The sequence below is a fragment of the Lachnospiraceae bacterium genome, from assembly GCA_025758065.1.
Lineage (GTDB): Bacteria > Bacillota > Clostridia > Lachnospirales > Lachnospiraceae > Enterocloster.
Genome location: CP107199.1, coordinates 2,649,558 through 2,707,228, shown reverse-complemented (window position 1 = coordinate 2,707,228; position 57,671 = coordinate 2,649,558). Strand labels below are relative to the sequence as shown.

At 43.4% G+C, this 57,671-nt stretch carries 51 protein-coding genes (2 of these 51 cut by a window edge); 3 read left to right on the top strand and 48 right to left on the bottom strand.

Features of this window, described 5'->3' with window-relative positions:
* The 19 genes from OGM16_12600 to OGM16_12510 form a co-directional block, all read right to left on the bottom strand.
* A protein-coding gene (locus tag OGM16_12600) for an efflux RND transporter permease subunit (protein UYJ45654.1) crosses the window boundary here: on the bottom strand, positions 1-2,805 show its 5' portion. Its footprint begins 243 nt before the window's first position; the window shows 2,805 of its 3,048 coding nt (coding positions 1-2,805); the start codon lies at positions 2,803-2,805; its stop codon lies beyond the left edge, outside the window.
* Positions 2,806-2,808: 3 nt separating this feature from the next.
* The gene (locus OGM16_12595; GenBank protein UYJ45653.1) at positions 2,809-3,945 is read right to left on the bottom strand and encodes an efflux RND transporter periplasmic adaptor subunit; all 1,137 of its coding nucleotides are present in this window, start codon (positions 3,943-3,945) and stop codon (positions 2,809-2,811) included.
* A 48-nt stretch (positions 3,946-3,993) separates the two neighbouring features.
* Positions 3,994-4,611 (bottom strand): TetR/AcrR family transcriptional regulator, encoded by a 618-nt coding sequence (locus OGM16_12590; GenBank protein ID UYJ45652.1) that lies wholly within the window; start codon positions 4,609-4,611, stop codon positions 3,994-3,996.
* A gap of 214 nt (positions 4,612-4,825) precedes the next feature.
* Entirely contained in the window at positions 4,826-5,404 is a 579-nt protein-coding gene (locus OGM16_12585) for a TetR/AcrR family transcriptional regulator (GenBank protein ID UYJ45651.1), read from the bottom strand.
* Between the two features lie 335 nt (positions 5,405-5,739).
* Positions 5,740-7,227, bottom strand: coding sequence for a glutamate synthase subunit beta (locus OGM16_12580; protein ID UYJ45650.1), 1,488 nt, complete (start codon positions 7,225-7,227; stop codon positions 5,740-5,742).
* Between the two features lie 13 nt (positions 7,228-7,240).
* Complete coding sequence (gene gltB, locus OGM16_12575; protein UYJ45649.1) at positions 7,241-11,782, bottom strand: glutamate synthase large subunit; 4,542 nt, start codon at positions 11,780-11,782, stop codon at positions 7,241-7,243.
* Positions 11,783-12,216: 434 nt separating this feature from the next.
* Positions 12,217-12,483, bottom strand: coding sequence for an HPr family phosphocarrier protein (locus OGM16_12570; GenBank protein UYJ45648.1), 267 nt, complete (start codon positions 12,481-12,483; stop codon positions 12,217-12,219).
* A 62-nt stretch (positions 12,484-12,545) separates the two neighbouring features.
* A complete protein-coding gene (locus tag OGM16_12565; GenBank protein ID UYJ45647.1) occupies positions 12,546-13,223 on the bottom strand; it encodes an epoxyqueuosine reductase QueH in 678 nt (225 codons plus the stop codon).
* 153 nt (positions 13,224-13,376) lie between these two features.
* Entirely contained in the window at positions 13,377-14,519 is a 1,143-nt protein-coding gene (rpoD, locus tag OGM16_12560; GenBank protein ID UYJ45646.1) for an RNA polymerase sigma factor RpoD, read from the bottom strand.
* Between the two features lie 179 nt (positions 14,520-14,698).
* A complete protein-coding gene (locus tag OGM16_12555) occupies positions 14,699-15,595 on the bottom strand; it encodes a YegS/Rv2252/BmrU family lipid kinase (GenBank protein UYJ45645.1) in 897 nt (298 codons plus the stop codon).
* A gap of 41 nt (positions 15,596-15,636) precedes the next feature.
* A complete protein-coding gene (gene mutY, locus OGM16_12550; protein UYJ48456.1) occupies positions 15,637-16,887 on the bottom strand; it encodes an A/G-specific adenine glycosylase in 1,251 nt (416 codons plus the stop codon).
* Positions 16,880-17,860, bottom strand: coding sequence for a biotin--[acetyl-CoA-carboxylase] ligase (locus OGM16_12545; GenBank protein ID UYJ45644.1), 981 nt, complete (start codon positions 17,858-17,860; stop codon positions 16,880-16,882). The genes mutY and OGM16_12545 overlap by 8 nt, the downstream gene beginning before the upstream one ends.
* 88 nt (positions 17,861-17,948) lie before the next feature.
* Positions 17,949-18,251 carry a hypothetical protein gene (locus tag OGM16_12540; GenBank protein UYJ45643.1) on the bottom strand — a complete coding sequence of 101 codons (303 nt, stop codon included), beginning with the start codon at positions 18,249-18,251 and terminating at the stop codon, positions 17,949-17,951.
* 38 nt (positions 18,252-18,289) lie between these two features.
* Entirely contained in the window at positions 18,290-19,279 is a 990-nt protein-coding gene (argF, locus tag OGM16_12535; protein ID UYJ45642.1) for an ornithine carbamoyltransferase, read from the bottom strand.
* 84 nt (positions 19,280-19,363) lie between these two features.
* On the bottom strand, positions 19,364-20,524 hold the full coding sequence (locus OGM16_12530) for a patatin-like phospholipase family protein (GenBank protein UYJ45641.1): 1,161 nt from the start codon (positions 20,522-20,524) through the stop codon (positions 19,364-19,366).
* Positions 20,515-20,805 (bottom strand): hypothetical protein, encoded by a 291-nt coding sequence (locus OGM16_12525; GenBank protein UYJ45640.1) that lies wholly within the window; start codon positions 20,803-20,805, stop codon positions 20,515-20,517. The genes OGM16_12530 and OGM16_12525 overlap by 10 nt, the downstream gene beginning before the upstream one ends.
* A gap of 62 nt (positions 20,806-20,867) precedes the next feature.
* A complete protein-coding gene (locus tag OGM16_12520) occupies positions 20,868-21,653 on the bottom strand; it encodes an RNA methyltransferase (protein UYJ45639.1) in 786 nt (261 codons plus the stop codon).
* 1 nt (position 21,654) lies between these two features.
* Positions 21,655-23,625, bottom strand: a complete 1,971-nt coding sequence (locus OGM16_12515; protein ID UYJ45638.1) for an NAD(+) synthase — start codon at positions 23,623-23,625, stop codon at positions 21,655-21,657.
* Positions 23,626-23,877: 252 nt separating this feature from the next.
* Positions 23,878-24,786, bottom strand: a complete 909-nt coding sequence (locus OGM16_12510) for a YitT family protein (GenBank protein UYJ45637.1) — start codon at positions 24,784-24,786, stop codon at positions 23,878-23,880.
* A 491-nt stretch (positions 24,787-25,277) separates the two neighbouring features.
* Here OGM16_12510 and OGM16_12505 point away from each other — a divergent pair, with 491 nt between their 5' ends.
* On the top strand, positions 25,278-26,699 hold the full coding sequence (locus tag OGM16_12505; GenBank protein ID UYJ45636.1) for a spore germination protein: 1,422 nt from the start codon (positions 25,278-25,280) through the stop codon (positions 26,697-26,699).
* An 85-nt stretch (positions 26,700-26,784) separates the two neighbouring features.
* On the opposite strand, the gene galT is transcribed toward OGM16_12505, so the two are convergent.
* Both galT and OGM16_12495 read right to left on the bottom strand, forming a co-directional pair.
* Positions 26,785-28,311 (bottom strand): UDP-glucose--hexose-1-phosphate uridylyltransferase, encoded by a 1,527-nt coding sequence (gene galT, locus OGM16_12500; GenBank protein UYJ45635.1) that lies wholly within the window; start codon positions 28,309-28,311, stop codon positions 26,785-26,787.
* A gap of 341 nt (positions 28,312-28,652) precedes the next feature.
* Positions 28,653-29,171 (bottom strand): Gx transporter family protein, encoded by a 519-nt coding sequence (locus tag OGM16_12495; GenBank protein UYJ45634.1) that lies wholly within the window; start codon positions 29,169-29,171, stop codon positions 28,653-28,655.
* A gap of 166 nt (positions 29,172-29,337) precedes the next feature.
* Between OGM16_12495 and OGM16_12490 the strand changes: the two genes are divergently transcribed.
* A complete protein-coding gene (locus OGM16_12490; GenBank protein ID UYJ45633.1) occupies positions 29,338-29,745 on the top strand; it encodes a NusG domain II-containing protein in 408 nt (135 codons plus the stop codon).
* 155 nt (positions 29,746-29,900) lie between these two features.
* Here OGM16_12490 and OGM16_12485 read toward each other — a convergent pair whose 3' ends face one another.
* From OGM16_12485 to OGM16_12430, 12 genes are all read right to left on the bottom strand, one after another.
* Positions 29,901-30,389, bottom strand: a complete 489-nt coding sequence (locus OGM16_12485) for a flavodoxin domain-containing protein (GenBank protein UYJ45632.1) — start codon at positions 30,387-30,389, stop codon at positions 29,901-29,903.
* Positions 30,386-30,970, bottom strand: a complete 585-nt coding sequence (locus tag OGM16_12480; protein ID UYJ45631.1) for an HD domain-containing protein — start codon at positions 30,968-30,970, stop codon at positions 30,386-30,388. The genes OGM16_12485 and OGM16_12480 overlap by 4 nt, the downstream gene beginning before the upstream one ends.
* A 104-nt stretch (positions 30,971-31,074) precedes the next feature.
* A complete protein-coding gene (locus OGM16_12475; GenBank protein ID UYJ45630.1) occupies positions 31,075-32,376 on the bottom strand; it encodes a DUF1576 domain-containing protein in 1,302 nt (433 codons plus the stop codon).
* Positions 32,377-32,389: 13 nt separating this feature from the next.
* Positions 32,390-33,376, bottom strand: coding sequence for a diaminopimelate dehydrogenase (locus OGM16_12470; GenBank protein ID UYJ45629.1), 987 nt, complete (start codon positions 33,374-33,376; stop codon positions 32,390-32,392).
* Between the two features lie 265 nt (positions 33,377-33,641).
* The gene (locus OGM16_12465; GenBank protein UYJ45628.1) at positions 33,642-34,949 is read right to left on the bottom strand and encodes a TRAP transporter large permease; all 1,308 of its coding nucleotides are present in this window, start codon (positions 34,947-34,949) and stop codon (positions 33,642-33,644) included.
* A complete protein-coding gene (locus OGM16_12460) occupies positions 34,946-35,449 on the bottom strand; it encodes a TRAP transporter small permease (GenBank protein UYJ45627.1) in 504 nt (167 codons plus the stop codon). Before OGM16_12460 ends, OGM16_12465 begins: the two co-directional genes overlap by 4 nt.
* The gene (locus OGM16_12455) at positions 35,449-36,477 is read right to left on the bottom strand and encodes a TRAP transporter substrate-binding protein (GenBank protein UYJ45626.1); all 1,029 of its coding nucleotides are present in this window, start codon (positions 36,475-36,477) and stop codon (positions 35,449-35,451) included. Before OGM16_12455 ends, OGM16_12460 begins: the two co-directional genes overlap by 1 nt.
* A gap of 241 nt (positions 36,478-36,718) precedes the next feature.
* Positions 36,719-37,360, bottom strand: coding sequence for an endonuclease III (locus OGM16_12450; protein UYJ45625.1), 642 nt, complete (start codon positions 37,358-37,360; stop codon positions 36,719-36,721).
* Positions 37,361-37,448: 88 nt separating this feature from the next.
* Positions 37,449-38,444: a [citrate (pro-3S)-lyase] ligase gene (citC, locus tag OGM16_12445; protein UYJ45624.1), complete on the bottom strand. Its 996-nt coding sequence runs from the start codon at positions 38,442-38,444 to the stop codon at positions 37,449-37,451.
* Positions 38,445-38,494: 50 nt separating this feature from the next.
* A complete protein-coding gene (locus OGM16_12440) occupies positions 38,495-39,835 on the bottom strand; it encodes an MATE family efflux transporter (GenBank protein ID UYJ45623.1) in 1,341 nt (446 codons plus the stop codon).
* Positions 39,836-40,462: 627 nt separating this feature from the next.
* Entirely contained in the window at positions 40,463-41,827 is a 1,365-nt protein-coding gene (locus OGM16_12435) for a citrate:proton symporter (protein UYJ45622.1), read from the bottom strand.
* Positions 41,828-42,039: 212 nt separating this feature from the next.
* Positions 42,040-42,723 (bottom strand): response regulator transcription factor, encoded by a 684-nt coding sequence (locus OGM16_12430; protein ID UYJ45621.1) that lies wholly within the window; start codon positions 42,721-42,723, stop codon positions 42,040-42,042.
* Between the two features lie 128 nt (positions 42,724-42,851).
* Here OGM16_12430 and OGM16_12425 point away from each other — a divergent pair, with 128 nt between their 5' ends.
* Positions 42,852-45,080 carry an ATP-binding protein gene (locus OGM16_12425; GenBank protein UYJ45620.1) on the top strand — a complete coding sequence of 743 codons (2,229 nt, stop codon included), beginning with the start codon at positions 42,852-42,854 and terminating at the stop codon, positions 45,078-45,080.
* Between the two features lie 122 nt (positions 45,081-45,202).
* Here the strand turns inward: OGM16_12425 and citF are convergent, their stop codons facing one another.
* The 15 genes from citF to OGM16_12350 form a co-directional block, all read right to left on the bottom strand.
* Positions 45,203-46,768: a citrate lyase subunit alpha gene (gene citF / locus OGM16_12420; GenBank protein UYJ45619.1), complete on the bottom strand. Its 1,566-nt coding sequence runs from the start codon at positions 46,766-46,768 to the stop codon at positions 45,203-45,205.
* A 1-nt stretch (position 46,769) separates the two neighbouring features.
* The gene (locus OGM16_12415) at positions 46,770-47,672 is read right to left on the bottom strand and encodes an aldolase/citrate lyase family protein (protein ID UYJ45618.1); all 903 of its coding nucleotides are present in this window, start codon (positions 47,670-47,672) and stop codon (positions 46,770-46,772) included.
* A complete protein-coding gene (citD, locus tag OGM16_12410; protein ID UYJ45617.1) occupies positions 47,669-47,968 on the bottom strand; it encodes a citrate lyase acyl carrier protein in 300 nt (99 codons plus the stop codon). The genes OGM16_12415 and citD overlap by 4 nt, the downstream gene beginning before the upstream one ends.
* Before the next feature lie 260 nt (positions 47,969-48,228).
* Positions 48,229-48,987 (bottom strand): glycoside hydrolase family protein, encoded by a 759-nt coding sequence (locus OGM16_12405; protein ID UYJ45616.1) that lies wholly within the window; start codon positions 48,985-48,987, stop codon positions 48,229-48,231.
* Positions 48,988-49,399: 412 nt separating this feature from the next.
* The gene (locus OGM16_12400) at positions 49,400-49,663 is read right to left on the bottom strand and encodes a phage holin family protein (GenBank protein UYJ45615.1); all 264 of its coding nucleotides are present in this window, start codon (positions 49,661-49,663) and stop codon (positions 49,400-49,402) included.
* Between the two features lie 2 nt (positions 49,664-49,665).
* A complete protein-coding gene (locus tag OGM16_12395) occupies positions 49,666-50,007 on the bottom strand; it encodes a hypothetical protein (GenBank protein ID UYJ45614.1) in 342 nt (113 codons plus the stop codon).
* A gap of 3 nt (positions 50,008-50,010) precedes the next feature.
* Entirely contained in the window at positions 50,011-50,190 is a 180-nt protein-coding gene (locus OGM16_12390; protein UYJ45613.1) for a CD1375 family protein, read from the bottom strand.
* Positions 50,183-50,296, bottom strand: a complete 114-nt coding sequence (locus OGM16_12385; GenBank protein UYJ45612.1) for a CD1375 family protein — start codon at positions 50,294-50,296, stop codon at positions 50,183-50,185. Before OGM16_12385 ends, OGM16_12390 begins: the two co-directional genes overlap by 8 nt.
* A 2-nt stretch (positions 50,297-50,298) precedes the next feature.
* Positions 50,299-50,664 (bottom strand): hypothetical protein, encoded by a 366-nt coding sequence (locus OGM16_12380; GenBank protein ID UYJ45611.1) that lies wholly within the window; start codon positions 50,662-50,664, stop codon positions 50,299-50,301.
* A 117-nt stretch (positions 50,665-50,781) separates the two neighbouring features.
* The gene (locus tag OGM16_12375; GenBank protein UYJ45610.1) at positions 50,782-51,432 is read right to left on the bottom strand and encodes a hypothetical protein; all 651 of its coding nucleotides are present in this window, start codon (positions 51,430-51,432) and stop codon (positions 50,782-50,784) included.
* 2 nt (positions 51,433-51,434) lie between these two features.
* Complete coding sequence (locus OGM16_12370; protein UYJ45609.1) at positions 51,435-51,884, bottom strand: hypothetical protein; 450 nt, start codon at positions 51,882-51,884, stop codon at positions 51,435-51,437.
* Positions 51,878-52,279, bottom strand: a complete 402-nt coding sequence (locus OGM16_12365) for a hypothetical protein (protein ID UYJ45608.1) — start codon at positions 52,277-52,279, stop codon at positions 51,878-51,880. Before OGM16_12365 ends, OGM16_12370 begins: the two co-directional genes overlap by 7 nt.
* On the bottom strand, positions 52,242-54,473 hold the full coding sequence (locus OGM16_12360; GenBank protein ID UYJ45607.1) for a hypothetical protein: 2,232 nt from the start codon (positions 54,471-54,473) through the stop codon (positions 52,242-52,244). Before OGM16_12360 ends, OGM16_12365 begins: the two co-directional genes overlap by 38 nt.
* Entirely contained in the window at positions 54,473-54,850 is a 378-nt protein-coding gene (locus tag OGM16_12355; GenBank protein ID UYJ45606.1) for a hypothetical protein, read from the bottom strand. The genes OGM16_12360 and OGM16_12355 overlap by 1 nt, the downstream gene beginning before the upstream one ends.
* A gap of 14 nt (positions 54,851-54,864) precedes the next feature.
* Positions 54,865-57,671: the 3' portion of a hypothetical protein gene (locus tag OGM16_12350; GenBank protein ID UYJ45605.1), read on the bottom strand. The gene runs 385 nt beyond the window's last position; the window shows 2,807 of its 3,192 coding nt (coding positions 386-3,192); the start codon falls outside the window, past its right edge; its stop codon occupies positions 54,865-54,867.

The following is a 57,671-nucleotide window of genomic DNA, read 5'->3' as shown; positions in this document are numbered from 1 at the left end:
TTCTACCAGCGCCTTATCCAGAGGCATTTCTGCAAGGAACTGATTTACCGTATCTACATACAAAATACCATTGTTTACTACCGTACCAACTAACATCAGGAAACCTAACATGGATACCATACTGATGGGGCTGTCTGCCAGGAACAGAAGTCCAAAGGATCCTATCAGTGAGAATGGAATGGTCGTCATGATCATCAGTGAGAACTTAGGTGACTCAAACTGGATAGCCATTACAACGAATACCAGGAAAACGCCGGTTATAAGAGCACCTCCTAAAGCACCGATCTCACTTCCCATGCTCTCATCCATGGCATTTGGCGCCATTTCTACCTCATTTGGCATATTCCAGTTACGCACAAATTCCTTCACATCTTTTTCAGCTGTTTTCTTATACTCAGACTGTGGCTCCATCGTAATAGATACCTGATACTGCTTATTCTTACGCTGGATCTGCTGCGGGCTGTCCTCGTAATGGATAGTTGCCAGATCTTCCAGAGGAAGTGTGGTTCCTGTTGCTGTGGTGATCATCATCCCCTGAAGCTTATCAATACTGTCATATTTATCTGCTGCAAACTCTACTCTTACATCTGTATCTTCACCGTTTACACGAACAGTGGTTGCTTTGATACCGCTTAAATTGCTGTAGATCAGAGAACCAATAGAAGCAGGCGTAAGACCTTCTGCCTGTGCTAAAACAGGATCTACATTTACCTTAATAACAGGTGCCGCATTTTCAATAGAGGAATGTACCTGCATTACATCTTCTCTCTGGCGAAGCTCTGCCACCAATTCATCAGAAGCCTGTTTTAAAGCATTGTAATCCGTACTCTGTAAGTCAACTTCGATCTGATTTGTACTGCTCATAGAGGAAGATGTGGTACTTCCCTGTTCCAGGGTTACAGAAATATCTTTATATTTTTCTGTTTCACGGGTCCACTTGTCAATAACCTGGTCTGTGGACATTTTACGGTCATCCTTTAAGTAAGCACTTAAAGTAACACTGCTTCCTCCCATGGTGCTTAAACCACTAGAACCGTAGGTCAGCAGATAATGATCGACTTCTTCGTCATTTGCCACCATATTTTCAATCTGGGACACTGTGTCATTAACAGCAGCAACAGAAAGACCCGGTTTTGTTTTAACAGTTACATCTACAATACCTTCATCTGTAGAAACCATCAGCTTTACATCCAGTCTGGAAGCTAAGAAGAAGGAAAATACAAGCAGTAAAATACTGGCACTGATAACTGTCTTTGTCTTCGGGATAATACCAGGCATGATATTACGGTAAATTTCCTGGCATTTACGTATAAAACCGGCAACAGGTGCATTTTCCTTTTCTACCGGATGCCACTGATAATAACACAGCGGTACGATGGTGACCGCAGAGAATAAGGACGCGATCAAACTGAATACGATCGTGAAACCTAACTGCTTAAACATCTGACCGGACAGACCGGAAAGCATTGCCAGCGGGATAAATACAACGCAGGTAGTGGCTGTACCACCTACAATGGAAGTGATCATAATACGGCTTCCTTCAATAGCCGCATCAAAAAAGTTTCTATGTTCTTTTGCACGGAAACAGCCATCCAATACGTTGATGGAGTTATCTACCATCATACCTACACCAAGTACCAGGGATGTCAGTGAGATTACGTTTAAGGAAAATCCCATAAGCGACATGGCGATCAAGGTCAGCATGATTGAAATAGGGATAGAAGTACCTACAATAACAGAGGCACGGATATCTCCGTAGAACAGCCACAGAATGATCATAGACAAAATGACCGCCATGATCATAGTCTGGAATACGTTAGTAATTGATTCGGTGATCATATCACTGGAATCATTGACCACGGTAAATGTAAGTCCCGGATAAGTCTTTTCCAGTACACTTACCTGCTTTAAAACATCTTTTGATACATCAATAGCAGTAGAGCTCTGCTGTTTTTTAATGGATACAGATACAATGTCCTGACCATTATAACGGCCAATAGAATCTGCATCTTCCAAAGCATTGGAAACAGTTGCCACATCAGAAAGATGGATCACATCTCCATTTGCCAGCGGAATCGCTACATTTTTCAGTGCTTCTGTATTGTCAAAATCATTTCCGACGCTGACAGACAAATTCTGCTTTCCTACGTTTACATCACCTGCAGGAATGGTAAAGTCTGCAGCACCTACAAACTGTGCAATACGTGACATGCTAAGGCCATACTGCGCTACTTTTTCAGGATCCAGCTTGATGCTGATATATTCTTTCTGGCCACCTGCCAGAGAAACTTCACCAACAGAACCTAATTTTTCCAGTTCCGGCTTGATATTGTTTTCTACATATGTATAAAGGTTTCCATCTATCTGTCCACCTACAGCCAGTGTGATAACAGGCTGGGAGTTCATATCCATTTCCATGATATTCGGCTCATTTGCATCATCTGGCAGATCACCCTTAATACCATCAATGGCTTTCTTTAAGTTGATATATGCAGTATCAATATTGGTGCCATAGTTATACTCAACTAAAACGATAGCTACATTGTCCTGGGAAAAAGAATAAACATTCTTTACATCATCCAGTGACGAAACCGCATCTTCTTCCTTGGTAGCGATCAGGTCCTTAATATCATCAGGGCTTGCGCCTGCGTAAACGGTGCTGACAACCAGCATAGGGAATTCCATTTCAGGAGTCAGCTCTACCTTTGTCCCCAAAAGGGACTGGATACCAAAATATGCAATGGTGAGCAAACACATGATAATGGTCACAGGCTTGCGTACCGCAAATTTTGTCAGATTTAACATCTTTTATTCACCTGCTTTCTGTGTTTCTTCTCCAGCATTTTCTGCAGTGCTCTCTTCCTGGTCTGCATTTTCATTCTGTTCATTGTCACTGTCTAAAAGAACTTCCTGTCCATCTACCAGTTCATTGCTCCAGGTTGTGATGACCTGGTCACCGGCAGTCAATCCGGACTTGACCTCCATAGTCTGTGCATCATAAATACCGGCTTCTATCATAACCTTTTTTGCTGCGCCATTGTCATAGCAGTATACAAATGCCTTTCCATTATCATAATTTACTGCGTCAACAGGAACGGTGAGTACACCCTTTACCTGATCCATGACCACTGTTAATTTAACTTTTGTTCCGCTTGTTAGACTTTCTGCATTATTTACAAATGCCTTTGCATCATACAGACCGGTCGCAGAGTTTACCATGCTTCCAACTTCCGTTACATTTCCATCGTATTCTGTGCCGTTCTTTTCAACCTGTATCGGGTCATTTACCTTTATATTGCGAAGGATCTTTTCTGTAATGCCAAATTTCACCTGAAGCTGGTCACCGCCGGAGATCACGCAGATTTTGGTATCTGTACCAATATGATCATGTGGCTCTACATTTCTGGATTCGATCACACCGCTGATAGGCGCTGTTACTGTAGTATATTTTACCTGCAGGTCATACTGGTTCTTTGCAGATTCATATGCCAGACGGGCGCTGGTAGCAGAAGACTGGGCCTGGTCAAACTGCTGCTGGGAAATATATCCGGATGCGTACAGAGGCTGGATACGTGCCAGCTCTCTTGCTGCATTGTCTGCTGCTACAGAAGCAGACTGCATCTGAAGCTGCAATGCGGTCAATGCGTCAGAATCGATCTTACAAAGCACCTGGCCTGCTTCTACCGGATCACCAGCCTGAAAATTGACTTCCAGAAGTTCTCCGTCGATCTTGGGCTGTACAACTGCCTTTGAGATCGGTTCAATGGTACCGGTCAGATCTGTATACAGAGTAATATCTCCTGTTTTTGGATTTTCAACAGCTACTGTTGGCCGTGTTTCGTATTCTTCTTCTTTTTTATTTCCGCCGGCAATACGGACTACGATCCCTGCCGCTACCAAAAGAACTACCGCTCCCGCGATAAGTCTTTTTACATTCTTTTTCATTTTCCTGTGCCTTCCTTTCTCTTTTTCAAACTTTCTCAAGCCTTCGGATCACCCTCTGATTCCTTTATCTAATATAATCAGCTGATGCCATGCTGCCTCCTTTAGCTCCGTCAAAGGAGCGTACTGCTCTACATAGCGCATGGAAAGCTGGATCATTGCCAGCAGTCCCATATCAACAGCATATGCCAGTTTTTCCGGTGTCAGTCCCGGATATTTACTTTGATCCATATAGCCAAAACAATCTTCTATGGTCTGACGCCATCTGGGGCTTTCTTTAAACTGAAGAGCTCCCAATTTGCTTTTCTTTGTGAAATCCTCTTCTTCCATGACCCGTTTATAAACTTTCCATACCTCTCTGGAAATATCATTTTCCAGGGCCTGGCTCATCCAGAACTTCATACTTTCATAATAACTTCCATCTGACTGCTTAAACGCATCTGCCAGTTTCTGTAATATCGCTTCCACCCAGGACTCTGCAATACAGTTTAGCAGATCTTCTTTATCATCAAAATACAGATAAAAGCTGGCTCTTGATATTCCCGCTTTTTGGATCAGACTGCTGATACGGATCTCGGAATAAGGGATATTCATAAATTCCCTGCACATAGCTGTGAGGATCGTCTTTTTCTTACTGTCTGTAAGATTTATGAACTTTTGTGTTGGCATCCTTCTTCATCTCCTGTTCTTTCCCAGGCTGCTGCTCCACACACGTATTTTTCATACGTAAAATGGGACAGGGGAAATTTTGCCTTCTCTCAGTCACAATTAATCATTATATTGATTTTTGTTTAAAGAGCAATAGACAAAACAAAACCGAATGCACAGTTTTTGTGCATCCGGTCATCAAATGTACTAAATTGTTATTTTTTTATCATTTTTATCAATTCCGGGAGCGATTCGCACTTCTCTCTAAAGCCCGTTCTAATCCGCCGCCAAAAAGATAATTGGCACGCATCAAAATATCTGACAATGACTTTTTGTCTGTCTTTTCTCTGCTTAACCACTCATACATGATCCCCTGGACTGCATGCTGGCACATAGCACAGATCATCTCTCTGTCTTCCGGCTCTGAATTAATACCTTCTCCCACGCTGTCAACCACATAACGGAAAAAACGGCTGGAACCGTCATCTAATATTTTCCTCACCTCTTCACTTTTTACAGAACGCAGAAGATTTTCAAAAATTGTTCTGTGATTCTCCAGATATTCTACTGCCTTTTCGCAGATATAATCCTGGTCTTTTTCTTTTTCCTGCTGCAGAAATTTGAATATCTCATTAAGGGAATAATCTATATATGCCTGAAAAACCTGGTAAATATCCTGATAATGATAGTAGAAAGTATTGCGGGAGATACCACATTTGTCTGTAATATCTTTTACCGTTATCTTATCTAATTGCTTAAAAGCCAGCAATTCTTCAAATACCCTCATGATCACGATTTTCGTAAATACCGCCATTTCACGCCGCTCCTTCTGTGCCCAAAGTGTACTCTCGGAATCTTTTTGTACTTGATTTTGCGAGAAGATTTTTTGTCAGTTGTGCCCAAATTTTTGAGGCGTACGCGGTGCGTACGGTGATAAAATTCGGGTGCGACTGGCGGAAAATCGACCGCAAAGGCAAGTGCATGAAAGACTCCGAGAGTACATCAAAGTGTAATCCTGATATACCAGAGTTTTATTATACGTTAGCACAGCTGATATAGCAATAGACAGATTCTGGATTTTTGTCAACTGCTTATAAAAATGCCCCGTACGATTGCCGGACGAGGCATGTATTTTCTGCCAGATTTTCCTTAGTGCAGATTTGTATACCCCATAAGGTCACGGTCCACCTGGCTGGCTACTTCTCTTCCTTCCCTGATAGCCCAGACAACCAGCGACTGGCCTCTGTGCATATCTCCGGCTACAAAGACTTTGTCCACATTGGTCTTATAGCTTCCTGCCTCTGTAGCTACGTTGGTACGTGCATTGCGTTCTACCCCAAATGCATCAGCCACATAATCCTGACAGCCTAAGAAACCGGCTGCGATCAGTACCAGATCTGCAGGCACCTCTTTTTCACTGCCTTCTATCGGCACCATCATGGTACGGCCTGTTTCCGGATTCTTCTGTGATGTAAGGCTTACTAAGATCACCTTGCACAGCTTTCCTTCCCCATCCTTTACAAACTCTTTTACAGTCGTCTGGTAAACACGGGGATCAGAACCAAATACGCTGATGGCTTCTTCCTGGCCGTAGTCAGTCTTTAAAATACGCGGCCACTCCGGCCATGTATTGTTCTCTGCTCTCTTTACAGGAGGCTTTGGCATCATCTCTAACTGGGTCACAGAAGCACAGCCTTGACGGATAGATGTTCCCACACAGTCATTTCCTGTATCGCCGCCACCAATAACGATCACATGTTTGTCTTTGGCAGAAATATAGTTTCCGTCCTCTAAACCAGAATCCAGAAGGCTCTTTGTATTTGCCTTTAAAAAGTCTACTGCAAAATAGATCCCAGCTGCATCTCTTCCAGGAACATCAATATTTCTCGGGTTAGAGGCGCCGCATGCAAGGATGATGCTGTCAAAATCCCGGAGAATCTTAGCTGCTTTGTAGTTTCTGCCTACATCTGCATTAGTAATAAAGGTTATTCCCTCTTCCTTCATTACATTTACTTTTCGGTCAATGACCCATTTTTCCAGTTTCATATTTGGAATACCATACATTAACAGGCCGCCTATACGGTCACTGCGCTCAAATACAGTTACGCTGTGTCCCCTTTTATTTAACTGGTCTGCTGCTGCCAGTCCTGAAGGTCCTGAACCGATCACTGCCACTTTCTTGCCAGTACGCACTGTAGGTGGTTTTACCTTTGCATAGCCTTCTTCATATGCTTTTTCAATAATAGCGTGCTCATTTTCCTTAATAGATACCGGATCACCATTTAAACCGCAGGTACATGCAGCTTCACATGGTGCCGGGCATACTCTGGAGGTAAATTCCGGAAAACAGTTGGTCTTTTTTAAACGGTTAAATGCCTGCTGCCAGTTTCCTGTATATACAAGATCATTCCACTCCGGGATCAGGTTATTTAAAGGACAGCCACTGACCATGCCGCACATCATCACGCCGGACTGGCAGAAGGGAACTCCGCAATCCATGCAGCGTGCGCCCTGTAATTTCTGTTCCTCTTCACTTAATGGAATGTGGAATTCATTCCAGTTTTTAATGCGCTCCTTTGGTGGAAGCGCCTTTCCAGTTTTGCGTTCATAATCTAAGAATCCTGTAATCTTTCCCATTTTTGACGCCTCCTTAACCTCTGATGTTTACATAAAATGCTTCAATCTGTGCCTGCTCACTGTTTAAGCCCTTTTCTTCCATCTGCACAATGGCATTCATCATGCGGCGGTAGTCGTGAGGTACGATCTTCTTAAACTTAGGCAGATACTCGCTGAAATGGTCTAAGATACGCTTTCCTTTTTCGGAGTTGGTGTATGCCACATGCTCCTGGATCAGGCCTTTCAGCTCTAATACATCATATTTATTGGAAACATCTTCAAAGGAAACCAGTTCCTTGTTCAAACGCTTGTAAAAGCTTCTATCTTCATCTAATACATAGGCAATACCGCCGCTCATACCAGCTGCAAAATTCTTTCCTGTAGGTCCAAGGACTACTACGCAGCCGCCGGTCATATATTCACAGCCATGATCACCTGTTCCTTCTACTACTGCAGTAGCTCCGGAATTGCGGACACAGAAACGTTCACCGGCAATTCCGTTGATAAATGCTTTGCCGCTGGTAGCACCGTAAAGTGCAACGTTTCCTATTATAATGTTATCCTCTGCCTTAAACTGCACACCCTGGGGTGGATATACGATCAGTTTGCCGCCGGATAAGCCTTTTCCGAAATAGTCATTGGAATCACCGGTCAGCTCCAGAGTCAGGCCCTTAGGGATAAACGCACCGAAGCTCTGGCCGCCGCTGCCGTTGCAGCTAATGGTAAAGGTGTCTTCCGGCAGACCATCCGGATACTTTCTGGTGATCTCAGAACCGAAAATAGTACCTAAAGTACGGTTTACATTACTTACATCCAGCTGAATGCTCTTTTTCTGGCCATTATTTAAAGCGCTCTTTAACTTCTTTAATAAAATGCTTTCGTCTACTGTCTCATCTAACTTAAAGTCATAGACCTCTTTTTCGTTATAACCAGCCAGCTTTACGCCCTCATATGGGTTATCCAGGATACGGCTTAAATCCACTTCTTTTGCACGGCTGTATGGGATATCATCTTTTCTCTTTAACAGTTCGGTACGGCCTACCAGTTCATCTACTGTACGCACACCCAGTTTTGCCATATATTCACGGAGTTCTTCTGCAATGAATTTCATAAAGTTTACAACATACTCCGGTTTACCCTTGAAACGCTTGCGAAGCTCCGGATTCTGGGTTGCAATACCCATTGGGCATGTATCCAGATTACATACACGCATCATAACGCAGCCCATGGTTACAAGAGGAGCCGTTGCAAATCCAAATTCCTCTGCACCTAACATACAGGCAATAGCAACATCACGGCCGGTCATCAGCTTACCATCTGTCTCCAAGACCACTCTGTCACGAAGTCCATTCATGATCAGGGACTGATGTGCTTCTGCAACACCAAGCTCCCATGGAAGGCCTGCATTGTAGATAGAGTTTCTTGGAGCTGCACCAGTACCGCCGTCATAGGCTGAGATCAGGATGACCTGTGCGCCAGCTTTTGCAACACCTGCTGCAACAGTGCCAACGCCAGCTTCAGAAACCAACTTTACAGAGATCCTTGCTCTTGTATTAGAGTTCTTTAAGTCATAGATCAGCTGTGCCAGATCCTCGATGGAATAAATATCGTGATGAGGCGGCGGGGAAATCAGGCTTACACCAGTAGTTGAATGTCTTGTCTTTGCAACCCACGGGTACACCTTCTTTCCAGGAAGCTGTCCTCCTTCACCAGGTTTTGCGCCCTGGGCCATCTTGATCTGGATCTCCTGGGCGCTTACCAGATAACGGCTGGTAACACCGAAACGGCCGGAAGCTACCTGCTTGATCGCAGAACAGCGGTTGTGGTCAGAAGGTCCCGGTACCAGACGATCCAGGCTTTCACCACCTTCACCTGTATTTGACTTGCCATGGATCCGGTTCATGGCGATTGCCAATGTCTCATGTGCTTCCTGGGAAATAGAACCATAAGACATAGCACCAGTCTTAAAACGACGTACAATAGAATCTACGCTTTCTACCTGATCGATAGGAATACCGCCATCTTCCGGATAATTAAAGTCCATAAGGTTTCTCAGATGGTAGGTCTTGCCCTGATCGTCCAATGTAGCAGTATACTGCTTGAAAATGCTGTAATCGCCCCTTCTGGTTGCTTCCTGAAGAAGATGGATAGTTAGAGGATTGTATAAATGCTCTTCCTGTCCGGAACGTGACTTATGGCTTCCTACACTGTCCAGAGTCAGGTCTACATCCAGTCCTAACGGGTCAAAAGCTGCAGAATGAAGCACATCCACATCATTTTCAATATCCTTTAATGTAACACCGCCAACACGGCTTACAGTATCCGTAAAATACTTATCCACTACTTCCTTTGAAATACCAATTGCTTCAAAGATCTGGGATCCCTGATAAGACTGGATGGTGGAAATACCCATCTTGGATGCGATCTTTACAATGCCGTGAAGCACTGCCAGATCGTAGTCTTTTACTGCTGCATAATAATCTTTGTTTAACATACCAGTCTCAATGAGATAATGGATGGACTCATGAGCCAGATACGGGTTGATAGCACAGGCGCCGTAACCTAACAAAGTTGCAAAATGATGAACCTCTCTTGGCTCGCCGCTCTCTAAGATCAACGCTACACTTGTACGCTTCTTGGTGCGTACCAGATACTGCTGAAGGGCAGAAACAGCCAGTAAGGATGGGATCGGCACATGGTTTTCATCAATATCACGGTCAGAAAGGATGATGATATTGGCACCGTCCTTATGTGCACGGTCTACCTCTAAGAACAGGCGGTCAATGGCCTTTTCAAGGGAAGTGTTCTTATAATAGGTAATAGGGATCACTTCTACCTTAAAACCAGGTTTTTTCATATTTTTGATCTTCAGCAGGTCAGTTTCTGTAAGGATCGGATTTTCCACACGCAGGATCTTACAGTTTTCCGGTGTTTCTTCCAGGATATTGCCCTCTTCACCTACATATACAGTAGTGGAAGTAACGATCTCTTCACGGATAGAGTCAATAGGCGGGTTCGTAACCTGTGCAAACAGCTGCTTAAAATAGTTAAATAATGGCTGATGCTTCTTAGAAAGCACTGCTAAAGGAGAATCAACACCCATGGCTGATACTGCTTCTGCTCCATTTAATGCCATTGGAAGGATCATGGTGCGGTACTGTTCGTAAGTATAACCATAGGTCTTCTGTAAACGGAGGCGCTGTTCTTTGGCAAGTACAGGAGCAGCCTGGTTTGGCACTTTCAGATCTTCTAACTCTACCAGATTGGAATCCAGCCATTCACCATATGGATTCTTTTCTGCATATCGCAGCTTCAGCTCTTCATCGCTGATCATCTTGCCTTCTACTGTATCTACCAGCAGCATTTTTCCCGGACGGAGACGATCTTTTTTCACGATCTTCGTCTGGTCGATATCAATAGCACCAACCTCAGAAGAAAGGATCATATAACCATCATCTGTAATATAATAACGGGAAGGACGCAGGCCATTCCGGTCAAGGACTGCGCCAACCATATCACCATCTGTAAACAGTATAGATGCAGGCCCGTCCCATGGCTCCATCATCGTTGCATAATAACGGTAGAAGTCCTTGATCTCTGAATCCATGTATTTATCATGTTCCCATGGAGCAGGGATCGTTACCATAACAGCAAGAGGCAGATCCATACCACTCATGACCATAAATTCCAGAGCATTGTCCAGCATGGCGGAGTCAGAGCCTTCCTGATTAATAATAGGAAGGACTTTATGCATATCGTACTTGAAATACTCTGATTCCATGTTCTCTTCACGGGCTACCATTTTATCTACATTGCCGCGGATCGTATTGATCTCTCCGTTGTGAACAATAAAACGGTAAGGATGAGCTCTCATCCAGCTTGGATTGGTATTGGTACTGAAACGGGAATGTACAATGGCGATCGCTGATTCATAATCCTTGTCCTGAAGGTCTGCAAAGAACAGACGCAGCTCACCTACAAGGAACATTCCTTTATATACGATAGTTCTGCTGCTTAATGATACTACATAGGTATCTTCATTACTCTGTTCAAATACACGGCGGACTACATACAGCTTTCTGTCAAAATCCAGACCTTTCTTTACATTGTCCGGTTTTGCCACAAAGCCCTGGGCGATATAAGGCATAACGTCTACTGCCTTTTTGCCTAATACTTCCGGCGCAGTTGGAACCTTTCTCCAGCCAAGGAAGGTAAGACCCTCTTTCTTGACGATGATCTCAAACATCTTCATGGCCTGTTTTCTGGCAAGTTCATCCTGTGGAAAAAAGAACATACCAATACCGTACTCTCTCTCATCTCCCAAGGTAATACCAGCCTGGGAAGCTGCTTTCTTGAAGAAACGATGGGAGATCTGGAGCATGATCCCCACACCATCACCGGTCTTTCCTTCTGCATCCTTACCTGCTCTGTGCTCTAAGTTTTCTACAATGTGGAGTGCCTGGTCAACTGTTTTATGTGTTTTGATACCTTTGATGTTGGCAACTGCGCCAATACCGCAGTTGTCATGCTCAAAACGAGGGTCATACAGTCCCGGCAGTTTCTGTTTGGGGTCCATAGTGTTCTTCCTTTCTTTACGTGCCTTGGAAAATAAGATTTCCTTTTAGCTTTAGTCACAGGAAAGGACTATATGGGGGGATCCTTTCACAGTTGGGGTATGACTTACAAGCATCAGCACTTTTTTATTGAGCAGATAATACTACGATTTTTTTCATTTGTAAATAATTGATTTTTGGATTATTGTCTGATAATTAGTTTTTTATATGTTTTGTGTTGATTTATCTGAATATTATAGAATTTATTTCTTTTATTTTTGTATTATTCGTGCAATTTAAACCGCTTCGCGCACTTTATTTTCTTAATTTTTCACTTTCATATCTTAAGTATAGCGGAGGGGCACCATTTTAACATAAAAAAGCCACCCCCAACACCAGGAGTGGCTCCTTCATATTATTTCTTAGTTATTTTAATTACTACTTCAAAAAGCAGGGATTACATCTCACCTAAGCCGCTCTCGATTGCCTGGCTGACAGTCTTCATAGCCTCTTCTTCATCCTCACCATCGCAAATCAGAGTGATCTCTGTTCCGCACTTGATACCAGCTGCCATTACGTTTAATACGCTTTTTGCAACGATCTTCTTCTCACCTGATACGATAGTGATGTCACTTTTAAACTTCATAGCTGTCTGGGATAAAACACCTGCTGGTCTTAAATGTAAACCGGATGGATTAACTACTGTTAAATTCTTGCTGATCATAATTATACTCTCCTTATCGCATTTTTATACGCCGGATCCAGGCTTTTCGCCGGATCTTATGATTAAATTTTATTACATCTGAGTGGTGATGTCAAGCTAATACTATCCCGCAGTTTTGCTTCCCTTTTTGAAAATACACAGCCGCAATAATCCTGCCTGTACAGATGATGTTCTGCAGACAGTTCCACAGACCGCTTATATCCATTCTTTTTCTTGAAATCCGACATAAGATAAGCTATGCCGTATTCTTTTGCCAGACGTATACCGATCTCGTTTAACTTCTGGGCATTCTTTAAAGGACTGATAGAAAGTGTAGTGGTAAAATAATCGAAATTGCCCATTTTTGCTGCTTCTGCAGCTTCACGCAGGCGCATTTCATAGCATAAAAAGCAGCGTTCTCCCCCTTCTTTATCATTTTCATGTCCTTTTGCCATTTCATAAAAATCTTCCGGAACATAGTTTCCTTCTAAGAAGCTTACCGGATAAGTAAAATCCATTTCCCCGATCAGGCGTTTCTGTTCCCTTACTCTGGCTTCATACTCCTCTTTTGGAGAAATATTGGGGTTGTAGTACAATACTGTGATCTTAAAATATTCAGAAAGATATTCCAGCACATAGCTGCTGCATGGTGCACAGCAGCTATGCAGCAGAAGGCTTGGCACTTTTCCTTCTTTTCCAAGCTGTTCTATCGTCTTATCCAGTATCCTCTGATAATTTTCTTTCTGCTGCTGTACTGCCATTTTTGCCCTCCTGTATCCTGCGTGATTAGTACAGTTATTTACGAAATGATGTACTAGAAAAAGGACCGCTCCTTAAAGCCGCCCTTTTACTATTCTTTTTATTTAACGCCCTGCTGCCTGCTATGGTATAAGGATCTTCAGCAATAGCCATCTCTATAAGAAATCACGGATCCTCTTGCTTCTTACCGGATTGCGAAGTTTGCGCAGTGCTTTGGCTTCGATCTGACGAATACGCTCTCTTGTTACGTTAAATTCTTTTCCAACCTCTTCCAGTGTTCTTGGATGTCCGTCTTCCAGACCAAAACGAAGTACGATTACCTGACGTTCTCTCTCTTTCAGATCTCCTAAAAGTGCATCAATGTGTTCCCTTAACATAACAGACTCTACATTTCCCTCAGGAGTCACTACATTGCTGTCAGCAACAAAATCACCAAGGTTGGAATCATCTTCCTCACCGATAGGTGTCTCCAGGGAAGCTGGCTCTCTGGCGATCTGCATGATCTCCATAACCTTATCCTCTGTCATATCAAGTGCCTCTGCCAGTTCTGCAACAGATGGCTCATAGCCCAGTTCCAGTGTCAGCTTACGCTGCATCTTTGACATCTTATTAATGGTCTCTACCATATGCACTGGTACACGGATCGTTCTTGCCTGATCAGCTAACGCTCTGGTCACTGACTGACGGATCCACCATGTTGCATATGTACTTAACTTATAGCCTTTTGTATAATCAAACTTTTCAACGCCCTTGATCAGTCCCAGGTTTCCTTCCTGGACCAGATCCAGAAAGCTCATTCCACGGCCTGTATAACGCTTTGCAATGCTGACAACCAGACGCAGGTTTGCCTCGATCAGTCTTTCTTTGGCAGCTTCATCCCCATCTGCCTTGCGCTGTGCAAGCTCCAGTTCTTCGTCTGCTGTAAGAAGAGGTACTGTACCGATCTCTTTTAAATACATACGTACCGGATCTTCTGTTCCGATACCCTCTAAAAGATCTACGGCATCCAGATCGATATCCTCATCTTCCGCATCCTTCATAAAGCTGTCATCATCCAAGTCAAGATCAATATCAATATCATCCAGGGCAGGATCTGCATTTAACATCGCTTCGTCCAGTACGGGAACTACGTCAATATTACGGTTCTCCAGGTAACTGTAAATCTGATCCATCTGCTCTGGTGTCAGGTTATCTCCTACAAAGAAATCGTTGATTTCACCTGCATCCACAGTGTTATGCTTGGATTTTGCATGGGCAACCAGCTTTTCCAGCTTTTTTAAAAAATCGTCCTTTTCCAATGATAAACGTCCTTTCGCTTAAAGGTAAACGTGGATACTCCCACAACTTATCATTATATACCAGTTTTAATTTTTTTTCAACATTAATCGACAAGTTTTTCAACTATTAGCCATGCTTCTTGTTTTCATGAATATGGAAACAAGAAGATGTATGCTGGCTGAACTGCAACACGGTTTAATCACATTTTAGACGAAAGAATAATAGGGATCCTTTCTTTCAGGTTTTCGATCTCTACCTCTGTCCTGGCACCGCCGTATTCTCCATCTAAGACCCAGTCCACACTGTTTTCCGAGAAGAACCGGATAGAAGAAGCCTTGAATTTATATACATAGTCATTTGGGGCTTCCACAAGGAACATATATGAAATAATGTTGCTTAAGTCTGCCGGTGTCTTTGGCATACGGATCAGGAGCACTTCAAATACGCCGTCATTTAACGATACCGACTGATTCACCAGCCCTTTAAATCCGCCTACGCTTCTTGTATTAGTCACCATTCCAAATACAAAATCCTCTTCCAGCACATTATTATCCCATTCTACCCGCATATGATAAGGCTTAATGGATGCCAGGCTTTTTACGCTTTCTAACATATATGCCTGATGTCCCAAAAGATTCTTCTTATCCTGAGGGGTCTGGTAAGATATTTCTGTAAATGCCCCAAAAGCTGCAATATAAATAAAACTCCGGTCCACACAGAACTGTCCCGCATCCACAAGGACTGGCACGCCAGTCACAATGGACTGTGCCGCTTTTTCCATATTTTTAGGGATCTTCAGACTGGAGGCAAAATCATTCGTGGAGCCAGCCGGGATATAGCCTAAAAGAGGGGTCTTTTTTAGTTTAAGCATTCCGGATATGGTCTCATTTAAAGTTCCGTCACCGCCGCTGCAGACGATCACGTCTACGTTTTTTCCCTGATGTTCCACTGTTTTCTGGGCGTCTTTGGAGCACTGGGTCACATGTACCCGGATATCATACCCTGCTTTTGAAAAAATATCCAGGATCCGCAGCAGATGTCCTTTGATCTGCTCCTTTCCGGAACGTGGATTAAAAAGAAACAGCATTTTCTTCACCCTGCATCCCTCGCTTTCATTGTGTCCATATTCTCTGTGTTTTATCCAAGGAGTCTTATATAGGCGCCAAAGGCAGATGGAACAGAATATTCTTCCTTTAACGCTGTCTTATCAACCATAAAAAAATGTTCATTCTCTGAAATGTTTTCCAAAAGTTCCTCTGTATTCCCGTTATTTTCACAAAGGATCTTCACTCTGTATCCCACCATATCCCACTGAACATGGGAAAATACATGTTTTGCCACGCCTATTGGTTCTGCCACGACCTGCAGAGCCTTCATATGAGCCATTATTGCAGCGTATCCGCCCTGATCTTCTGGTCCTGTCTGCATTTTGTCACAGATCCATTTTTTCACCTGCCAGACTGCCTCATCTGCCGTTAAATGTCCTTCTGTATTTGGAAGCTCATATAACGAAGCCAGAAGCCCCTTGGGCGGACGTTTATGGATAGCTGCTTTCTCATTCCATTCTATCAAAAATACGGTCTTTTCTTCCATGCGTCTTGGCTTAGGTGCTGATCTTACAGGTATTTCTTTCCAAAGTCCCCTTTTCTTTGTAATGCACAAAGATGCCAGAGGACATTCACTGCATTTTGGCTCGCCGCCAGGAATGCACACCAATGCGCCAATCTCGATCAGCCCCTGATTATAACTGCTGGCTGCATTTTCCGGCATTACTTCTGCAATCTCCTGTTCCATAACTGCTTTTACAGAAGCCTTTTTAATATCAGAAGTATCACCCCAGAGTCTTGAAAGCACCCGGAGTACATTTCCGTCTACAGCCGGGTTGGGGACTCCGTAGGCAATTGAAGAAATAGCACCTGCTGTATAACTGCCGATCCCAGGAAGCTTTAAAAGTTCTTCTTTTGCTGCCGGGATCTGACCGCAAAATTCTTCCATGACCATGATCGCCGCAGCCTTTAAGTTTCTCGCCCGGTTATAATAACCTAATCCCTCCCACATTTTCATGAGATAGTCATCATCTGCTTCTGCCAGCGCCTTTATGTCCGGAAACGCAGCCATAAACCGTTCGAAATATGGTTTTACCGCCTCTACCCTGGTCTGCTGGAGCATGATCTCAGAGATCCACACTCTGTATGGTTTTGGATCATCTCTCCAGGGAAGACTTCTAGCTCTGGAATGATACCAGGCAAGGAGAGGCTTTTCCACTGCTTTCAGACGTTCTGCCCTGTTTAAAGGCTCATCCTCATGTTCTATTATCTGCAGATCATCATAAAAATGCAGACCCTGGGAATGTGTTTTTTCTGTGTGATGCTGCGAAGCTTTATACATATCCATAGATTCCCCGCACAGATACTTCTCCTGAAAGGACATGGATCAATTCCCCATTTTCTTTTTCTACTAAAAGACACCCCTCTTCATCGATCCCCAGGGCTTTTCCCCGGTATTCTCCCCTGGGATCCAGTACACAAACCTCTTTATCCATATTTGCAAGCATTTCATTGTATGCAGCCTGAAGCCCTGACATATCACAGGTCTTTTCATAAACTGCATAATATTCTTCAAAGCTTTCAGCCACAGCCTGGATGACTTCACTTCTTTTTACGCTTCTTCCCAGTTCCAGTTTCAAAGAAGTTGCCTTATCCCTGATCTCTTCCGGAAACTCTCTGGCATTTACATTGATGCCGATCCCTACAACCACATAACGGATGGTATCTTCTTCTGTACTCATCTCTGTTAAAATACCGCAGATCTTTTTTCCATTTACCACAGCGTCATTTGGCCATTTGATCATAGCATTCAGCCCGGTGGCTTTCTGTACGCCTTTTACGACTGCCATTCCTGCTACTAAAGTCAGCATGGACGCCTGGGACGGTCCAAATGACGGACGCATGAGAAAACTCATAAAAATATCGGTTCCATGCGGAGAATTCCACACTCTGCCTCTGCGTCCCTTTCCTGCTGTCTGGCTGTCTGCTACTGCAAGATAGCCATGAGAAGCTCCTTTTTCTGCTGCATCCCTTGCACGGTTGTTAGTAGAATCTGTTTCGTAAAAATAATCTACTTCCTGTCCAAGCCACTTTGTATCAAGAACAGAACGCAGTTCGGCTACTGTAAGCACATCAGCATCTTCTACCAGACGGTAGCCTTTATTGCGCACTGCTTCTATTACATATCCTTCTTCTTCCAGCTGGCGGATAGCTTTCCACACAGCAGTCCGGGACACGCCTAACTGTTCACACAACTGCTGACCGGATACATATCCCTCTGCTTTTTTTAATATTTTTAATATCTCTGCTTTCATTACGTTTAATTTTCCTTAATCCTGTACGTCATGTACATGTAATCTCAAATATGATCTTAAATTATAATCTTAGAGGACATTAAAGCCTTTAAATCCATAAACTGAGAGCGCTTAACACGCCAATAAGCCCAAGGCCTGCGCACAGTACCAACTGAAACACTCCCATACGGAAACGTTTCTTATCCCTGCCGCAGGTCTTAAGCTCAAAGACTCCGTTTATTCCATTTAACAAGGCTGCCAGTAAAAATACCAGAGGGAAAAGCATCTCATTTCCCTCTGGATCAAAAAATGACAGCACTGCAAAGATCACAATTGCGATTCCCAGGATCAAGTGCGCCACATCCAGAAAAACCCCGGCCCGGCGCTCATTTCTTCCTCTCTGGCCCTGCATATCCCAATCTCCTGTTTTCCAGGATGCTTCTTTCAGTGTTATTCGCTTAAAGTAGCCAACATAACTGCCTTGATGGTGTGCATCCTGTTCTCAGCCTCATCAAATACAACTGACTGGCTGGATTCAAATACTTCATCTGTTACTTCCAGTTCTGATACACCAAAACGTTCTCCCATTTCCTTACCGATCTTGGTCTTTAAATCATGGAAAGATGGCAGACAGTGAAGGAAAATGGCCTGTGGACCAGCTGCATCCATTACTTCTTTTGTTACCTTGTAAGGAGTCAGGTCTTTAATACGTTCTGCCCATACTTCATCCGGCTCACCCATGGATACCCATACGTCTGTATCAATAACATCTGCTCCCTTAACAGCCTCTGCCACATCTTCAGTAAGAGTAATGGTAGCACCGCTGACAGCTGCAAATTCCTGGCATTCTTTTACTAACGCTTCATCAGGGAAATACTTCTTTGGAGCGCAGGCAACAAAATGCATACCCATTTTTGCACAGGCGATCATCAGGGAGTTACCCATATTATAGCGCGCATCGCCCATATACACAAGCTTAACTCCCTTAAGGTGTCCTAAATGCTCTCTGATGGTTAAAAGGTCAGCTAACATCTGGGTTGGGTGATCCTCGTTCGTCAGACCGTTCCATACAGGTACACCTGCATATTTAGCCAGCTCTTCTACGATCTCCTGTCCAAAGCCTCTGTACTCAATTCCTTCATACATACGACCTAACACCCTTGCTGTATCAGCGATGCTTTCTTTTTTACCGATCTGGGAGCCTGAAGGATCCAGATAAGTAGAACCCATTCCCAGATCATGGGCTGCCACTTCAAAGGCACATCTTGTTCTGGTACTGGTCTTTTCAAAGATAAGAGCTACATTTTTGCCCTTTAAGGTATCTACTAAAATTCCTTTTTTCTTCTTTTCCTTAAGTTCTGCAGCCAGATCTAAAAGATATGTGATTTCTTCTTCTGTATAATCTTTCAGTGTCAAAAAATTTCTTCCCTTTAAATTCATAGTTTTTTCCTCTTTTGAAGTGTTTTTTAATGTTTGCAAATTAATATTTATGCAACTTTTATGCATAATATACCACTCGTGTTTTTATCTGTCAAGAAAAATCCTTTTTCTTTTTCTCTGAATAATAAGAAGCAACTCCTGAGGGGTATAAATTTTAAAACGGCTGATCTTATATTGTCTTGCCAGGTGCTCTAAAAGACTTAAATATAACTCCTTATAATCCCAGTCATCTTTTAAATGCAATGCCCTTGCCAGCTTGGGAAACCACTCTTCTGTATATCTGCGGCAGGAGGCCATCTGAGCCGTAAAAAGCTCTGTTTTTGAAAGTTCCGGCCAGATATCTGCCAGTAATTCCGGGGCCTCTGCTAAAAGCCGGTTAAAATAATAGATCTCGCTTTCCGGGGCATCCAGATAAAAAGCCCTTCCTTCCAGACCGTAAAGCATCCGTTTAGCATCAAAATAGCCAAGGACCATGTTTTTCCTCGCCCGCCTTCTGTCAAACTCCAAAAGTCCGCCTAAATCCTGTCTGGGAGCTACATGGTAAAGATGGATGTCATCAGGAACTTTTAAATGACGTTCTGTATCAACACCATATCCGTAAATGCGGAAGACCAGGATATCCTTGTACCCCTTTTCCATAAGCACATCTATGGGTACATTATTTACTCCGCCACCGTCCATATAATACTTGCCTGCCAGTTTTTCCCGCCTGAAGCCGATCAAATAAGCACTTGCCATAAGCATATCTGCGATCTCGCCTTCCGGCACTTCTTTTACATTAACTACCATAGGCTTTCTGTCACTTAAAGAATAGGTAACTACATACAGCTCTTTTTCGGAATTTCGTATTTTTTCTTCATCTACTACTTCTTCAATAAGACTGCGCAGCGGCCCAATGTCAAAGCCTCTGTCTTTTAATACTTTTTTTGCAGCCGGGATCAGTTCAGAAAGCCCTAAAACCGCAATATCCTTTAATCCGGATGTTTTTAACTGCTCCATCAGGTCATCATCCACATCCATAACCCTGGAATAGCGGATGGTCTCCCATATTTTTTCCGCCTTTTCAAAGTCATCCATTGCGATAAGGGCACCATTTAAAGCTCCTACAGAGGTTCCAGCGATCCCTTTTATGTGGATACCTGCCTCCTTCAATGCCTTCCATGCACCGATCTGATAAGCACCTTTAGCTCCCCCGCCTTCTAATACCAGGCCATATTCTATATTAATATCCAGCTTTAATTCCATGGCTGCTCACCTTCTTTCCGGTTTTTGTGAAAAAATCCTCTGTTTGCAAAAAATTTTCCAGGAGATCTTCCCAGAAATGCAATGGGCCTGATAAGCAGAAATGAAGCCAGAGATGACAGGAGAAAAACAAGCAGCTGTTCTTCTGTCCCCATTCCCATAACAGCACATACAAAGGCAGCAAATGCTCCCAAAACAAACCACAGGGAGACCAGACATCTGCAGATACATTCTGCACCTAAAAAAAAGAGAAATGCAAGAAACCATCCACAGATACCTGTCATTTTCCTGCACCTCCCTTCTTTAAATATGCTCTTTAAATATGTTCTCCCGGAATCTATATTCTTTATACGTTCCGTCTCTGCCTTGCCGCTTCAAACATTAAAACAGAGGAAGCCACTGCTGCATTTAAGGACTCCACCTGTCCTGCCATGGGGATCTTAATATAGGTGTCAGCAATTGCTGCCATCTCATCTGTCAGTCCCTTGGCTTCGTTTCCAATAAGGAAACCTGTAGCTTTAGTATAGTCTTCCTGGTCATAATTATGCATGCCTTTTAAATGGGCTGCATACAAACGGATCCCCGCCTTTTTCATCTGCTCACAGGCTTCTTTCAGGTCAGGTGCATATACAAAGGGCACTCGCAGCACAGATCCCATGGTAGAACGGATCACCTTTGGATTGTAAATATCTGCTGTATCACTGCTCATGACCACACCGGTAATGCCCGCTCCTTCTCCTGCACGGATAATGGTTCCCAGATTTCCCGGATCCTGGATATTTTCCAGGATCATGATCAGCTTAGGTGTACTGGTCTTCTTTAAAATGTCTTCCATAGTACACTTTTTCTGCTTTGCAACAGCTAAAACCCCCTGGGGAGTCTTTGTATCTGCCATATAATGCATCACTTCGTCTGTAACGATCTCGAATTTAAAGCCCCTGAGCCACTTTTTATTTTCTTCCTGCTTTCCAAAGCTTTCTGTGATATATAAGATTTCCACATCATCTGGCTTATATTCCCGGCACATACGCAGTCCCTCAGCTACATATACACCTTCTTCCCTGCGGGCTTTAGCCTTATCTCTCAGGTTTGCCACCCGTTTCACCTGCTTATTTGAAGTGCTGTTTATCATATTATCTTTCTCCCTTTTCTATCATCTCCAGCTCTTTTAACCACAGGCGGCTGCAGGCATCACTTGGCATACGAAGATCACCTCTTGGTGAAACAGCCACAGAACCTACCTTTGGACCATCCGGCAAACAGGAACGCTTAAACTGCTGTGCAAAGAATCTGCGGTAAAATGTTTTCAGCCACTTTAAAATAGTCTCCCTGTTATAGCTTCCTTCAAAAGCCTGAACAGCCAGGCGGAATATCTTTGCCGGACTGTAACCGAAGCGGAGCACATAGTACAGATAAAAGTCATGTAACTCATAAGGTCCAACCAGATCTTCTGTTTTCTGGGAAATTTTTCCATCTTCAGGCGGCAGAAGCTCCGGACTTACCGGTGTATCAAGAACATCTAAAAGCACATCGGAAAGCTCCTTTTCTCCACAGGTGTCTGCGTAATAACGCACCAAATGACGGACTAATGTTTTCGGCACAGATGCATTGACGCCGTACATAGACATATGATCCCCATTATAGGTTGCCCAGCCTAATGCCAGCTCTGACATATCACCTGTACCAATGACCATACCGCCTACTTCATTGGCAATATCCATTAATATCTGTGTACGCTCTCTCGCCTGGCCATTTTCGTAAGTTACGTCATGTTTTTCCATATCATGGGCAATATCTTTAAAATGGCCGGTAACAGCATCACGGATATTGATCTCTGTTAAAGAAGCTCCGGTTTTCTTTGCCATGGTGCAGGCATTTGTATAAGTACGGTCTGTAGTACCGAAACACGGCATGGTAATGCAGTGGATATTCTCTCTTGGGATCCGAAGCATGTCAAAGGCACGGATCGTTACTAAAAGTGCCAGTGTAGAATCCAGACCGCCGGAAAGACCGATCACTGCATGTTTGCAGTTTGTATGTGCCAGACGCTTTTTCAATCCCATTGCCTGGATAGAAAGGATCTCTTCGCAGCGGCGCTCTCTCTGTCCTGCATCATGAGGCACAAATGGAGCCGGATCAATGTAGCGGAGTATCTCATTGTTCTTCTGGCCTGCTTTTTTGCTGTCCTTCTTTGTAATATCCTCTGTATTTAATTCAAAATAAACTGTTTCATAAGAAGAAGCCTTATTTTCTTCATCCTTAAATGTAGTCATACGGCGGCGTTCGCTGATGATTCTTCCAAGATCCATATCTGCACAGATGCAGGCATTTTTAAACCGGTCGGACTGTACCAGGCAGGTACCATTTTCTGCAATAATATTCTGACCTCCAAATACCAGATCCTGGGTAGACTCTCCTTCTCCTGCATTTGCATAAATATAACCGCACACCAGCCTTGCAGACTGTCCGCAGATCAGATCATAGCGATAACGGTCCTTTCCTGTAGTTTCATCGCTGGCAGAGCAGTTGGCGATCACAGTTGCTCCTGCCAATGCATGAGAAATGCTTGGCGGACATGGAACCCACACATCTTCACAAAGCTCTGCTGCCAAAACCAGCTCCGGCATGGTACGGCATGAAAACAGCAGCTTCATACCCATAGGGATCTGAAGTCCTTCCCATTCTGTCATCTCCACTTTTTCCATTCCCGGTGTAAAGTGGCGCAGCTCATAAAATTCGGAATAATTTGGCAGATGCTTTTTGGGAACGATACCTAAAATACGTCCTCTGTTTACTACAGCTGCCACATTGTACAATTTCCCTTTATGCATCCAGGGCATTCCCACAAAAAGGACCATGTCTTTGCTTTTAGATGACTGTAAAATGCACTTTAATCCGTTTTTTGCTTCTTTTAACAGGGTTTCCTGTAAAAATAAGTCGGAGCAGGTATAGGCTGTTAAACACAGCTCCGGAAACACCATGACCTTCACGCCTCTGGCACTCCCCTGTTCCATTAATTCTATGATCTGTTCGCTGTTATACTGCGGGTCTGCCACATGGATGTCCGGCGTTGCCGCTGCTACCCTTATAAATCCGTCTTTCATTGTATCCTCCGTGTATCTTTTGCTGAAAGTTAGTATACCACATCGAGAGCAAAAAACATAGACAACACTTTTCACAACACTTTTCCTTCGCAAATTTCTCTTGACTATTTGTTCAACCTGCTGTATACTCTAAGTGTTCAGAACGCCTGTTCTGTGCATTTTATAAAGCCCTGCACCACTACTACCACACTTGTCAGGGCTTTATTTTTTTGCCCGAAATACGTTTTCGATATACAAGGTGAAAAAGAGCACCTATTCCATAGGCGCTCTGTAAAAATGTCCAACAAACTGTTCTGTTTTCAGCACATTGATTATCACATGCTCATCTGCCTCCTGCATTACGTGGACGGCATCTGTTATTTCATAAGAAGAGATCACCGTATTTAAAAGATACATCTTTCTTCCACTGTAACCGCCTACGGCTTCTACGCAGGAAATACCATGACGGAAATGTTTGATATAAAGTGATACTACCTCCGGTCCCTTTTCTGTTGTAGCCTGGAGAGTCACCAGATCGTAACGATGATGGAAAGCGGAGATCATATGAGTGGATATAAACTGGAAAATAATGGAATATCCTGCATATTTCCAGCCAAAGATCACACCGTACACACAGTACATCAGTGCATTTCCAAAGAATACATAACTCCAGATAGATTTTCCTGTTTTATTAGATACAAACAGTGCAATAAAATCGGTGCCTCCGGTAGATGCATTGCCCCGCAAAGCTATTACAATGGACGTACCGTAAATAACACCTCCGAAGATCACATTTAAAATCTCATCTGTAAAGATAGGCTGGAATGAAAATATCTGCAAAAACATACTTCCAAATACGACCTGAAGCAATGATACCACTGTAAAACGGACACTGATGCCCCGGCAGCACATGAGAGCCACCGGAATATTTAAAAGGATCATGGTCACCTGCATAGGGATAGTTAAACCATTCAAACTTCCCACACGTTCAATAAGCATGGCTGCACCTGAAAAACCGCCGGAAATGATCTGGGCCGGTCTTACAAACACCTGTATAACCCAAGCCTGGATAAAGGCGGAAAGAAGCACTGCGCACATGGTGATCACCAGTCGTATTTTTTTATTTTTTTCCAGGATTTTTATCTGTTCAGGTATGTGTTTCAAACTGCTCGTTTTTCCCATATAGTCCCGTCCTCTCGCCATCACATGTGTTTTTCCCACAGATACAAGAAGAGCTGCCCTTCCCCCACAGAAGGCAGCTCTCAGTCACGATCAAAAACCGTCACACTATAAAATATTGCTGGCATCCCCATACCAAACAAAAACCTGTAAGGCACTCCTTTGTGCTGCTTACAAGTGTTACTATAGCATTGTTTCATAGTTTTGTCAATCTTTTTGTACATTTTAGCAAATACCTTTTATTTTTTTAGGTAGTATCCTATGAAATTCGTCGGTTTTTGTCGATTTTCATTCCTTTTCCCACTGGCAGATGTAACATATCTTTCAAAGCTCTTACATAGTTTTCTCATTTCCGGATATACTACCCTATAAGTCTGACAATTGCAGAAACTATTGGTGTATTATATATACTTAAGTTTCATGACTTTTTGCTTTGTCCTCGTGTGGTGGACATTTGTCCTTTCGTACATTTATCAGCAGAAGGGAGTTTTTTCATGTATTTTACGGATCAGTTAGAAGAAAACATGGCCTGGCTGAACCAGGCACTTCATGTAGATAAAAATTTTGACGTTGTATACCGCGTCCTTACTATTGCAGATAAAAAAGCCTGCTTATATTTTATTGACGGTTTTACAAAAGATGACTCTCTCTTAAAAATATTGCAGGGCTTTTCCTCTATCAAAGCAGATGATATGCCAGAAGATGCCCACAGCTTTTCAAAAAAATATCTTCCTTACGGGGAGATCGGTCTTTTATCAGACAGTAGGGAAATGATCATCCAGCTTCTCTCCGGTGTTTCCTGTCTTTTTATTGATGGTTATAACAAGTGCCTCACCATCGACTGCCGTACTTACCCGGCCAGAGGTGTCAGCGAACCGGAAAAAGACAAAGTTATGCGTGGTTCCAGAGACGGTTTTGTGGAAACCCTGGTATTTAACACAGCTCTTATCCGCCGCAGGATACGTGACCCTAAGCTGATCATGGAGATCCTTACTGCCGGAGAAAGCTCACACACAGATATTGCCATGTGTTATATGGAAGGCCGGGCTGACAAAAAGCTGATTGAAAAGATCAGAAAAAGGATACAGACTGTAGAAGTAGATGCCCTTTCCATGAACCAGGAAAGTCTTGCCGAATGTATTTTTCCTGGAAAATGGTTCAATCCATTTCCTAAATTTAAGTTTTCTGAACGTCCTGATACCTCTGCCGCTTCTATTTTAGAAGGAAATATCGTTATTCTGGTGGATAATTCCCCCTCTGCCATGATACTGCCTTCTTCCGTCTTTGACATCATAGAAGAAGCTGATGATTATTACTTTCCCCCAGTTACAGGCACTTACCTGCGTTTAAGCCGTATGCTGATCTCCCTGCTTTCCATGCTCCTTACACCTACCTGGTTAATGCTGATGCAAAATACTGAACTGATCCCCTATTGGCTCAGGTTTATCCAATTGTCAGATTCCTGTAACATTCCTCTGGTCTGGCAGCTTCTGATCCTTGAATTTGCTATTGACGGCCTGCGTCTGGCCGCGGTGAACACTCCAAATATGCTCACCACGCCACTGAGTGTTATCGCTGGTATCGTACTGGGAGAATATGCTGTAGAATCCGGATGGTTTAACTCCGAGACCATGCTGTACATGGCTTTTGTCACCATCGCCAATTACTCCCAGGCCAGTTTTGAACTTGGCTACGCCATGAAATTTATGCGTATCATCATCCTGGTCTGCACTGCTGTTTTCAATATCTGGGGCTTTATAGCCGGAATCATCTTCTCCTTCTGCGCCATTATTTTTAACAGGACCATTGCAGGAAAAAGCTATATTTACCCATTGATCCCCCTTCACTTAAATGAGTTAAAGAAGAGATTCCTGCGCGGGAGACTGCCTCACAAGCTGGGAAATAATGGAAATTAAAACTCTCACAAGCCGGGCGATAATGGAAATCAAAACTCTCCCAGGCAGCAAAACAGGCCCCGCCATCAGGCGGGACCTTAGTCTTTTATTCTTTATGAAAACCAACCGTACCAAGGAATCTATCAAATGCTTCTCTGCCCTGTGGTGTACACTTATAAACACCGGCATCTTCCAGGACTCTGGCAAATACCTGTCCTACTTCTTCTTTTAAGATATCTTCTGCATTTTCCTTTGTAATGGTAATTCCCTTCTCCTTATATGCAGGAAGGAAACCATCTACCCAGTCTGCATGCTTTTCAATATCCGGGTTGCTTCGGATATCTTTGCCCTCTACTATATACTCAGCCAGCCCGGCCAGTTCTTTTTTCAGTCTGGACGGCAGTACAGCCAGTCCCATTACCTCGATCAGGCCGATATTTTCTTTCTTAATATGGTGCAGCTCCTGATGCGGGTGGTAAACGCCCAGAGGGAACTCTTCTGTGGTGATGTTATTTCGCAGCACCAGATCCAGCTCATACATATCCCCGTTCTTTCTTGCGATCGGGGTAATGGTATTGTGCGGTTCCCCATCGGTTTCGGCATACACAAAAGCTGCCTCATCGGTGTAGCCTCTCCACGCTTTTAACACCTTATCTCCCAGATCGATCAGGGAATCACAGGACTTAGAGCGCAAACGCAGTACGGACATTGGCCAGTAAACAATGCCTGCTTCCACATCTTCGTATCCTTCTGCCTTATAATATTTCTCGATCGGTGCTTTTGCCATTGCAAAGGTATAATGACCGCCCTGGAAATGATCATGACTTAAAATAGATCCCCCTACGATCGGAAGGTCTGCGTTTGATCCCAGGAAATAGTGTGGGAACTGGATGATAAAATCAAACAGCTTTCTGAAAGTAGCACGTTCGATCTTCATAGGGACATGCTGGCCATTAAACACGATACAGTGTTCATTATAGTAAACATAAGGTGAATACTGGAAGCCCCATTTGCTGTCATTTATAGTGATTGGGATCACACGGTGGTTGTTTCTTGCCGGGTGGTTCACTCTGCCTGCATAGCCGATATTTTCCATGCAAAGCTGACATTTTGGATAGCCACTCTGCTTTGCAAGTTTTGCTGCCGCAATAGCCTTGGGATCTTTTTCCGGCTTGGATAAGTTAACTGTGATGTCCAGCGTACCATATTTCGTATCTGTGGTCCATTTCATATCCCTGCATACACGGTATCTGCGGATATAGTCGGAATCCTGGCTTAACTTATAGTAGTAATCGGTGGCAGCCTCCGGCGAATCTTTATATTTCTCCCAGAATTCCCTGATCACCTCACTTGGCCTTGGCATAAGGCAGTTCATCAGTTTTGTGTCAAAAAGATCTCTGTATACAACACTGTTTTCCTGTAAAAGCCCTTTTTCAGCTGCATAATCAAGAAGCACCTTAAGGATCTTCTCCAGATCCGCTCCTGCAAGTTCCCCTTCTCCTTCCGGCTCTTCATATTCATCCATTTTTAATGCTTCCAAAATCTGATTTCTGGCATAAATAACATCATCTTCTGTAAGCAGACCCTTTTCCAGTCCATATTGTACCAATGCTTTGATCGCCTGATAAACCATCTGCGTATCCCCCTTTATTCTTACACATTATCTTTACAAATTTGCTGATAATTTCATTATAAGCGTAAGAGGTTCATAAAACAATGTCATTTTCTTTGGATATTTATTGAATTTGATGATACCAGGGTCAAAAGGTCATAAATCCGATGCAAGCTTGCTTGCAGGAGGATTTTTGAACTTGGGACCCGCCAAAAACATGAGTAAGGAGCCATTTTTTGAAAAAAATGAGCGGATTACGAATGTTTTTAGAATTGCGGGAGTGCAAAGCACGTAGCAATCCGGTTACATCAGTGAGTGGCAAAATTTACTTTTGACACTCACATCATTGAATTTCTCTTGTCTTATAGAATTCGGCTGATTCGCTTTAGGATCAATCCACCTAAAAGTCCGATGAGAGCTCCTGCCACAGTGCCAGCAATCAGCAGCACTGGGAGGTATGAAAATACGCCAAAAGTCTTTGTCACAAATGCAGCAATTAAAAACTGGCCAATATTATGGGCCACGCCGCCTAAAATGCTGATTCCTACCATATCAAAAAGGCGAAAATATTTGCATGTGACCATTAAAAGCAGGCTTAAAAACGCCCCTGCTAATCCAAATAGAATGGATGCCATATTCCCAAAAGTAAAACCGGCTAAGATCACCCGCACCAGATTGATGGCAAAAGCTTCTTTAACCCCAAGGCCGTAAAGAGCGATCACTGTTACAAGATTCGCCAGCCCCAGCTTCACTCCCGGTGCCCCCATATAAACCGGGAATAATGTTTCGATATAGCTTAGCACAAAGGCTAAGGCTATAAGCAGGCCGTAAAGGGCTACGCGGTTTGATGTAGTTTTATTATTTTTTCCTGCTGTTGTCATTTTGATTATTTCCTTCTTCTGTCTTATCAGCGCAGCATTCCTTGCAAACACGCTCATTCTATGCTACTATACCTACGTTATTTGTATGATACCAGGATCCCAAGGCCAGAAATCCCATATAAGCTTGCTTGCAGGATAATTTTTGACCTTGAGACCCGCCGGAAACATGAGCAAGAAGCTAAACCCAACAGGACATCATTATAGAAAGGATTTTTCCATGGATCAGAAATCCCATTTAAGATACCGCAGCCTTATTCTGGCTGGCGTTTTCATTGTTTTTGCCCTTGCGTTCCTTTTATTTCAGTATCTTCATCCCGGAAAAAAAGGAGCCGCTGCAGAAATCTCCTGCAGCGGTCAGGTAACTCAGGTCCTGGACCTGTCTAAAAACCAGGAAGTGACGATCCAGACGCCTAATGGCGGCACCAATCAGCTGATCGTCAAAGACGGGGAGATCTGGTGTTATGATGCCAGCTGCCCGGACAAACTTTGCGTGAAGCAGGGAAAAAAGCATCTGGATACAGATACTATTGTCTGCCTTCCTAATCAGATGATCGTAACCATAATAGAACGTTGATCATTATTATAATTCAGCCATGAGCTGGTTTGAATGAGAAAGTGTGTTGTAATTTTGCTTGCATAAGCACTTTTTCATCCAAATCAACATATGGTGATGGTGAACCCACCATGCTTCTTGTTTTCAAGAAGATGTCATGGCTAAACTGTAACTAATTATTTGCTTATCTTTTGCGCCTGGGTTGCAAATCTCTTTCCGTAGATTTCAAACAATTCCCTGAAATTCTCCTTCTCCGGGCTGACCTCCACCGGTCCCATGTGGATCACCGGCTTACCATAGGAGCCGCCGCCGGAATAGATCATCATTCCATATACTAACAGGTGGATAAGCAGTGCATTCATAGTCAGGTCAGCACCACCGTGGATATACTGCTCTGTAGCAAATACACCTCCTAATTTTCCTGCCAGATTTAAAGTTTTTGCTGATTTTTCCATCCAGGTGTAAAAATCAGCAGTAGGACCTGCCATGTAAGTAGGACAGCCAAATACTACACCAGTACACTCTTTTATAAATTCTGTATCGGCTTCTGAATACATGAATGTTTTTGCTTCTACCCCTTCAATACTGTTCATTCCATCTGCCATATAGCCTGCTACTGCAGCTGTATTATTTGTTTTTGAATCATAAATAACCGCTAATTTCATTTTAAATTTCCCTTCTCCACATGTTTTTTTATGATCTGTTCTGTAATCTCATACAGTTTTTCAGAGCCTTCTTTTGTGCGGTCCTGGCGGCCGTAAACCTGCTTTGCGCTGACACCATGTTCTCTCCAGTCCCCTCCGTCATTGCTGTTATTCAACATTAGCGGTTGGAGATTATCCATTGCATGGGCAAACTTAGACTCCGGTGTCTTACTTTCCTCAAATTCATCAAATATAGCTGCCAGTTCCTTTTTCTGGTCTTCAGGAAGCAGGGAATAAATCCGCTCTTTTGCAGCCTCTTCCCTTGCTTTCTGGGTCTTTAATCCTTCTGCATCGTAGGCATAGGTATCTCCTGCATCGATTTCCACTACATCATGGATCAGACACATAAGCATGACCCTGGTAATATCGACCGGCTCGTTGGAATATTCCCGCAAAAGATAAGCCATGATCGCCATATGCCATGCATGCTCTGCATCATTTTCATTTCTTCCGTGACCGGATAAATGGGTCTGGCGGAAAATGTTTTTTTCTTTATCGATCTCCAAGGCAAAATCCAGCTGTTTCTTCAAACGTTCATCCATACTATATGCCGTTTCCTCTCTTTTCCAATAATGTTCAGGTTAAAGCAATCCGCCTGCCAACAGGCTTTCGCCGGATTCCCAGCTTTTTGACCCGGTATCCCATATTACAAGGACAGTCCACCTTTTGCTCTTGCTCTTCTGTCACTGATGGATTGCACCACAGGTACCAGAAAGATGGCAACGATACCTCCTGCAAAGCCATTATTATACAAATTCATTCCTCCGTATACAATTCCTACATTCAAGGCCACGGAAGAATGGAGATAACCGGCAATAATACCTACTACAGGGCCAAATTTACCTGCCACCGGTGCCAGTGTAGTAGAAAACAGTAATGCCAGGATCGGTGAAGGCTGATTGATCGCCCATGTTTTTGTAAAACTTGCAAGATAGACCCCAAACATAATAGGAGCAATATTTTTCAGATGTTTTCCTGTGGAGCTGAAACCAACAATGGTAAAAATACCACATATGGTAGGGCCGTTCAGATCACCATTTACTACCAGAACAAACAAAGTGGCAAAAAGACCGTTAACCCCCATATTAAATACAGTTGTTGCCCCGCCTTCATCCTTCAGATAGTCTGTACCTGAAATTCCCGTAGTTTTAAGGATACGGCCATAGGATTTCAAAATCGTCTTTCCTCTGACTGCCACTGCTGATGCGATCATAAAGCCAAATAATACCATTAAGAAAATGGTAAACAATGTATTATTTCCAACGGACCAGATCAGACGGGATTCTATGTGGATCCCAAAAGATTTAGCCAGTGATACTACTACTGTTGCAATAATGCCTGCGCCAAAACCTACGTTGTACAGGGAATATCCCTGATGAGCGTAATGTACATGGGTACACAATGGCGGCAGCACAAAACCGATGCCAAGTCCTAAAAGCAGGGACAGCATAAAACAGACTGGCATAGGAAATTTTCCAATGTGCATCATCTGGGTCATGATAGGCGAAAGACTGGTGCCATACAGACCTACATAAAGATAACGGTTTAAAGAAGTCCCATGATATTTTGCATATAAAACAACACCTGCCATAATAGCCCAGATGTTGACAATGTTCTTTCCAAAAAGAGAAAATCCAAACATCAGGCAGGCAGAAGTGATCGTATGGCCGTCCATTTCCTTTCCGGAAAAGTAAAGCAGTCCAATACTAAGCAGCGTTGTCAGCCCGGCATTGATCAAGGCTGCCCCGATCCCGCCTACTGCAAAATAATCAGTGATCAGCACGTCCGGCTCCCGCACAATACGGATAATTCCCGGAATGATCTCATTTATAGGCTGAAGGAACAAGCCGATCAAAATAAAATATAACGGGATCAGGGACAATACTATGAATTTCTCTTTTCTTCTCAAAGAGCGTGCTTCTTTAAATGGTGCAAAATATCGTTTCAACAGGTACTCCTTTTTATAGCATGTGCTTTCTTAAATATGCTCCGTCTTCTGCTGACAGGTAAGCTGGTGCAATATCAAAAACAGTCTTGCAGCCAGTCTGTCCTTCTTTGCTCAAGCGGTATGCGGCTCTTGCATATGCAGCCAGTACAGAAGAAGTAAATTCAGGGTTGGAATCCAGCTTTAAGCTGTATTCGATCACATGGGAATTTTCATTGTTCCAGCCGGTCTTTCCTGTGCGGATCACAAAACCGCCATGTGGGATGCCTGCATGGTCTCTTAACAATTCTTCTTCACTGATAAAATGTACTGTAGTATCATAATCAGCAAAGTAATTTGGCATAGTAACGATCTCTTCTTCGATCTTTTTAAGATCTGCGCCCTCTTCTGCCACAACAAAGCACTCTCTGGTGTGCTTCTGTCTGGTAGTAAGCTCCGGCTCACTTCCGCTTCTTACTGCCTCTAATGCACTGTCTACCGGGATGGTATACTGTCTTGCATCCTTAACGCCTGCAATACGTCTGATAGCATCAGAATGTCCCTGGCTTACACCTTTTCCCCAGAATGTATAATCTTTTCCGCCTGGAAGAACAGCATTTGCATACAGACGGTTTAAGGAGAACATACCCGGATCCCAGCCTACGCTGATCAGTCCGATGTGGCCGCTTTCCTTTGCTGCCTTGTCTACTGCCTCAAAGTGCTCCGGAATCTTTGCGTGAGTATCAAAACTGTCGATCACATTGAAATATTTTGCCATTTCAGGAGTCTGTTTTGGAAGATCTGTTGCACTTCCGCCACAGATGATCAGGACATCGATCTCATCCTTCATCGCAGGTGCATCTTCAACTGAATATACCTTTGCTCCTTCTGTAAGAATAGAAAGACTTGAAGGGTCTCTTCTTGTAAATACTGCTTTCAGTTCCATATCCGGATTGTGCTTAATGGCACACTCTACTCCTTTTCCCAGATTGCCATAACCTAAAATACCTATCTTGATCATCATGTTCGTCCTTCCTTTCTGTCACCAGGGCTGCCGCCTGCTAATAAAATGTTCTCTCTAAATCTTTCTGTATCTGATTTTGCCAGAAGATTTTTGTCAGTTGTACCTAAATTTCTGAGGCGTACGCACTGCGTACGTTAATGAAATTTTTACCCTGTTATCACCCAGAATTATACTATACTGACAAAATGTTGGCAACAAAAAAAGGCATCTGAATACAGAATTCAGATGCCTTTGCGCCTGCAGCCACAGGCAGATCCTGCTTTTTTTATACGTATCCCAACAGTCCCGGCAGCCATAATGACAGGGCCGGAATATAAGATACCAGCATCAGAACAATAAAGATTGCCCCAAAATAATAAAGCAGCGGCGAGATCACCTGTTCGATCCTTGTTTTTCCTACTTTTACACCTACAAACAGTGTAGTTCCAACCGGCGGTGTAATGGTTCCGATACACAGGTTAAAGATCATCATGATGCCAAAATGGATCGTGTTCATTCCCAGTGCCTGACAGATGGGCAGAAAGATAGGGGTAAAGATTAGGCATGCCGGTGTCATATCCATAAAAGTACCTACGATCAGCAGCAGGATGTTGATAATGAACAGGATCACGTAACGGTTATTGCTGATACCAAGCATAGCTGTACTTACTGCAGTTGGGATGCCGGTAAATGCCATGACCCAGCTCATGATACTGGATACACCAATAAGGAAAATAATGATACCTGTCATTTCTGCACTGTCAAGGAATATCTGTGGCAGCTCAGAGGGCTTAATAGACTTATAGAAGAAAATTGCCAGTACCATACTGTATACAACTGCAACCACGCTTCCCTCTGTTGCTGTAAATATACCGGAAATAATACCGCCGATAACAACAATGATCATAAACAGACATGGGATCGCCTGTAAAAATACCCTGATCTTTTCAGATGAAGTATATTTCTTTGTGCTGCGGTAGCCCTTTTTCTTTGCGAAAATGTAAATAACTACCATACATGCAAGACCCCAGAGGATACCCGGGATATAACCTGCCATAAAAAGAGCTGCTACAGAAGTTCCTCCGCTGACCAGTGAAAATGTGATCATAACGTTGCTTGGAGGAATCAAAAGCCCTGTAGGAGCAGTTGCAATATTAGCTGCTGCTGAAAAATCACGGTCATAGCCTTCTTCCTCTTCAATAGGTCCAATAATAGAACCCATGGCAGAAGCTGCTGCTGTACCAGAGCCGGAAATAGCTCCGAAAAGCATATTTGCCACTGCATTGGTGTGGGCTAATGCGCCCGGGATATTGCCGGTAAAAAGCTTTGCAAAATTAATGAGGCGGATGGCGATACCACCTTTATTCATCAGGTTTCCTGCCAGAATAAAGAAAGGAATGGCAAGAAGACTGAATACGGAGATACCTGAAAAGATCCTCTGTGCACCAGTCAGTACGCTTGCTCCCATGTTTAAAACAGGCAAAATAGCACAAATGGAAGAAACAGCCAACGCTACTGCAATAGGCACACCTGCGATCAGCATGACCGCCAGCAATACAAATATAATAAGCCCGCAAAGTCCCGCTATTGTCATACTCTCACCTCCCCGGCTTCTTTAAACTCATGATGGAACATTTCCACTGCATTCATAGCCGCAAAAATCATAATAAGGATACCGCTTACAGGTACGATCACGTAAATATAACCCATTGGCACACGCAAAGATGCAGTGGTCTGGATCATAGTCAGTTTTGTAATAGAGCAGCCGCCGTAAACCATGACAACTGCCGCAAAGCTAAAGGACAGCAGATCAATTATGATCTCCAGATATTTTCTGCAATTTCCAGTCAGCTTATCTGCCATAAATCCCATTCTCATATGGTCTCTTTTACCAAAGACATATGCAGATGCAAGAAGGGACATCCAGGTAAAGGAATAGGTCAGCAATTCTTCTGATACTGTGCTTGGCCTGTTAAAGAAATATCTTGTGATGATCTGGTAGCTTCCCACTGCTGTCATCATCATGAACAGGAAAATGATCAGATAACCCAGCACTTTCATCATGGTTTTTCTTACTTTTCGCATACTTTCCATTACTTGCCTTCCTTTCCGGCCGCTGCCTCATTTGCCTCTTTAATATGCTCATAAAGATCACAGATCTTGGGATTTTCATTTAACATCTTTTCATGAAGGGGAAGTACCTTCTGTTTAAATGCATTGATATCCACATCGATAAATTCTACCCCCATATCATCTGTTGCGATCTTTTTCGCCTCTTCAATACTTTTATCCCACTCTTCCAGTTCTACTTCTGTTGATTTACTGGCTGCCTCTTTAAATACCTGATATTCTTCCGGGCTTAAGCTGTTTAAGAATTTCAGGTTGGCAACCAGCATATCCGGCACCATCTGGTGTTTGTTGTATGTATAATATTTTGCAACTTCACCATGCTTGTTATTAGTCAGTGCCAGCTCATTGTTCTCTGCCCCATCGATCACGCCCTGCTGGATGGCTGTATATACCTCACCAAAGCCCATGGGGGCTGCTGCCGCGCCAAAGGCATTTGCCATTGCAACACTGGCCGGACTCTGCTGCACACGGATTTTTTTACCTGCCAGATCTTCCGGTGTATAGATCGGCGTCTTTGCATAGAAATTTCTGGTTCCTGCATTATACCAGGTAACTACACGGAAACCTGCTTCATCTGTAGACTCGTATACATTTTCCATATACTCAGAATCTTCCATAACTGACTTATAGACCTCTTCGGAATCAAAAAGATATGGCATACTGAAGATCTCATACACACCTGCAAAAGTCTCCAGGTTGGCTGTACCTGCCACAACGAAATCAATGGCACCTGTCTGTGTCAGCTCAATGGCTTTCTGGGCTGATCCTAACAATTCATTAGGAAAGATCTGTACTTCATATTTATCGCCCAGACGTTCCTCCACATATTCCTTAAACGCCAGAAGCCCCAGATGCTCCGGATGTGTTTCAGACTGTGCATGGGAAATACGTACGATCCGCTTTCCACTGCTGCCTGCTGAACATCCTGAAAGTGCCAGCGCTGTCATACCGGCAGCTGCAAGGAAAACCGCTTTTTTCATGATCCCTTTCATAAAAATATCCCTCTCTTCTTTACTTGATCTTGTTCCCGGCATAGATCGCTGCACTTTCAGGACCTGTCACCAGCTGGTTTCCCAGCCATTGATCTGCCTGGAACTTATGCACTAAGTATAGTAAAAAAAGAGAGGGATTTCTCTGGACAATTTTCATCTTTTACAAGACTATTTTGTCTTTTTATTAAATTGTATTAACACTTTTTTAGCGTAATTTTTATTGCTTCTTAACAAGGTGTTTTCAGCCTTCCACGCCCGCTTTTTTACAGACATCGTTCACACAGCAGTGGTCACAGTCCGGCTTTGTCCTTGCGCTGCACACTGCTCTTCCATGGTACACCAGGCGATGGCAGAAGTCACTGCCTTCTTCAGGCGGGATCAGCTTCCAAAGAGCCATTTCCACCTTTTTCGGCTCTTTTATGCCTTCTACCAGTCCCATGCGGTTTACCAGACGGATACAATGGGTATCTGTTACAATAGCAGGCTTTCCAAATACATCTCCCATGATCAGGTTGGCACTTTTTCTCCCTACACCCGGCAGCTTTAAAAGAGCATTAAAATCATCGGGCACATTTCCGTTATACTCTTCTTTCAGACAGGTCATGCAGGCTTTGATGTCTCTTGCCTTGCTGTGTCCCAGACCACAGGGCTTTACAATGGCCTCTATCTCTTCCACCGGAGCCTCTGCCAGTGAATTTACATCTGGAAACTTTTTATACAGATCTTCCACTACCACATTCACTCTGGCGTCTGTACACTGGGCCGCCAGGCGGACGCTGACTAACAGCTTCCATGCCTGGTTGTAGTCTAAGGTACAGCCTGCATCAGGATATTCTTTTTTCAGACGTTCTATGATAACAAGGGCAAGTTCTTCTTTTGTCATAATCATTCTCCTGTCATTTTTATGACATTGTTTTTTATATTTGCTTTATATATTTTCTGTCTTTTCCGGTTCTTTCCTGTTTTTTAAGTCATGCCTTCTTAGAAATATGCTCCCAGGTACTTTCCGGTACCAGGCCCCGTATCTCTTCTATTTTGCCTTCCTTTACTGCCTGACGCACCCGGGAAGCGCTGATGGCGGTTCCTTCCTGTTCTTTTCTTTGGATCTCTGTTACTTCAATTCCCAATCCCGAAAGGACCTCTTTCATAGTCACATTATAACAGTCCGTAACAGCACAGTTTGGCTCTGTTCCCACAAAGCGCTTTGTAATGTGTAATTCCGGCGCGATCCTTTTCCCAAATAATTCCAGATCAAGGCGGCAGTTTGCTTTTCCTGCCTCTGTTTTTTCCTTCATAAAGTAGGTTGGAAAGGTAGCTGCAGAAATAATATAATCAGAAGTCTGATGTAAGATCACCCGGTCCAGATCCTTTACACCTTCTTTCACCATTTCATAACGCTCAGAGGCACTGTAAAAGGTACGCTTATCAGAAAGCACGAACAGATGAAGATAATCACACTGTTTTAAAGCAGTTTCTATAAGATAGCGGTGTCCCAGTGTAAATGGATTGCAATTTGCTACGATCGCACCAATGACTTTTCCTTCTTTTAAGGCATCCTCCGGACTTTCTGCCTTTACTTTTTCTATAAAATCTGTAAAACCGGTCTTTTTATTTTCCATAAACAAAACCCGGTCTGTCTTTAAAATGGTATAAAAACCCAGGTCCTCAAACATAGCCTGGTTTTTCGGTTTTGTATACATTAATAAATGACTTCTGCCCTTTTCAAACTCATACTGGGTCAGATGGGAAATAATAGTGCCGGACAGCCCTTCTCCCTGATGATCCGGAGAAATGGCAATGCATTTTAATACATTTTCCTCTACAGAACCTGCTGCAATAATGCGGTAATCCTCATCTTCCAGGCAGATGCTGTATTCAATTCCTGTATCATAATCCAAGTCCATGGACTTTAAGAATTCTTTCAAACGCTCCAGGTCATATCCCTTTAATGGTCTTCCTTCTAACACGAATTTTCTCTCCCTTCATATAATCTGCATTCCTGCAGGACTGCCCAGCTCTACTGCCCAGCTTTCTTTCCCCAGGTCTTATAAGTCTTTAAAAGTAATGGTGTTTCTGCAACCAGCATTCCGATCCAGCCAGCCAGATAGGAATATGGCAGTGCTTCGATTCCCATTTTCCATATAAGTACTAATGGCGCAGCTGCCAGAACACGCAGCGCCATATTAATAAAACTGCTTATTAATGTGATCTTCAGGTCACCGATCCCTCTGAAAAATCCCTGAATGCCATTAGTAAGCGCCGGAAGCAGATACATCACAGAGATCAGATGCAGATACGTAACACCATGTCCAATAACCTCTTCATCTTTTACAAACATAAGCATTAATGGTCTTGCAAACACAAAACAAATGATAAAGATCAGTATACCGTAAATAATCTCCAGAATAATACCTGACCTAAATCCTTCTTTCATGCGGTCGATCTTTCCGGCTCCCTTATTCTGGGCCATAAGGGCAGTCATTGCATGGGCAATGTTCTGCTCTGGGGTATAAGCAAAATCGTCAATGCGGTTGACTACTGCAAATGCGGCTGAAACTGATACCCCCATGGTATTTACAATGGCCTGTATACCGATCTTTCCAAGCTGTACAGTAGCCTGCTGCATGGCAGAGGCCCAGCCAAAAGCAATGGTTTTCTTTAAAAGGCTCTTGTCAAAAACAAGCCACTTCTTTCCAAGGCGCAGTAGGGGTACTTTTTTCTGGATATAGATCAAACAGAACAGACTGCACAGTGCCTCACTGAGAACTGTAGAAATAGCGCAGCCTCTGCTTCCATCCTTTAATACAACTACAAAAAACAGATCCCCAAATACATTTAACACAGCACTGATGATCAGAAAATATAAAGGGGAATTACTGTCTCCCAGTGCCCTTAACGTACTGGAAAAGAAGTTATATAAAAATGTAAACATCAGTCCCCAGAATATGATCCGCAGATATTCTGCTGTCAGGTCCAAAATCGACGGGTCTACCTGGATCAGCTGCAGTATGGGCACTGCAAATATAACGCAGAGTACCGTTAATGTAACGGAAAAGACCACACCCGAAATCATAGTGGTACTGATCTGGCGATGGAGAGTATCATAGTCTTTTGCCCCATACTGCATTCCCATTAAAATACTGGCACCCATGCACAGACCATTTAAAAATAAAATCATCAGTGTTGTGATAGGATTGCAGATACCTACAGCTGCCAGTGCCTCTTTTCCCACAAAATGACCTACGATGATGCTGTCTACTGCATTGTAAGTAAGCTGGAACAGATTTCCCAAAACCAGCGGAATTGTAAACTTCACCAGAATAGGCATGATCTTCCCAGTTGTCAGATCTTTTGTCATAATCCTTTATCTCCTTGTATCTCATGGTCTCTTTGAAAAATGACCTAGTACATCGTTTCGTAAATAACTGTACTAATCACGTAGGATGCGAATTTGAGTGTGCAGGCCTAAAAACGCAGGCGTAGCGGGCTACGCTGAGGCTTTTAGGCCTGTGCAATCAGATTCGCAGACAAGTGAGTGGTATAGTTATTTCGAAAACGATGTACTAGTTTTAATATTAGGCGGATTTGAGTGGAAAGTCAACACTAAGGTTTAGTACCGTTATTTACGAAACGATGTACTGGTTATGATTAAAGGAGCTGCTGCAACCATCAGCCTGCAGCAGCTCCTTTATGGGGGAGGGTTTGAATCTTAAATCTATTTATATGATTTTCTATGTGACTTAATAAATTGATGTTGGGGTCAAAAGGTATTTTGACCCCTCTGATACCGAATTGCTACGTGCTTTGCACTCCCGCAATTCTAAAAACATTCGTAATCCGCTCATTTTTCTTCAAAAAATGGCTCCTTACTCATATTTTTGGCGGGTCCCAAGTTCAAAAATCCTCCTGCAAGCAAGCTTGCATCGGATTTATGACCTTTTGACCCTGGTATCATAAATTATTTCTATTGATACCGGACTGTTGATTATAATGGAATAATTCCTACAATTACACCAATAAACATACAGATGATACTGAAAGCCCATACCCACAGGAAACTGTTTTTAATATGGTCTTTAATATCTACATCAGCAAGACCTACACCTAACAGAGTTGCAGGTACCATTGGGCTGATGAATGTTGCACAGTTACGGCATACAACCATGGCAACTGCGATTGGCATTGCTCCAACACCGAATCCTTCGCCGATTCCGATCATAACAGGAAGCATTCCATAGAAGTAGCTGTCTGTATCGAATGCCAGTGCTAACGGTACACTTAAGATACCAATTACTAATGGCAGATGCTGTCCAAGTGCAGTTGGCAAGATGCTGCTGATCAGGTTTGACATACAGGTGATAACACTATTTACACCTTCAATATCCTTAACAAGGATACCCATTAATACTGCTGCGCCCATTAATGTAGAACACATCATCAAAGCCGGACCTGAATGAAGATTGATGATCTTCTTCTGCATCTTTGCGCCTGGATAGTTTACCAGGATAGCGATGGCAACACCGATCATGAAAGGAACATAGCTTGGGAAGATATCCTTGATCAACAGTGCGATAACTGCGATTGTTAAAATGATATTAAACACAAACAGCTTTGGACGGGCCAGATCATTGTTTGCAGACTCTGCTTCAGCTGCTGCCTCTACTACACTGTTCAGATGAGTAGCTTCCTGTGCCAGTTTACCGTTTAAGCCAGCGCCTCTCTTCTGCTCAATAATACCATTTAATACTGCTGCTGCTAATGCCAGGACAATACCACATGCCTGGATCGGCAGAATGGTCTGCCATAAAGAACCTGCCTCAATACCAAGAACAGTTGCCGCTCTCATAGTAGGGCCAGCCCATGGCATCAGGTTTAAAACGCCCATGGCAATAACGGAAATACGAAGCAATGTTGTTGGACGCATATGCATTTTCTTGTAAACCGGAAGCATTGCCGGAACTACGATACAGAAAGTGGAAGCACCGCCGCCGTCCAGATGTCCGATCAGGGCAATGATACAGGTCATGACACAAACGCCGATGACATTATCCTTTACTAACAGCATTAACTTTCCAATGATTACATCAAACATTCCTGCATCGGTCATGATACCGAAATATAGAACGCTGAATACGAACAATGCCGCTGTTGGACCTGTGCTGGAAAAACCGCTCTTGATCAGCTTACCAATGTTTTCCCATGAATAATAACCGCCGAATACAAGAATGACTCCCAGAATCATCGGGAAAATGATAAATGCGATGCTGGGAAGGGTTTTGCTCTTAAAAAGTGTTACAACAATGGCAACGATGCAGGCAAAACCAAGAAGACCTACTACAACCTCTGACATACTCTTTCTCTCCTTTTTCTTATTGTGCATTGTATGTACTTTTTTAAGTACCTTACTTTGCTATCTGGAACGAGTATACAAAGGTAACCTTACAGATATAAGGGATTTATCTTAATATTTTTTAAGGTTTGTATTAATCTTTGTACATTCATATACTATAAAAGGACTGCCTGCCCTGACAGTCCTCATTATCACTCAGTCTTTATATGTTTTTATGGAAGAAAACGATATCCCATGCCTCGCACCGTAATAATATGCTCCGGCTTCTGTCTGTCTTTTTCAATCTTACTGCGTAAGCGGTTGATATATACCATGATGGCATTATCATCAATGGCTACTGTAGTTCCCCACACCTGTTCATAGATCATATCTTTTGTATATACCTGGCCCGGATGCTTAATAAAAAGTAAAAGCAGGGCACTTTCTTTTGAGGATAAGATCAGCTCTTCCCCATCTTTATAGAAACGCATAGTAGAACTTTCGTAACTGAACGGCCCGCACTGGATAATATCTGAGTGATTTCCCATATTTTTGGTGCGACGGATCAGTGCTTTTACCTTTGCTCCCAGCACTAAAGGTCTGAATGGCTTGGTAATATAGTCATCTGCACCAATAGAAAGCCCGTACAAAGAGTCATAATCTTCATTTCGTCCGCTGACGATCATCACCGGAGTCTGAATCCCGTTTGCACGAAGCTCCTTGATCACATCAAAACCTTCCATATCCCCTAACATAATATCCATAAGGATCACATCATATGTGTGGTGCTTCAGCAGTTCCAAGGCATCTCTTCCACTTCCTGCTGTTTCTGTATCAAGTTCATTGCTATGCATCACTTTTTCCAGTAATTTACAAATGGAAATATCATCATCAACGATCAGTACTTTATCTGCCATGTCTTCTTTTTCCCGTCTTATCCTGTTCTTTGTTTCGTGAATTATCATAAAACTTTTGCATATATGCGCTTAATTCATTATAATATTACCAAAGAAGCAAGTCAACCAGAAAGGATACAACATCATCTATGGAAAATAAAAAACATTCAGCATCAAAAGGATCTGCATTTGAGGAACGCATCCGGAAAAACAGCCGTTTTTATATGGTCACATTGTTTTTAACTGTCATTATCCTAGCGTTCATGTGTATTGGAAACAGCATCTGGAATGAATACCGCAATTCTGCTGTGCAAAACCAGAAAGACCAGATGCTCTTAGCAGTAGAAAGTATCTCCGGCCGCCTGGAAGAAACCATAGACGAATATGCAGCTGATATAAGAAGCCTTTGGAATTGCAGTCATTCTTTGGATGAAAATGAACAGGAAGCACTGTGGGATACCTATGTAGAAGAACATGGGCCTGTGGTCCAGGATGTTATCATTAAGAAAAAAGGGGAGACGATCTTAACCGCCGGTACAGATGATGAACCGGAAGAAATCCTCTCTGAATCCAGGATCGATAGCCAGATGTGTTTTCGACTGGTAAAAATCGGAAATAAAAATCATTATCTTATGCTCTACTATGAAACAGATACCGGTGAGACCATTTCCATGATCTTAAATGGCATGGCTTATTATAACAGGACCATGCGCCCTTTAAATGTAGGGACCAACGGTTATTTTGTATTAAAAGATCACAACGGCATTGTACTGATGCATCCCCAGGCTGAACAATGGGGCATCGATGTGATCCATGGACGCGAAAAAATGTTCCCGGGAAAAAATCTCACCAGTTTAAATACCATGATCGATTGTCAGAAACAGGGGCTGACTGCTGTAGATGAATATTATTCCTACTGGTGGACAAAACCAGGCGCTCCAGGTGTAGAAAAAGTTAGTGCATATACTCCTGCTTATATAGGAAAGGATTTCATTATCGTCAGTGCTGTTATGGATCAGAGCGATATGTATGTCCCACTGGAGGAAGGTGCCTTGAAACTGCTCCTTGTTTTCACAGGTGTTCTTTTTACCATCCTTGCTGCTGCTTCCTACATTTTCCATTTGATGTTAAAGAGCAGAAAAGACCGTCAGCAGATTACCTATTTAACGGAATTAAACGGTATTTTAGAGCAGATGCATCAAAGTGAAGAGACCATTGCCCACCAGCAGCGCTTACAGATCATGGGAACCATGACCGGCGGTATTGCCCATGAATTTAACAATCTGCTGACACCTATCATGGGGTATGCAGAATTTCTCATGATGGATCTTCCTGAAGATTCCGATAACTACGACAGCGCAAAAGAAATCTATGAAGCTTCCGTAAAAGCAAAGGAGATCATACAGCAGATTTCTTCTCTCAGCCGTAAAAATATGGAAACAGCCTTTAAGACGCTGGATGTTAACCGGGTGATCAAACGTGCCTTAAAAATGGTCCGTTCTGTATGTCCGGATAATGTAGAACTAAAAGAAAACATAGAACTTCCCGGTGTTACTATAGTAGGAAATGAAACACAGTTAAACCAGGTCATCTTAAATATTGGCGTTAATGCCATTCATGCCATTGGACATGAAACAGGCGAGATTGAAGTATCTGCCATTCTCTTAGACAAAAAAGATATGGATCCGGACCTCCATATTGGAAATGAAAATGCATGGGATCAATATATTCGCATTGATATCCGGGACACCGGCTGTGGTATGAGTCCTGATGTATTAAAACAGATCTTTGATCCTTTTTTTACTACAAAAAAAGGCGGAAAAGGAACAGGACTGGGGCTGGCTCTTACAGAACAGATCGTCACTTCCCACCGCGGTGTAGTAAATGCCGAAAGCACACCTGGCGTTGGTTCTGTATTCCACCTGTATTTCCCGGCATCTGCATCCAATGAGAAAAGCAGTTCCGAACCATCTGTACAGGATTCATTGGATTTTATGAGAAAAAATCTCCCAGAACAATCAGGAGAAAAAATCTCATTACTGATCGTGGATGATAACCCTAAGGTACTCCGTCTCTTAGAACGCAACTTCTCAAAACGAGATATACAGGTCACCTGCGTTATGGACTTTAAAGAAGCTGCAGAAAAATTGAAATCATACCGTTTTGATGCTCTGGTTGTAGAACAGTTCATTGACGGAAATTCCGCTGTGGATTTCTGCATGTCTGTTAAAGGAAGATATAATGGAATGCTCCGTCTGATCATGGCCGACCAGGTAGACCGTGAACTGGCAGAAGCAAAAGAAAGGAATATTATTGATAACTATATGATCAAACCTGTATCCGATCTGGATATTTTAAAAGAACTGAACATAGATTGACACGAAAAGGCCCATATAGCTGCCGTACTGACAGCCACATGGGCCTTTTTATATACTTGTTTTTTTTATACTTGTTTTTTTTATTTTGTATCTTTATTCTGTATTGCTATTTCGCATTATATCTATTTCTCATCAGCGAATGCATATGGCTTGATCTGGCGTACAACGTCCATGATCGTGCCATCACGGGCTTCAATGATACCTACTACTCTGTCTCCAAACTTAACCTTCTCCGGCTCGCCTACGATAGAGTATGCGATGTCACGCAGTTCTTCAATGGTCTTAAATGGCAGGTCTACGCCCTTCATTGCCTCGATCAGATCCTGTCTTCTTGGATTGATGGCAATACCGTAATCAGTGATAACTACGTCAATGCTCTCTCCCGGAGTGGTTACAGTGGTAACTTCGCTGCAGATTGCAGGAATTCTTCCCTGAAGCAGTGGTGCGATAACGATGGTACACTTAGCTCCTGCTGCTGTATCAGGATGTCCGCCCTGGGCACCGGTGATCACACCGTCAGAGCCTACAACCACGTTACAGTTAAAGTTTACGTCTACTTCCAGTGCCGCAAGGATAACGAAATCCAGCTTATTTACTACAGCGCCCTTGTTAAACGGGTCTGCATACTCACCGGCAGAAATACGGAAATGCTTTAAGTTCTTTACAGACTCTACTGCTGCCAGGTCAAAGTCCTGTGTATCTAACAGGCAGTCTACCTGGTTGTTGATCAGCAGGTCACACATTGGCTTGGTCAGGCCGCCTACGCCGAAACGCATGCGGATATTCTTCTCCTTCATGATCTTAGACAGGGAGATGGTGGATGCGATAGATGCACCGCCTACACCGGTCTGGTAAGAGAAGCCATCCTTGAAATATGGGCTGTTTACTACGAACTGGGTACAGTAATCAGCCATCATCAGCTTTCTCATATCCGTAGTTGGCTTTGCTGCGCCGGTAGCGATCTTCTTCGGATCACCGATAGCATCTACCACTACTACATAGTCAACCTTTGTCATGGAGATATGGGCCGGGAAGTTAGGGAACGGTACCAGACAGTCTGTGATCGCTACTACCTTATCTGCATAGTCACCATCTACCATAGCGTAAGAAAGCACGCCACAGTCACTCTTGCCGCCGATACCACGGCAGTTGCCGTAATCGTCACAGGTAGGTGTTCCGATAAATGCGATATCGATCCTGGTCTCGCCGCTTTCAATGGCTCTTACACGGCCGCCATGGGAACGCATGATAGCAAGTCCCTTTAATTTACCTGCGGAAATGGCTTCACCGATCTTGCCACGTACACCGGAAGACTGGATGTTGGTGATGGTGCCGTCTTCGATGTAAGGAACGATGGGATCATGTGCCTTGCCAAGGGAGCTGGCACAGATGGTGATATCCTTGATACCCATCTTATGTACTTCTTCCATGACCATATTTACGATATAGTCACCTTCACGGAAATGGTGATGGAAGCCTAAGGTCATACCGTCTTTGACGCCGCATTTTACCAGCACATCATGGATGTTTGCAACCAGCTTGCTCTGTGTATTGTTGACTACACACTTTGTATACGGGCCGTCCTTTTTGTACACATATCCGTCCCTGTAATGATTTCCCTGGAATACCTCTTTACCGGTCATCTCCAGGATCTCTTCCGGTATATCTCTTCCTACTGCGTTTATCATTTTACAGATCCCCCTTATATACGCCTGATGCCTTGGCAAGCTCGATGGTCCTCTTTGCGCCGTCATAGAATGCGATATCGATCATCTTGCCGTCTACAGTGAATACGCCGATACCCAGTTTCTTCTTTTCATCGATCTCCTTAACTACTTTCTCAGCAAAAATGATATCCTTCTGGGTTGGTGTGAAGATCTCATGTACGATATTGATCTGACGTGGGTTGATAATGGATTTTCCGTCAAATCCCATTAAATGGATGGTCTCTACGTCCCTGCGGAAGCCGTCCATGTCATCCAGGTTGGTGTATACAGTATCAAAGCACTGTACACCTGCCGCACGGGCTGCGATGATCATGTTCTGGCGGGCACCCATCAGTTCCAGGCCTGTACCTGTAATGTGGGTCTGTAAATCCTTTGTATAGTCACCGCCGGAAAGAGCGATGCCAAACATCCTCTCAGATGCTTCGCAGATATCCAGGGCCTTCATAACACCTCTTGCAGACTCGATGGCTGCCATGATCAGTGTATGGCCTTCCGGAATGCCGTACTGCTTTTCGCATTCTTCTACAACGGTCTCCACTCTCTGTACATCCAGTGCGCTTTCTGTCTTGGGGATACGGATGGCATCGCAGCCGCCTGCTACTGCACAGTGGATATCCTCTTCCCAGTAAGGGGTGTCAAGGCCATTGATGCGGACTACTCTCTCGCAGCCTCTGTAGTTGATCTCTTTTAATGCATGATATAAGGAAAAACGTGCTGCATCCTTCTGGTTTTCAGCAACAGCATCCTCCAGATCCAGCATAATGGAGTCTGGTTTATAAATATATGGATCCTTGATCAGACCTGGTTTCTGTGCATTTAAGAACATCATGGTCCTTCTTAAGCGCTTCTTATTTGCATTGATCATCTTATTGCACCTCCCCACGGAATGTCCTCGATCTGGTCTACAGAACGGAATACCGCACCTTCAACTCTTGCCTTAATGGTGCAGTCTAAAGCGCCCTTATCCACCACTGAGATTTTTACATCCTTTACATCCAAGTTCTCCAGTGTCTGAAGGACTACCTTGCGGATCTGGTTGCCATACTGATTGATGACAGCACTTTCCAGGCTAAATTCCACAGAACCATTTCCCGGTTCTACGGTTACCTGACAGTCACTGGATTCCAGAGTTCCTGCCATGGCCGGTTTCTTGATCTCCATATCTTTATAACCTCCTTGTACTTTTCTTGTTTCCCCGGAATTCTTCCTGAATTTTAATTCTGTTCCGTGAAAACAACTCTTCGTTTCTTTCTGACTTTATCATAGAAAATGTTTCTTAAATGCACAATGGGGTTTTCTTAAAATTCATTAAGGTTTGTATCATTAAAAAGCCTTGTATTTACTGGATTTCTTGTTTTTGCTTGTGACTTTATTGTGACCAATAGGGCAAAATGAACCTAAAGTTTTTAAGAGGATTTATATTATTTTGCAAGCCCCGGATAATGTAGGGCGCCGTCCTGATCAGGAGTAAGGATAACTGGTTCAGTTGCCATGCGACCGTCCTGATCCAGGTAGTACCACTTGCCTTTGATTGTCTGAAGGCCTTTTAGCATGGCACCGTCAGAGCCGAGGTAGTACCAGGAACCTTTGTATTGATACCAGACGTCATGGGCCATGAAACCGGCGCCGTTAAACCAGTACCATTTTTCACCGTCTTGGTGCCAGTCGTTTCTAACATAATTTCCAGAATTATCATAAAAACGCCAGTGATCATCCTCTTTTACCCAACCTTCTTTTTTTGCCGGAGTAATAAAGAGTTTTCGTTCTTCCTGGCGTCTTCTGGTAAGACCGGACAGAACCTTTCCTCCAGCTCTGTTATATGCCAGGATTTTGTCAGCGATTTCCTCTTTTGAGCGGGATCCCTTTGCGGTCAATCCGTCAATAGAACCGATATTGTACGCAAAACTTACAAGAGCATCAAATTCGTTCTGATTCCAGTTGTAAGCACTATACTTATCCACCTTTGGACCATACTTTCTATCTACAGACTGTCTTAACCAGTCATCTGCTGTAGCCTGACTGATTTTCAAGCCCTGACAGATGGTTGTGCCGGTAATGGCTTTATCTGCGTTAGTGGTGCCATAGCCGATAGTCCAGACACCTACTGCATCCTGGTAGGCGGTCAGTCGGCAGCCTTCAAACTTTTTTATGAGGTTTAATCCGTTATCTGATATTTTCATAGCATTTCCTTTCTTCCAAATGGTATCTTGAAAAGATTTTCTGCATATGCTATAATGCCGTTAGGCAAAAAGAAATAAGTTTCCATGTTGGACACAAAAGCGAAAGCCCCTGAGTGGTCGAGACTCAGGGGCTTTCTTCCTTTTTAAGCAGTTAGGCATCTGCAGGCTGGTTACCGACTATTTGCCGCCGTCCAACCATTTGATGATGTAGTGGCAAACTACACCAGCCGCAACAGCGACAATAAAAGAAATAAGATTTTCCATGTCAGACACCCCCTTTCCTTACCGGTATAGGGGCGGTAACCTAGACATTATAACATATGCATGATTTTTATTCTACTGATTTATTGCGACGTCGCAAATGACTGTCATGACCCGGACTGCCTGCGGGAGATAGTCGGATCACCTCCTTCTACATCTTTCCAACCTGTTTGATGACCTGGTGTGCTCCGGTTGCTGCCAGCCCGGATACAATGCCAATAGCTGCAGCGTTGATCACATCTGTAGCTGGAAACTCTGGCATAAGGTACATACCTGCTACTCCCAGGATGCCGCCGGTCACTCCGCATACTACCGGGATAACCTCATCCTTGACCTTAGTGGTTGCCTTACAAGCCATGCCGCCCAGGTAACAAATTGCTGTGATTGCTGTTACGCTTCCAATTCCAAAATCCATATCTATACCTCCTGTTCTGCCGGCTCATATGGTAAAGCCAGACATCTGTTATAAAGATCTTCTCCGGTTCCATTTCCACCCAATGCTTTATATGGCCTGAACATATACTCCAGATTGTCTCTGTCTTCCAAGGTACAATATTTCCTTTTTAAATAAAATGTACATGCCTGGTAAAGACGGTCATGGAGGAGTGCCAGAACTCCTGCGTTAATAGCATTTGTTCTGGCACGTTCTGCCTTTAACTGTTTGGATAATTTATGATATGCTCTGGAAAGCAATACAGAGATGATCCCAAACACCCATGAAACCCAATGCACAGATATGTACTGCGTGATTGATTCCATGACTTACTCCTCCGTGATCAGATCCTCGCACTCCAGGTCGATCAAGACCTGCTTTACCTGAGGCTTGATCTTTTCTGGTACCTGTGCGTAGGTTTTCTTTCCCTTAATAATAAGGGTTGCATAGATGATTGCCATAGTCTCCACCTCCTTCCTCAGTAATAAAAAGAGCAGCAGTCTAAGCATTTAATAATTCCTCGACTTCCGCTCTGATTTTCTCTGGTACCTCTTCGATTTTTTTCTTTCCATTACGAATCAGATTTGCATATACTTTTGCCATGTAGCTTGCCATGATTAAGCCTCCTTTGTGGTTGTAGTGGTTTGGGTTGCTTCGTAAAGTTCAGTCAATGCTAACTGGGTGTTAGTGACCTCATCTTCCAATGCCAGGTTAGCTTCATACTGCTCGGTAAGAGCTAACTGGGCTTCGGTGAGCTGGTTTTCCAAATCTGTTACTCTAATCTGCAGTTTTCCAATATCTGATTCCGGCAGATAAGAAAACACTGCCTTAGGCTCATCTGGATTAGTTACGTCAATTCTTTCAAGAGCTGCTCCGTCTGGAATGTCCACGAACATTGACAACAGACCTTGTGGGGCTTGTTCTTCCCCGTACACAATTGACCAGATTCTACCTGTGGCATCGTAAATTACTAATGCTTTCATTTGTTCTGTTCCTTTCTTGATTGTGATATACTGTTAATATCTTTTTACTTTTCTACAATTTTCTGCATCACCCCCATATGCCGGTAATCCACATTGGTATGTGATTGCAGGATATTATTAATAGTATCCTGTAACGTAGTAATTGTACTTCTTATTTGGGGTTGTAACTTTTACTTTAAAAGTTGTTCCGCTTCGAATCGGAGAAGCCAATGTATAATTGGGCAATATTACACTTAGATTAGCCGGATCCCAAGGACAAGAAGTAGATAAGTCATGTGGGCCATTTTCCGCCATAAACATCCAACTTCGAATATAAAAGCCAAGAGATAATGTTACATAATAGTTACTGTCTGAAGTTACTTGCCCATAACGAGATGCAAATTGTCTCACATTACCTGAAACACCGAATATTGACTTCCCATAAAGTATATTATTGCCAGTTAGATTTCCATCACCTTTGATAACAATATTACCGGTCATTTTCTTACCACTACATGATACTGTCTGCTGAGCTGCCTTAGGCGTATAAGTTCCACCACCCATAGTACCCATGGTACCGGTCTGCTTGCTTTTGGGATTGGTGGTATAGAAAGTTTTGCCTGATAACACATCACCGGCTCCAGCATCGCCACTAAGGGTTAGTGTACCAGTTAAAGGATTGCCATCCTTATCTACGATCACTTTCCCAGATAAGATATCATCTGCTTCAGCTGTGATCACATCTAAATCGGCATCGCCACCTCCGCCAGTCATTAATATTCTTCCCATTGCTACACTCCTTTTAGCCCGATCACAATGTCAGTTTCCGGCTTTTTGTAAACCTTAAAAGTCACGCTGCCGGCTGCCGTTGTCCCCGTACCAGAAGCGATGATACCAAAAGCTTTCATATATGCCTTCTGGGTTTCTGCAGGAGCCCCATCTTCCAGCAGACTTACAAAGATGGGATTATCTTCTGCTGTAACACCTTCTACCTCAACTGTCTGGCTATATGGGGCTGCATCGCCCGTCCAGCCGCTTGCTGTAAGAGTGACATTAGCAGGTTCACCATTTATACGGTTGATAGCTTTGTTTGTGGAATTGATATCGTTTGCTCCAAAGGGATCCCCTTCCTGCGTATAGACTGTTTCATCTGTAATACCGGAAGTCCCATCGGCATTTGATGTGATCTTATATTTCCGTGCGCCATCATACATGGCATCTTTATAATCCGTTTTTAACATATCTCTCCTCCGTTTAGGGTAAATGCAAGCTTACGCCTCCCTGTGATCCGGCTCTGGATATTACTGTACATCAGTCTGCAGGCCTCTTCGATACGGTTCAGTTCCTTCCAGTCAATAAAAGGCTGGTTCTCGTAAAACGTCTTCCGTTCACCTACCTTAAAAGGGAACACACCTACACAGATATGTTCCACATTGGCTTCAAACCGGTTGATCTCATCTGCATAAAAGCCATAATCCGTATAGGCTTTATCCCCGCCCATATCTTCAAACGTAAAATCCGGCCACAGGATAAGCGCCTGCCGCCGGATCTCATTCAGATTTCCTTTTATGCGGTTATAATCCTTGATATTAAAATAATCACTGGCCTGCCAGTCTGTTTTTGGCTGTTGCCACATTGCTCATATCCCTCCTTGCCTTTATGGTGCCGGACAATGCCCCATTAAACTTCAATGTATGTTCATATATCCGCAGCAGCAGATCCGGAACGTATTTATTTTCCAGGAATGCAATATCATTTGCATCAATACGCGGTTCTCCACGATATTCCAGATCATATTCCCGGTCAGAACGCAGATGATCTCCTATCCATTCAGCAAGATCGTTTGCATGCTTTGACGTAGATACAAGCGGATTTTCCCACGTTTCAACAGTCCCTGTGGGATTTAACTGTCTGGTCACAAGCGCCTGTGTTACATTGTATTCATATCCATTTATGGTCACTTCCGTATCTGCTCCACCGGCAACCTCTACCGTAACGTAATATGCACTGCTATCAATGATCTGGACATTTGTGCCACCAGCTGCATCTACTTCATAATCATAAGCCGCTGCATTAAGATAAAATGTATGCCTGGTTTCATCTGCCAGTACAGTTTCCTTGACCAGTTGCCTTTTCTCAGTTCCTGATGCATAGATCGTCCTGGTCATCTGCAGTTCACGGACTTTTGCCAGCTGGGTGCCTTTGGGAGTTTTTTTCAGTTCTTTGCCATAAGACAGTTCATAATCAGTACCGTCCCCAAATGTGATCTGTTTCAGGTTTACCCTGTTAAACGGTACTCCCTTTGAAAATTCAATCTGCAGCTTATCAAATTCCGGGAATTCATGATTGACCACAGTAACTTCAGAAAGAGAAGATATTTTATACTCTTCCACCAGTTCCTCTCCCAAATAGGAACGGAATACCATACCAGACGGATGATTACCTCCAAATTCCAATGTAAGGCCAAAGCACTTGTACCGCGCTTCCAGAACGATAGTCACCAATGGATCTTCTGTAAATGTCCCATCTTCATCAGCTACTGCTTCCGATACATATCCCACATCCAGATAGTTTTTATCCTGATATGGCAAAAAGAACTGTACAGCTGATGCTTCTGTGTGATCCTTTTCCGGTGTGGCATAAGTGCTTTTTTCTGTTGCATCCAGTACTGAAGCCGTATTAGAAAAGTAAGTTTCATTTGCTGAACTTGCCTGCATGTCCGGTATAAAACTGGACTTCATAAATATATTTCCATTCCGGTCCTGGTAAAGGATACAGCGTCCGGCATTTGCGATCAGCTGCAGTGCTTCTTTATGGGATACTACTGGCATTGGATTATAAACCATAACATCTTTTAGATAATTATCAAGCCAATAGGTACGGCTGTCTATTCCGGCATCGCCAAAGACATCAACTGCAAGATCATACAGGCTTATTCCATCAGGATAATATTTTCCGCGGCGGTAAGTTCCATCCATGCCATCAAAACGATCCGTAGCAGTAAAACTCATTTCTTCATCATCTGCAGACCATTCCCGCAGATATACCGTGGTACCGGGCATCCACTCCACATTTCCATCATCCAACTCCTGACCATAAATTACATTGATCTCCTGGCCATTTTCCAGGAAATTTACCGTACTCTCTTCATTTTCAATGTCATATGCACGGTTTTTATTATCAATGGTTATGTTCAGATCAATGGATGGCAGATCTTCCATAACAGGACTGATCCGCTCTTTCTTTGTGGCTGACAATATCTTCTGGTTATCAAAGTAGATACCGATCCCCATCGTGATACGGTGGATCCGCAGCCGGCTTTGCCCATTGACCATATCCTTTGGCACAAACCGGAGAAATGTTGCACCAGGAAAGATCTCTTCCGTCACAAAATGCCCTGTATCATTCCCTGTGATCTCAACCGTATGTTCATCTGATACAATGGAAAAATCCACAGGATACGCTTTGCCAAATTCTACTGTGAGACCTTTTATATCGTGCTGTACCGGAAAACAGATCTCAACCTCACCTAAAAGATCATCTGTAACGATCCCCTGGTTAAGGACTGCATCCTGACGTTCCCTTGGCAAAAAATACATACTCCCATCTACGGTACTGTAATCCTGGTCACAGGTTTCATACAGTTCCGAAACCTCATAGTTGTTGAGTGGCCAGGTCAGATTGCTATAATAAGCATATTTCTCCTGGTCAGGTATATAAGCAGATGCCTGGGCCTCCTGATTGATCAGACCAATACTGACGCGCATATAGGAATGATCACGATACTGCTTTTTCATTTCCTGTTTATATGCATTGCTTACAGCTTGCATTATTCTATCACCCCGCAGTCTATGATGTTGACCTTACAGTCCCGGTACTTTGTAGGAAGCCCTGATCCATTAAATTCAACCGGCGTGGCTGTACGGTTTCCCGGATACATGCGGATCGTCTGGAAACGATTGTTTACCATATCCGGGATCCGGGCGGTCACTACAAATTTGTCAAATTCCTGCAACATAGCTGACCAGGTAGCTGCATCCAGGAATTTCCACTGCAATGCATCGAATTTATACTGATCCCTGCCAACCTTCTGTCCAACAAATTCGCCATTTGCGTTTTTTCCGGAGCTGACATTGGTTGCGACCACAAGATTACCACCTACATCAGGAGCCGGGAACTCCCGGCCATTGATCGTTATTACTGCCATTTGTTGCCGCCTCCTTACGTTGTTCTTAACGTGTAACCGCTTCTCTTTTCCAGATCCGTCAGTTTCTTCTTTACATCACGGATATCAATGCTCACTGTCAGGTCCATGGCCTCGATCAGATCCACAATGCGCTCCAAGAGTTCCTGGATGCGCGCGATACGTGAATCATCCATACCGGTACCATTCTGTGATAACGCCATAGCGCGGCTTACCAGGTTCATAAGCCTGTCATCATCATTTTCATAAACAGCTGCACGGCCTGTTACTGCCAGCGGTGGCGCTGCGTTACCTGCTACACTTGACATCATGGATACAAGCGGAACCATACAGGAACGCATGCCGTTCTGGACTGCCTGGGTAATGCCCTGGGTGATCTGCTGGTTATTGGCAACTGCAGCACGGCCTCCCCAGCTTCCAACCATCTCCGGGATACCGTCCTCACGGGCTACGAACATCTGACCAGATTTCGGGAAGCCACCGGAGGCATTACCGGATACCGGCGAATTGGTACCATAGTCCCAATCATCACTGTCATCTGCCTCATCATCTTCAGCGTCTTCTTTAGCACTCTTGAAAATACTCTTCGCGCCTTCCACAATGCCATCCCAAACACCACCGACAAAATCAGCACAGCCCTGCAGCCATCCGGCAATGGAACCCCAGACGGATTTTAAGCCGTCCCAGAGTTTGTTCATGATGCTCTTTCCGACCTCGATCATTGCATCCGGTTTAAACACTTCTTTGATCTTTTTCCAGATATCTTCAAACCAATCCTTGATAGCGTTCCATTTTTCTTCAATGGTCCTTTTTACACTGTCCCAGATCTCTGAAAGCTTGTCTCTGATCGCTTCGAAAATAGATGTCGCAAGAGCTTTGATTGCATTCCACAACATAGAAGCAAATGCCTTGATCGCATTCCAGCGAAGTTCCCAAGAAGTCTTGATATTCTGTAAAGTTCCCGTAATAGTAGCATGGATCAGGTCCATTAAAGTTTTTACGATATCCTTCATGGCGTTCCAAATGCCACTGTAATACGTTTTTATTCCATCCCAGGCTCTTTCCCAATCTCCAGTAAATACACCTACTATAAAATCAATGAGACCACCTAATGCCGTCAACACATCCTGCAAGATTTCAGCAATATGACTTGCAAAGCTAAAAAAGGAATTAATAGCTGTCTGTACAAAATTTGCAATTACAGGAGCCGCTGTTTGTATGAACCACTCTATAAACGGAAGCAGTACATTATTCCAGAGTACGGTGATCGCATCTGCTACTTTTCCACCAAATTCCAGAAATGTTGCGATCAATGGTGCTAAATACTGCTCTGTAAAAGTTGAAAATTGCGTGGACAGGTTCTGTAATACCGGAAGAAAATAGGTATTATAAACATCCAGCAGAAGTGTTCCGATTTCAGTAAAACCCTGCTTAAAAGCCATTAACATTGGTGCAACATGCTCATCATAGACCTCTCCAATTTTGGCAAAAGTTGTTTCAACCAGGGATCTGATAGCTCCATAGATTGGCTCTATTGCAGAAAAGGTATCTTCTACTGTATCACGTATATAATCAGCATTTTCAATGAATGGTGCTGTGAGTACGTCCAGAATATCAGCTGCAATGTTTCCAGCCAGTTCCGTTATGCCCATAAAAGTTTCGGAAAAAATACCAATAATATCCGATGTAAACTGAACAGCACCGTCACTTCTCAGTGAAGAAAAAATAATTGCCAATGCTGAGCTAAAGTTGCCGGTTATTTCTGCTATCCTGGAACCGATATTGAACATCTGGACTATATAATCCTTGATACGTTCTTTGCGCTGTTCCAGGTACCTGCTGATGCCGCCCAGAAGATTATCTGCGATCGTTGCACCGATACTTGCTACAGAACCAGTGACTTGCCCTAAGGACCGGGCTAATGTATTGGCAAAACCTAAAGCCGCTGTCTGCACATCAGAATCAGTGAAAATATTCCCAAGGCTGTCTTTTATGGACTGGATGCTGCTTTGGATCGAATCAAATACAGATGTATCACCAAAAGCATCCCAAAAACCACTTGTAAAAGAGTCTTTTAACTGGTTCAGCAGATCAGCTATCTTCTGCAGCTTACCACTGACTATATCTTCCTGTTCCGGAAGCGTTCCCATATCAAAGTCATCTGCATTGTAGCCGCCTGCTCCACTACCGCCGGATCCACTTCCACTATCTGAGCCACTATCAGGATTTAAGATATTAAGCTCATCAATGCCTGTGGTCGCTGTTTTGATATCCTTAGCAGCTTTCTTTGCAGCATTCCCAGCACCGGAAGCAGCCGTTCCAGCTTTATCTGCTGCGGCAGCTACAGCTTCCATACCAGCTGTAGTTGCGGATGCTCCTGAATCTTTACCACCAGACATCATTGCAAAAAAGGCCTTGAACGCATTTGCCAGACTAAGTATCTTGCCTATTACCGTGTTGATCACCTGGATGACCGGGGATAATGCAGCTATAAGACCCTGACCTATGGTTGCCTTTAAGCTATCAAACTGCAGCTGTAAGATACGGACCTGGTTCGCCCAGCCAGTGGATGTCCTGGAGAAGTCACCTGCTGCCGTTGTCAGCTGATCCTGTACAAACTTATACCGCAAGGCAACCTTTTCCATTTCGGACATCTTTGCTGTAGTCTTTCCGAAGCCATTTGCCATGGCATAGCTGTCAAGAGCCGTCTGGGTCATAACAATGCCCAGGTCTTTCAGGCTTTCTGTTTCACCAGTGAATACAGACTTTAACTTCGTGTATGCCTCATCCTGACTGATGTTGTAGAAAGATGCCACATCTCCGG

Coding starts and splice junctions, on each gene's coding strand:
- OGM16_12370 (UYJ45609.1), bottom strand. CDS start 51,884: ATGTTAAAAACGGATTATAAAGATGCCATGTATGATGGCGCACGGAAA.
- citD (UYJ45617.1), bottom strand. CDS start 47,968: ATGGAGATCAAGAAACCGGCCATGGCAGGAACTCTGGAATCCAGTGAC.
- OGM16_12520 (UYJ45639.1), bottom strand. CDS start 21,653: ATGATAAACAGCACTTCAAATAAGCAGGTGAAACGGGTGGCAAACCTG.
- OGM16_12450 (UYJ45625.1), bottom strand. CDS start 37,360: ATGACAAAAGAAGAACTTGCCCTTGTTATCATAGAACGTCTGAAAAAA.
- argF (UYJ45642.1), bottom strand. CDS start 19,279: ATGAATTTAAAGGGAAGAAATTTTTTGACACTGAAAGATTATACAGAA.
- OGM16_12565 (UYJ45647.1), bottom strand. CDS start 13,223: ATGGCAGTACAGCAGCAGAAAGAAAATTATCAGAGGATACTGGATAAG.
- OGM16_12590 (UYJ45652.1), bottom strand. CDS start 4,611: ATGCCAACACAAAAGTTCATAAATCTTACAGACAGTAAGAAAAAGACG.
- OGM16_12490 (UYJ45633.1), top strand. CDS start 29,338: ATGAGCAAGAAGCTAAACCCAACAGGACATCATTATAGAAAGGATTTT.
- OGM16_12385 (UYJ45612.1), bottom strand. CDS start 50,296: ATGGCAAGCTACATGGCAAAAGTATATGCAAATCTGATTCGTAATGGA.
- OGM16_12545 (UYJ45644.1), bottom strand. CDS start 17,860: ATGAAAGCAGAGATATTAAAAATATTAAAAAAAGCAGAGGGATATGTA.
- OGM16_12365 (UYJ45608.1), bottom strand. CDS start 52,279: ATGTGGCAACAGCCAAAAACAGACTGGCAGGCCAGTGATTATTTTAAT.
- OGM16_12525 (UYJ45640.1), bottom strand. CDS start 20,805: ATGACAGGTATCTGTGGATGGTTTCTTGCATTTCTCTTTTTTTTAGGT.
- OGM16_12580 (UYJ45650.1), bottom strand. CDS start 7,227: ATGGGAAAGATTACAGGATTCTTAGATTATGAACGCAAAACTGGAAAG.
- OGM16_12425 (UYJ45620.1), top strand. CDS start 42,852: ATGGAAAATAAAAAACATTCAGCATCAAAAGGATCTGCATTTGAGGAA.
- OGM16_12460 (UYJ45627.1), bottom strand. CDS start 35,449: ATGGAAAGTATGCGAAAAGTAAGAAAAACCATGATGAAAGTGCTGGGT.
- mutY (UYJ48456.1), bottom strand. CDS start 16,887: ATGTATAAAGCTTCGCAGCATCACACAGAAAAAACACATTCCCAGGGT.
- OGM16_12585 (UYJ45651.1), bottom strand. CDS start 5,404: ATGGCGGTATTTACGAAAATCGTGATCATGAGGGTATTTGAAGAATTG.
- OGM16_12415 (UYJ45618.1), bottom strand. CDS start 47,672: ATGATCAATGCAAATAAGAAGCGCTTAAGAAGGACCATGATGTTCTTA.
- OGM16_12360 (UYJ45607.1), bottom strand. CDS start 54,473: ATGCAAGCTGTAAGCAATGCATATAAACAGGAAATGAAAAAGCAGTAT.
- OGM16_12505 (UYJ45636.1), top strand. CDS start 25,278: ATGTATTTTACGGATCAGTTAGAAGAAAACATGGCCTGGCTGAACCAG.
- OGM16_12495 (UYJ45634.1), bottom strand. CDS start 29,171: ATGACAACAGCAGGAAAAAATAATAAAACTACATCAAACCGCGTAGCC.
- OGM16_12395 (UYJ45614.1), bottom strand. CDS start 50,007: ATGGAATCAATCACGCAGTACATATCTGTGCATTGGGTTTCATGGGTG.
- OGM16_12355 (UYJ45606.1), bottom strand. CDS start 54,850: ATGGCAGTAATAACGATCAATGGCCGGGAGTTCCCGGCTCCTGATGTA.
- OGM16_12465 (UYJ45628.1), bottom strand. CDS start 34,949: ATGACAATAGCGGGACTTTGCGGGCTTATTATATTTGTATTGCTGGCG.
- OGM16_12510 (UYJ45637.1), bottom strand. CDS start 24,786: ATGGGAAAAACGAGCAGTTTGAAACACATACCTGAACAGATAAAAATC.
- OGM16_12515 (UYJ45638.1), bottom strand. CDS start 23,625: ATGAAAGACGGATTTATAAGGGTAGCAGCGGCAACGCCGGACATCCAT.
- citF (UYJ45619.1), bottom strand. CDS start 46,768: ATGATAAACGCAGTAGGAAGAGATATACCGGAAGAGATCCTGGAGATG.
- OGM16_12440 (UYJ45623.1), bottom strand. CDS start 39,835: ATGACAAAAGATCTGACAACTGGGAAGATCATGCCTATTCTGGTGAAG.
- OGM16_12390 (UYJ45613.1), bottom strand. CDS start 50,190: ATGCTTAGACTGCTGCTCTTTTTATTACTGAGGAAGGAGGTGGAGACT.
- OGM16_12480 (UYJ45631.1), bottom strand. CDS start 30,970: ATGGATGAACGTTTGAAGAAACAGCTGGATTTTGCCTTGGAGATCGAT.
- OGM16_12595 (UYJ45653.1), bottom strand. CDS start 3,945: ATGAAAAAGAATGTAAAAAGACTTATCGCGGGAGCGGTAGTTCTTTTG.
- OGM16_12540 (UYJ45643.1), bottom strand. CDS start 18,251: ATGCAGGGCCAGAGAGGAAGAAATGAGCGCCGGGCCGGGGTTTTTCTG.
- OGM16_12405 (UYJ45616.1), bottom strand. CDS start 48,987: ATGAAAATATCAGATAACGGATTAAACCTCATAAAAAAGTTTGAAGGC.
- OGM16_12530 (UYJ45641.1), bottom strand. CDS start 20,524: ATGGAATTAAAGCTGGATATTAATATAGAATATGGCCTGGTATTAGAA.
- OGM16_12470 (UYJ45629.1), bottom strand. CDS start 33,376: ATGATGATCAAGATAGGTATTTTAGGTTATGGCAATCTGGGAAAAGGA.
- OGM16_12485 (UYJ45632.1), bottom strand. CDS start 30,389: ATGAAATTAGCGGTTATTTATGATTCAAAAACAAATAATACAGCTGCA.
- galT (UYJ45635.1), bottom strand. CDS start 28,311: ATGGTTTATCAGGCGATCAAAGCATTGGTACAATATGGACTGGAAAAG.
- OGM16_12430 (UYJ45621.1), bottom strand. CDS start 42,723: ATGGCAGATAAAGTACTGATCGTTGATGATGATATTTCCATTTGTAAA.
- gltB (UYJ45649.1), bottom strand. CDS start 11,782: ATGGACCCCAAACAGAAACTGCCGGGACTGTATGACCCTCGTTTTGAG.
- OGM16_12570 (UYJ45648.1), bottom strand. CDS start 12,483: ATGATCAGCAAGAATTTAACAGTAGTTAATCCATCCGGTTTACATTTA.
- OGM16_12435 (UYJ45622.1), bottom strand. CDS start 41,827: ATGTCAGAGGTTGTAGTAGGTCTTCTTGGTTTTGCCTGCATCGTTGCC.
- OGM16_12375 (UYJ45610.1), bottom strand. CDS start 51,432: ATGGGAAGAATATTAATGACTGGCGGAGGTGGCGATGCCGATTTAGAT.
- OGM16_12400 (UYJ45615.1), bottom strand. CDS start 49,663: ATGGATTTTGGAATTGGAAGCGTAACAGCAATCACAGCAATTTGTTAC.
- OGM16_12455 (UYJ45626.1), bottom strand. CDS start 36,477: ATGAAAGGGATCATGAAAAAAGCGGTTTTCCTTGCAGCTGCCGGTATG.
- OGM16_12380 (UYJ45611.1), bottom strand. CDS start 50,664: ATGAAAGCATTAGTAATTTACGATGCCACAGGTAGAATCTGGTCAATT.